Source organism: Haloferax marinum, assembly GCF_009674625.1.
GTDB lineage: Archaea > Halobacteriota > Halobacteria > Halobacteriales > Haloferacaceae > Haloferax > Haloferax marinum.
Window position 1 is genome coordinate 1,843,430 of the sequence record NZ_WKJQ01000001.1, and the last position, 55,848, is coordinate 1,899,277.

Genomic DNA, 55,848 nt, shown 5'->3' on the forward strand with positions numbered 1-55,848 from the left:
CTGACCCATCGTTCCCGCGTCCAGATTCCCGACGACCGAGTGAATTCGCTTCTCGATGGAGACGACCCGAATCTGGTCCAGACGAACCGACGAGTCCTTCTCGAACGGCGAGTCGTCCGCTTCGACCAGTACTTCGAACGGGTAGCCTCGGTACGTGCCCGTCGCGGGTGCGACGATGGTCGTACTCGAATTCGCGTTCCCGACGTCGTTCTGGACGACGACTGCCGGGCGTGTCTTCTTCATTTCGTTGCCTTCGGCGGGGTCCAACCGGACGATGACGACGTCACCGCGTCGAACTTCCGTCTCCTCGCTCATTCATCCAGCCCGTTCCACGCTTCGTCCGACGTGTCGTCCCACGCTTCGGCCAACGATTCCGCACTTTCGGATGCTTCCCGATAGGCGGCGGCGAGTTCGTCTTCGTCGGGCTGGTCGTTTTCGACTTCCACCACGGCGACGGTCACGCGCTTGTTCGCGTACTCCGTCCCGAGGTAAATTCGACCCCGGTCGTCTGTGTCGTTGGTACGCAGGTCTCGGGCGTCCACTTTCATCGTGTTGCCCACTATGACCCACTACTCGATAACTCTTGCCCACTATTGCCCACTGCACGAGGTGAGTGAGACAACTGCCGAAAGAACCGCGTCATCTAAGACGCCAACTCAGCACTTTCTTTTGGCATCTGTTCGGTGAGCGGTAGCACTGCTCCGAACGACAGGATGTCACCGGAAGCCGACAGCGATTTGTCACGCTGAGCGGTTCGTCTTCACGTGCCCCCGTCTCTCGACACCCTCCCCGACGAACTCGACGCCTCCCTCCCACACGAAGCACGCGAACTGGGCCGACTGAGCGTCTTCTTCGTCTGCATAACGCTCACGACCGGTTTCGCGTACTGGCTCAACCTCAGACTCCGCAGTGTTCCGGTCGTCGGCCCGCTCTCGGCATCCGGACTCGCCGGACTCGCCCTTCCAACGCTTGCGTACGCGAAGTACCGCGGCCTCGACCTCTCGCTCTCTCCGCCACGGCCGGCACAGGTTGGCGACGTCGTCGCCGCCGTCCTCACGCCACTGCTCGCCCTTCTCGCGACGAGCGTCGTCACGATGGTGGCGTTCGACACGTCGTTCGCCGCGCTCGTCGGATGGACGTATCACCCGAAGGCACCCTTCGTAGACGTACTCTCGATAGCCGCCAGGTTCTCCATTCTCGGCCGCGGGTGGTACGGTCTCCTCGTCGTGGTGCTCGTTGAACTCCTGCGTCGTCGAGTCGGCGTGCGTTCTACCGGGACCGTCGTGTCCACGGCAGCGGCAGGGATGTTCTTTCACTCGATTCTCAGGGAAACCGGTCTCTCGCTCGTCACCGCCAATGCAGCGTGGCGGTTCTACGCCTTCGCCATCCTCCTCGCGTCCACCATCGCCGGCGGCGTCACACTCGGGTTCGTCTACCGGGGTGCCATCGAGCGCTCACTCCGCGTCGTCTACCGACCGCTCTTCGTTCCGGTGTTCGCACTCGGACTCTTCCTCTTCGCTGCGTTTGCGACCATCTTGGCAGAGGTCCCCGGCGGATTCGAACACGTGCTGTGGGCAGTCGCCTTCGGGTCCGCAGCACTCGGATACGAGCGCACTGATTCAGTGTGGGTACCCCTCGTGGTGATGTTCCTCTTCGACGTCGGGTTTCATCTCGTCTACTTCTTCGAACTCGCCGTCTTCTGACCTTGCGCGACTCGGCCTCAGTTTCAGAATCGATAGCCTATCCCGAACACCTAACTCCCCTGCCCCCAGTCTGCCGGTATGTTCGGTATCGGCACGCTCCCCGACCTCTTGCGACTGGTCGTCGTGCCCGTCCTCGCGTGGACCGCGTGGCGGGACATCCGCACGCGACGCGTCCCCAACGTCGTCTGGTATCCGCTGGCGGCGCTGGGACTCGTCTTGCTCGTGTGGGAGACACTCGGCCACCTCCCGGTAGAGACGGTGTTCGACCGCCTCTACCTCATCCGCGTCGGTGTGAGCGTCTTCTTCGTCGTCCCGCTTTCGTACTTCTTCTGGCGACTCGGTGGCTTTGGAGGTGCCGACGCCAAGGCGCTCATGGTGTTCGCCATCTTGTTGCCGACGTTCCCGAGTTACACCGTCGGCGAACTGGTGTTCCCCCTCGAACGGACTGCCCTCGGCGTCTTCTCGATGACCATCCTGACGAACACCGTCATCATCGGCCTCGCGTATCCTCTGTTGCTCGCCGCCCGCAACCTCGCGGCCGGGGAGTTCGAGTTTCCGCTTTCGTTCGTCGGCCGACGTATCTCTGTCTCGTCGCTTTCGACGACGCACGGCCGCCTCTTCGAGTCACCCGACGGTATCACGCGAAACGGGTTGGACATCGACGCGCTTCGGATGTACCTCCGCTGGCGTGGCAGCTCGCTCGCAGACCTCCGCGAGAACCCCGAGTCGTTCCGTGACCCCGAGAGTATCGGTGAGACGTTCGACCCGACCGATGGCGCGGTCCACCGAGCGGTGAGTACCGACGGCGGCGTCACTGAAGGCGAGAGTACGCCGAGTGAATCGGGCGACGGCGGTTCTGAATTGGACGCCACCGCCACAGACACAGACACCGATTTCGACGACCCGTGGGGTGCCGCCGCGTTTCTCGATTCTATCGAGGGGTCGGCCTACGGCACGACACCCGAGAAACTCCGTGGCGGTCTCGAACTCGTGACGACCCGCGACGCCATCTGGATTTCGCCGGGGATTCCGTTCATCGTCCCGATGTTCGTCGGTCTGGTCGTCGCGTTCGTCTACGGCGATATCCTCTTTGCCGTCCTCGGCGCAGTCGGAATCGCCTGATGGGACGCGTTTGCGACGCACAAGAGATAACCTTCGTCACCTCGTGGCCCGAACTATGACGGTCGATGTCGACTTCGGTGCGGACGGACTCGTCCCCGCCGTGGCGCAGGATGCGGAGTCCGGAGAGGTGCTCATGTTGGCGTACGTCTCGCCGGAGGCCCTCGAACGGACACTCGAGACGGGCCGGGCACACTACTACTCGCGGAGTCGCGACGAACTCTGGGAGAAAGGCGCGTCGAGCGGCCACACACAGGACGTACGCGAGGTTCGCGTCGATTGCGACGCCGACACACTGCTCTACCTCGTCGACCAGAACGTCGGCGCGTGCCACACCGGCCACCGCTCGTGTTTCTACCGAACCATCGAGGGCGAGAACGTCGGTGAGCGCGTCTTCGACCCCGACGCCGTCTACGACGACGAGTAACCGAATGGAAGGTCGATAGGAGCATGGTAAACGCAATCACCGCCGTGGCGGCCATCGTGGGACTCGGGTGTTTCGCACTCGGTGCCCGACTCCTCAAGAGCGCGGCGGCGGCCCGCCGTGTCGCCCGGTCAGACGACCCGGAGTTCGTCCTCGACCCGACGAGAGAGGGCCCGCCGGACGACGCCATAGACGGTGACGGCCTCGAACGCGGATTCATGCTCCTCGTCTTCGGTGCGCTCGCACTGGTTTTCGCGGCGATTAGCTTCTGAGTGGTCTCCTCGCCGCCATCACCCTTCGAGTGAGCGAGCCATGACGACTGCCGGATACGTCTCCTCTCCGACTGCCGTCTCGATTCGTTCGACGACGTCGAATCCTCTCGCCTCGTAGAACTGTCGCGCGACGTCGTTGGCTGCGAACGTCTCCAAGACGAGGCGGTCGTATCGTGAGGGGACTGCAGCAGTCACCTCGTCGAGCAGTGCCGACCCGATTCCCGCTCCCCAGCGAGTGGGGTCGACGTAGATGACCCACAGACCGGCGTCGTCGTCGTCGACGAACGACTTCGTCTCCTCGCCCCACCGTGTCGCGGCGAACCCGACGACACCAGTCTCTTCATCCGGTGTGGATTCGTCCACGGCGACGACGTATCTCCCCGAGTCGGTTTCGTCGAGCAGATTCGCATACTCGAACCGCTGGCGAAGTCCGTCGTCGTCGGGAGCGACGTCTGGGTCCGGGAGGGCGTCGCCAGGGAGGATGTGGTCGTAGGCGTCCACCCAACAGCGAACGTTCACTTGCCAGACGTCTCGCATCTCGGCGAGCGAACACGGCGGCCTGATGTCGATGGAACTGTCCACGTTCGAACTCGAGTCTGCCGAGGCAAAAATGGTTCTCGGGTTACAGGTCGGCTATCGCGGCGCGAAGTGCGTCTTCGGCGTCTTCGGCGAGTTCCGTCGCCCGTGCTTCGTCGCGGCCTTCGGCGTAGATGCGGACTTTGGGTTCCGTCCCCGAGGGACGGACGAGCACCCACGCGTCACCGTAGTCGAGGCGGTAGCCGTCGGTCGTGTTCGGCGTGGCGTCGGCGGCCGCTGCGTACTCGTCGGCGGCGTTCAGCATGGCCGTCAACTCCGCTTCGCTGTCGTACTCGATGTTGATGCGGACGTTGTAGTAGTCTTGATACGGGGCGACGACGTCGCTCGCGGGGCGTTCGGCGACGAGTTCGAGGAACTTCGCCGCGATGTAGGCGCCGTCGCGGACGAGTCGGTAGTTCGGGAAGAAGACGCCGCCGTTACCCTCGCCGGCGACGGGGACGTTCTCGCCCGCCCGCCAGAGTTCGCGGATTCGAGTGATGAGGTTCGTCGCACCGATTGGCGTGAGTTCGAGTTCGGCACCGACGTCGTCACACACGTCTACGAGTCGCTGGGAGACGTTCACCGCAGAGACGGCGAAGTCACCCGGTTCGAGGAACGCAGCGGCGAGAGCCGCCAGTGACGCTTCGCCGGAGATAGTCTCGCCGTGTTCGTCCACGAAGATGGCCCGGTCTGCGTCGCCGTCGTGTGCGATACCGACGTCGGCGTCGGTCGCACGGACGAGTCGTTCGAGGTCACCGAGGTTCTCCGGCACCGGTTCGGATTCACGGCCGGGGAAGTGGCCGTCGGGTTGCGCGTTGACGGTCCGAACCTCACAGCCGAGTTCGCGCAAGAAGTCGGGGGTGACGAGCGACCCGGCGCCGTGGCCGGTGTCGAGCGCGACGGTGAGGTTCGCGGCCGCAATCGCCTCGCGGTCCACGTTCGCGAGCAGTTCTTCGCGGTAGTCGTCGTTCACCGTCTCGACCGGGCGACAGTAACCGACTTCGTCCCACTTGGCCACGTCGAACTCCTCGGTGAGGATGTGGTCTTCGATTCGCTCTAACTCCTCGACAGAGAGTTCGATACCGTCGTCGCCGACGAGTTTGACGCCGTTGAACTCCGGTGGGTTGTGCGAGGCGGTGATGACGACGCCCGGAATCGATTCGCTCTCACAGTACCGGACTGCGGCGGGTGTCGGAACCACGCCGAGGTCGTCTACGTCCACGCCGACGCTCGCGAGCCCGGACGCGGCGGCGTTGACGAACATCTCTCCTGTGGTTCGTGTATCGCGGGCGATGGCGACGCGGTCGGCGGTCCAGACCGTGCCGGCGGCCTTGGCGACGCGGAGGACGAACTCCGGGGTGAGGCTCTCACCAACCACACCGCGCGTCCCGCTGGAACCGAAGAGTTTCATTGACTATGTCTGTATCCCGGCGCGACAAAGCCGTTCCGAACTGTTGCTTCACGATTAACACACTGTTCACTCGCTGGCGTCGCCGCATTCGGTGCGTTTAGGCCCGTCGCTCGCTCACGATGGCGTATGTTCCCGGAGTTCGAAGTCATCCCCGCTGTCGATATGCAAGACGGTGAAGTCGTCCAACTCGTGCAGGGTGAACGCGGTACCGAGAAGACCTACGGCGACCCGGTCGAGGCCGCCCAGCGCTGGGTCGACGCCGGCGCGAAGACGCTTCACCTCGTCGACCTCGACGGCGCGTTCGAAGGCGAGCGAAAGAACGCTCCGGCGGTCGATGCCGTCCTCGACGCTGTCGACGTTCCCGTCCAACTCGGCGGCGGCATCCGCACTGCCGACGGCGCTCGGAGCCTCTTGGACCGCGGACTCGACCGCGTCATCCTCGGGACGGCGGCCGTCGAAAACCCCGACATCGTCTCCGAACTCGCCGAAGACTACCCCGACGGTGTGATGGTCAGTCTCGACGCGAAAGACGGTGAAGTGGTCGTCTCCGGGTGGACCGAAGGAACCGGTCTCGACCCCGCCGAGGCCGCCGCTCGCTACGAGGAACTGGGTGCCGCGGCAATCCTCTTCACCGACGTCGACGTGGAGGGGCAACTCGAAGGCGTCCACCTCGAGACGACGTCTCGCGTCGTCGACGCGGTCGACATCCCGGTCGTCGCCTCGGGCGGTGTCGCCTCACTCGACGACATCACGGCGCTCCGTGACGTCGGTGCGGCCGCCACTGTCGTCGGCACGGCACTCTACGAGGGCCAGTTCACGCTCGAAGAAGCGATGGACGTCTGAGCAGGTTCCGACTGCTGACCCAGGTTTCTTAGAGACGAACGTACCGGCCGACGAGTCCCGCGAGGCTATCGACTGTGCCGTAGACGCCGACGGCAATCAGCAGTATCCCGATGAGCGCCGTCTCTATCCGTGACGTCGCGAGAAACGGCCCGCCGAGTGCGAGCATACTGAGTGTCACGACGTCGCGTTTCGGATTCACTACTCCGCCCTCATGGTCATCTGTCGTTTCGTGTCCCTTCTGCAAGTGCTGTCGCGCTCACCGCCAGTGCGACGAGTGCGAGGCCGAGTGCGACGGCCATCTCTGACTGTGCAGTCAACAGGAGTCCCCCGACGCAGATGGTGTACCCGGCCACCAGCGCTCCCTTACGGTGCATATCTCACAGTATCCGTCGGAAGATATGAAGTTCTCGGCAGACAGACGTCAGACGCGGCCACAACGCTGATATGGGTTTTTAAATTTCGGTGAGGTTGCCAAATAACAGACACCACATCGACCAACTCTGTGAGTGAATCCGGCAGCCACGACTCACTCGACGCTGGCACTGAGTCTACATTCTGCTTGATTGACCGCGTTCGGACCACGTTCGCCAGCACACCGGCGACGAGAATCCCTATATGTACGGCCTTCTTCGAATGCGACATGAGCGACGCCGACCGAACCGCTGCCGTCTCCCGCGAGACCTCCGAGACGACCATCGACGTGACACTCGCCGTCGATGGCGACGGTGACGCTGCCGTCGAGACCGGTATCGGATTCTTCGACCACATGCTGGAGGCTTTCGCCAAACACGGCCTGTTCGACCTGACGGTCCAGTGCGATGGCGACCTGCACATCGACGACCACCACACCGTCGAGGACGTGGCTATCGTCCTCGGTGAGGCGTTCACCGAGGCCCTCGGCGACAAACGCGGTATCGTCCGCTACGCCGACCGAAAGGTCCCACTGGACGAAGCAGTCGCGTCCGTCGTCGTCGACGTCTCCGGTCGTCCCTTCTTCGACTTCTCTGGCGACTTCTCCCAACCGTACGTCGGTGAGTTCACGAGCGTCATGGCCGAACACTTCGCGATGTCGCTGGCGATGAACGCTGGCCTCACCTTACACGCCGGCGTCGAGGGGGAAAACGCACACCACGAGGTCGAAGCGCTGTTCAAGGCGCTCGCACGTGCACTCGACGACGCGACGCGCGTGGACCCACGACGGTCGGACACACCGAGCACGAAAGGCAAACTGTAATCGGTTCTTCGCGGAAACGCACTGAACGTCGTCTTCAGGGCTTTCGGAGCGTCCCGTCGTCGTCGACGAGGATGCCACGTTCGACTGCGTAGTCGAAGATGTCGGCGACCTGCTGGTCGTCTAAGTCGTAGGCGTTCGACGCCAGTGCCTCGACGTCCGCCCGCTCGACCGGGAACTCGCGGTTCTGGAGGATTCGAACGACCTTTCTGAACTGTGGTGGTTCGGACGGGATGTCGACGGCGTCTGCTTCCTCGGGAGTTTCGGCTGGTTCCTCGATACCTTCAGACGCTTCCTCGTCATCTTCAGACGCTTCCTCGACACCTTCGGGCGCGACGCTCTCTCGTGCCGACTCGTCCTCCAGTGGGTCTGCAGGGTCGTCGGCGTCTGGTGAGTCGTGGTCGGCGGGTTCGGGCGGCGTCGGTTCGGCGTCCTCGGCGTCACCATCGACGCGACCGGACTGTGTCTGATGGCCCGACGAGCTCTGTTCGTCGACGCCGAGTCGCGTGAGAAGGGGTGCGATGACGTCGGTTAGCGTCTCTTGGCAGTGGTCACAGAGGACGACTCGCTTCTGGTCGCTTGCCGGCGTGAGTTCCGGTGGCAGTACCTCGAAGACACCGACAGCGTCGGTGCCGCAGAAGTCACACGTGCGAAGTTCGCGCATGCACGACGGGTCTTCCCCACGACGGTTAAACCCTCTTGCCGACCCGAGAACGCAGACGTTCGTCGTGATACTCGCCAGTCGTTCTGCGGCAGTCGTTCTGCGGCGGTTCCGACACACCACTTAATGTGGGTGGCCGCAAATCTGCGAGACGACGAATGTTCGACGAGATTATGGAGAAGTTCGAGGGCAGTCCGAGCCAACAGGCTGTCATTCGACTGCTTTTGGAACGCGGGTTCTCTGTGAACGACCAAGGCCGGGTGGTCTCCGGCGGTATCGAGATTCCGAACACGGGTATCGCACGCGAGGCAGGCGTCGACCGACGCGTCGTCGATTCGACGACCGACGCCATCCTCGCGGACGAAGAACTGCGACGCATCTTCCAGAACATCTCTGCGATTCCGAGTCTGATGGACCTCGCACCCGTTCTCGACTTGTCCGTCCTCACCGTCGAGGTCGCGAACGCCGACGAACCCGGTATCGTCGCCACCGTCACCTCCAAACTCGCCGACGCCGGCATCTCCATCCGGCAGACGATTAGCGAAGACCCCGAGTTCACAGACGACCCGAAACTCTACATCATCACCGACGAGTCCATCCCCGGCGAACTGCTCAACGAACTGTCGAACCTCGCGTTCATCAGACGTATCACGATCGCCTGAACGGCCGGTTTTTGCCTGTTAATTCGTGTAGGATTTTATCAGTGGAGCAATAAGGTTCATATCTCGTTTTGTGCTATTTCGTAGCATGCTTAACACTCGCAGTTGCATGTGCTGTGGTGCGCAGGTCTCACGAACACACAATCTCTGTGGTGTTTGCATCCAAAACGGGTGTACGTCGTACGCAGGGGCCTGTGGACAGTGACCTGACGGGCCAGTCCGCCGAGTCGGTGCGAACCCTTTTGCATACCGCGACGCCAACTCGCAGTCATGACTGACGCCTACCGTACGGTCGCCGACCGGGCCGAAGCGCGATTCGAAGTCCAAGGCTCGGAGTTCATCGGCTACATCTCGCCTGCGGAGACGGTCGAAGCGGCGGAGGCGTTTATCGACGAAATCGAAGCGCGACATCCGGACGCGACACACAACGTTCCGGCGTATCGCGTCCCAGCAGGTGCGGCGTCGTCGTCCGTCCCCGGTGGTGGAAACGTCATGCTCCGGGAGTACCAGAGCGACGACGGCGAACCGACCGGCTCGTCGGGAAAACCTGCCCTCAACGTCCTCGTCCAGCAGGACGTCCGCAACGTCGTCGTCGTCGTGACACGCTACTACGGCGGAACCAACCTCGGCGTCGGTGGTCTCGCGCGGGCCTACTCTCGTGCCGTCAAAGAGGCCCTCGACGCCGCTGGAATCGTCGAGGAGATTCCACACGAACGGTTCACTGCGACGGTCGAATACGACGACTCAGGCGACGTCCGCGGAATCCTCGAATCGACCGGCGTCGAGTTCGACGCCGACTACGACCAGCACGTCTCGTTTTCGGTTCGCGTCCCTATCGACGACGCCGACGGTCTGCGTGACAGACTCCGGAGTGCGACGAGTGGCCGCGTCGAAATAGAATAGAACGGAAGCGACGGGAGTCGCTCGGCCGAAGCCGGAAGCGACGTTAGTCGGTCGGTTCGGGCGACCCTGCGGGGGTCTCGCGTCGGCCCTGTTCTGCTTCACGGCGGTTCTTCAGCGCGAGTGCACCGAAGAGGATGCCACCGGCGGTACGCATCGCGAGGTCGACGGTGACCGTGTTGGGGACGGCCCCGACGAGACCGAGTGCGCCGCCGAGGTCGAATATGGCGTTCAACACCAGTATCGGTGCCATGAGAAGGAACGCGGCGACGACGAACAGACCGCGCTCGACGCGACTCACGCGACTGTAGAAGTAGCCGATGACCGTCGCACCGAGTGCGATGACGCCGACGAAGACACCGAGGACGGGGATGACGACCTCGGGAATGAAAAAGCCGAGGTCGGCGACGTCCGCTCCCGTAACGACTGCTGCTTGCTCACCACGGCCGCGAAGGAGCAGGATGCCCGGCGTGAGCGCGAACGCGAACGGGACGACTGCCTTGTTGAGTGACAGCGAGAACGCCTTGACCCCGGTCTGGAACGGGTCAGACCGGGCGATACCAGACGCGGCATACGCTGCCACCGCCACCGGTGGTGTGATGTCTGCGATCACCCCGAAGTAGAGGATGAACAGGTGTGCCGCCAGAAGCGGGATATCCGACGACTGGGCGATTGCAGGGCCCAAGAGGGAGACGAGGATGATGTACGTCACCGTCGTCGGCATCCCCATTCCGAGGATGATAGAGGCAATCGCGGTAAAGAGCAGGAGCAAGACGATAGACCCACCTGCGACTGCCTTGATGAGTGCCGTCAGGTTCGGTCCGAGACCCGTCGCACTGACGACGCCGGGGATGATACCCGCGGCGGCGACGGCGACGACGACTTCGGTCGACGTGCGCGCACCGGAGTCCATCGACTTCCCGATGAACGTCACGTAGCGGAACGCGTTGATGTCCGACAGCGAGGGTCGCGAGAGCGTAGCGGCGATGTTGGCAGACGCCTCGTCCACTGCCTCGTCGAACTCGAGAATCGGTGATTCGAGCGCCGGGCGAGCGAGCATCACGACGAGACTGACGAAGATGGCGATGATGCCGAGTTCGCCGGCAGCAGCGAGGAGTGCGCCAGTGACGCTGAGCGCCTCACCACTCCCACCCGTGATGGCGTCGATGATGCCGACACCGGTCGCGGCGTAGGCACCGACTTGTGCGACGAAGAGCGCCAGGATACCACCGATGAGCGGGACGCGGGTTCGCTCGTTGTACGCGGCGACCACCGCGAGGAGCGCCATGATGGCGATGAGCGTGAACCACGCCGACCGCGCGACGGTCAGTCGCTCGACGAGCAGGTAGTACAGGAGCAGTGCAATCGGGATGAGGTAGAACCATCCACGACTGAGGTGGTCTCGGAGGTTGACGACCTCAGAGCGGTCGAGTCCACCGATGTTTGCTCGTGTCGCTTCGAGGTGGACCATCACCCAGACGCCGAAGAAGAACACGACGGCAGGAATCGCCGCCGCGATGATGATATCCGAGAACGGCACGCCGATGAACTCTATCATCAGGAAGGCGGCCGCACCCATGACTGGCGGGAGAATCTGCCCACCGGAAGACGCAGACGCCTCGACGGCACCTGCGAACTCAGACCGATAGCCAGACCGCTTCATCAGCGGGATGGTGAACGCACCGGTCGTCACCGTGTTCGCGATGGAGGACCCGGAGATGGTCCCCATGAATCCGGACGCGAGAATCGACGCCTTCGCCGGGCCACCCTTCCGGGTCCCCGTCGCGGCGTACGCGAGGTCGATGAACCACTGACCTGCGCCGGACATCTCCAAGAACGCACCGAAGAGGATGAAGATGTAGATGAACTGCACGGAGACGGTGACCGGAATCCCGAACACACCGTTTTCCGTGTTGTACCAGAGGTTCTGGATGATGTTCGGCCACGTCCCTTCCGGGATGGAGAGGACGCCGATGAGCGGCATCGATGGCGAGATGATGTAGCCGTATCTGGCGTAGACGATGAACGACGCGACGATGAGCGTCAGGTAGAACCCGAGCGACCGGCGCGTCGCTTCGAGCACCAAGAAGACGCCGACGATGCCGAGGAAGAACGGATAGGAGATGTCAGCCAGCGGGATGCCGACTGCGCTGATAGCCTCGGGGAGGAATCCGAGTGGCCCGAGATACTCCGCGACGCTCCGGCCCGCTTCGAGGCCGAAGATACGGAGTTGCTGAATCTCTGCCCACTCCATCACCATGTAGAGAGCCGTCGCAGCGGCTAACACCATGAAGAGGACGTCGAGTGGCGTCACACGCTCGCGTTCGGGGTCGACGGCGAGCCATCGAACGACTCGCCGGACACCGTCTGCGGCACGCGTGACGAGGTGGTCTTCACCCAGACTCGACGCCAGTGACGGAACGACACGGCCGAGACGCGAGGCAACCGCCCCGTGTCCGGTCGTCGCCGGGAAGAGGATGAACGCGAGGATGAGCGCGAAGGCGACGTGAATCGAGTTCACCTGCAGGAGTTGCAGTGACCCGAGCGACACCTCACCGACGAATGGGAACGTCGCGGAGAAGTCGAACCCTCGCGCCGCCAACCACATCTGGAACACCGAGAAGGAGATGGCGATGAAGGAAGTGATGATCGCGGCCCATCCGGTGACGGTCCGCTTTCGGTCGATTCCCTCCAGCATCTCCTGTGCTTCCTCTTCGGAGAGTTTGTCGTCCGTGCTCAGACTGTCGTCTGGAGTCGTCTCTACGTCTGTACTCTCTGCCTCACCGTCGTCTGGGTCCTCGCCACCGTCAGTTCGAATCGGTGGCGAGTCGGGTACTCCCGTGTGGTCGGACCGTGGGGCAACAGTTCGGTCGGTGGGGTCGTCAGTTCGACCCTCGTCGTGTGTTCTGTTCGTCATTGTCAGTGGAGGGCGGCATCGAGGACCGACTGGTTTGTGACGTGTAGGCGAACTGAGCGCGCATCTGAGAGCGCCACGAGGTCGTACGTCTCTTCGCCTACGTGGAGTTTGTGACCGGCAATGTGACCGGGCTTGACGTACACTTCTTCCCAACTTCCCGGTGGGTCGAAGACGTACGAGCCGTTTTCTTTGTGGACGTCGGCGTAGGCTGGGAGACCCCACCCGTAGGACTCGAATTCCATTCTCGTCATCTCGAGTTCACCATCTCGAACCGTGTACTCGTCGAGGACGCGCGTCTTCTCGACGCTATGGTTGTACTCGATGGAGACGGTAGTATCTTCCTGAACTGGAACTGTCAACAGCTGTTCTCCGGTCTCTGCGTCTTCGACGACGAGAACTTGCCCGGCAGGAACAGCGGCACTTCCTCCGACAGCGAGCGCTAACAACGCAACTGCAACGAGGAGACGTGTGCGAGTCGAATCAAGCATCGAAAGGATTGGTTGGGTTGGTATACTGCGAATCTGAGAGTCGAGCAGACCGGTTTAGCCGAAGTAGGCCTGTGCGCCGGGGTGCAGGTCGATGGACATGCCTTCCTGGGCGCTCTCCTTCGAGATGAAGTTCGTCTTGATGGTGAGTTGGTCGACGTTCTCGAAGATAGCCTCGGAGACGGCCTGGACCGTCGCGTCGGGCTGTTCGGCGTTGGTCGCGATCATCGCCTTGACCGAGACGGTCGGGGCAGGGTTCTCGAGACCGTAGGTGCCGGCCGGGACTTCGTCGTTCGCGTAGAACGGCGCTGCGCCCTTGACGGCTTCGCGGGCGTCGCCCTCGATGGGGACGATACGGACGTCTTCCGTCGCGGCGAGTTCCTCGATTGCGCCAACTGGCCACCCACCGACGACGAACGCGGCGTCGATGTCGCCGTTCTTCAGCTGGTCAGACGCCTGCGAGAAGCCAGTGTTCTGCTCGTCGTAGTCGGTGACACCGAGCGCTTCGAGAATCTGGTTCGCGTTGACCTGCGTCCCGGACCCGAGGTCACCGGTGTTGATGGTCTTGCCCGAGAGGTCCGACGGCGTCTCGACGCCCGTGTCAGCGAGCGTGACGATGTGAATCGTCTCGGGGTAGAGCGTCGCGACACCACGGAGGTTCTCGACTGCGTTACCCTGGAACGCTTCGATACCCGACCCGTTCTTTGCGAAGAACGCGACGTCGTTCTGAATCAGTGCGAAGTCGGCGTCGCCGCGGGCGAGGGAACCGACGTTCTCGACGGACGCACCGGTGGACTGAACCTGAACGGTGAGGTCGGTTGCGCCCTCGATGACGGACTTGAACTCGTTCGAGAGCGGGAAGTACGTCCCACCCGTACCGCCAGCGTGCCACGAGATGCGGGTTTCGCCGCCGTTGCCACCGTCTCCGCCTTCGGTGGTCGTCTCTTCTGCCGCCGTGGTCGTCTCTTCGCCACCGTCACCACCGTCGCCACCGTCGCCACCGCCGGTACAACCAGCGAGGCCAGCGAGGCCGACAGCACCTGTCGCAGCGATAAACTGTCTACGGTCAAGCTTTCGCGTCATACAGTACCATTTGTATTAATCAATATATATTCCTGTTCATATCAACCCCCGAAATGTGTATATTTTCACATTATAGACTATAAATTATTATTTATCGTTATGGTTAGGAATACGCTACGTGCCATCATAGTTCAAATGGGACGAAATCACTAGATAACTGTCAACGTATTCGAGTGACGGCGATACTTGTCTCTCTCCTAACTCGATGTCCCGGAGTTCGATGGTGGGCGATGTTCGACCCGAAAGAGGGGGTTCTGCGGCGTATGACGCCTCTCAGTCGTGCGGTGTGACACGCAATAGCACAGTACTCGGTAGAGGTAGGGTTCGCGAGGTTCGAGTCGAATTAGATTCGACTCCAGTCTAGCGCTTTTCGACCCGAAGTGATGGGGTTGGGACAGCACAGCGACTCACGAACAGAGACGCCCTCAGTCGACGATGATTTCCGAGTCAGTAGAACCGGAGTCTGCCGCCTTCGGCGACATCTCTTCTTTGTATCGCGTTATCCAGTCTGCGAAACAGGTCGGACAGAGTCGCTGGTTGTCGACCGTCGAGCGGTCGACCTGTAGGCGGACGTCCCGCGCCAGCGCGTCTTCGACCGATTGTGAACAGCTATCGCACGGGTCGCTCATTCTCGACTCCCTCCAAACGTCCGAGTGTCGTCCATGGTTCGGTGGTGCGCGGGTGGTGACTTAGTCGTTACCCGCGGTCTGACCGAACCTCGTCGATTTCGAACCGGGGGCGTGAGAGAACCCGTACTTAGACCAGTTCGAATCTAGGTGGTTCGAAACGCGCGGTCACCGGCGTCACCGAGGCCGGGGACGATGTAGCCGTCGTCGTCGAGGTAGTCGTCGATCGCGACCGTCAGCAGGTCGACTTGGGGGAACTCGTCGCCGACGCGGAGGAGTCCGTCGGGTGCCGAGACGGCCGAGAGGACGAACAGTTTCTCGGGGTCGACGTCTGCGTTTTCGAGGACGTGGTCGAGGACCTTACACATCGTCGACCCAGTGGCGAGCATCGGGTCGGCCACGATGACGGTGTCCTTTTCGGTGATTTCGGGGAGTTTCACGTAGTCGATGGTGATGGGGAAGCCACCGTCGTCGTCCATGCCTGCTTCTTCGTCACGACCGGCAGAGATGACGCCCTGCTTCGCACGCGGGAACGCCTTGAGGAGTCCTTCGACGAACGGCGTCGCGGCGCGCAGTACGTTGATGATGACCACGTTGTCGAGGCCTTTCACGCGCTCGCCAGTCGTCTCTTGCAGCGGCGTCTGGATGGTGACGTACTCCGTCTCCATCGCACCGTCGATAATCTCGTAGCCACAGATACGGCCGAGTTTGACGAGGCCTTTCCGGAAGGCGACCTGCGTCGTCTGGACGTCTCGGAGGCGTGAGAGCGTGTCCTTCGCCAGCGCGTGTGTGATGAGGTACGCGTCGTCTCGGTCTTCGATGGGCATCTTACCGAATAAGCGGATTCCCGAAGGACATAAATGCGGCTATCGGCCGCCAGCGGCCCCCTGCGGGTAGTTCACCAATGGGATGCGAAACTATCTCACTGCGACGAGAGTGGGGGCGTTATGTACTCGCTACGTCGACCGACCACGCCCACTTACCGACAGCGAGGAGGACGGTGCCCCCCACGGGTGGGTGGGCTGTGTATATCTATGTCATAGTGTCACGTATAGTAGGTATGCATCTGCGGAATCGACACGGAAAGATCGTCGATGGCGTTCCATTCTACGTCGTTGCCTCACTGGCGTTCATGTTCGTCATCTCGCTTGGTCCGTTCTACGGCTCGTTGTTCGGCCTCTCGATCGAAGCGGGAGTCGTCGCCTCGCTCGTCGTCTCCTTCGTCTGCGGGTGTTTGGCGTTCTATCGGTTCGTGTGGACTGTCGACCCCGAGTTCCGCGGCGAGATTCCGGTCGACGTTCGCTTCAGGAACCTCGGATACGCAGCAATCACGTTCTTCTTGCTCCTCGTGTTGCTGTTGATTCCGGTCATCCCCATCGTCACCGCCGCCCCCTGACGGTCACCACTGCGACGCTCTGACGGTCGTCACCGCCGTCCCTTGACGGTCACCACTGCGACACTCAGACGGCGTTCTCAGTGTAGTGTGCGCTCGTGCAGTTCTCGTGGCCAACCGGGAGGGGGTTTATGACGTGCCACCGTGAGCGCGAAAACATGGGGTTCGTTAGCACACTCAAAGCGGCGTTCAAAGCCTCGACCCAGTCTCCGGACCGGTCCGGGTCGGGCCAGACGTCGAAAGGCGGGTACTGGTGTCACGACTGCTCGGAGCGCATCCTCGACTTGGACGTGGACGGAGAGGGACCGCCATCTTGCCCGTCTTGTGGCGAGGAGATGGAGTTCGAGCGCTCGCCTGGAACGACCGGGTGCGCCTGTTAGGTCGGCGTCGAGAGCCCGACTCGGTCGGTCGTCCTCACTTCGTCACGAGGTACGTAACCGCGATGAGTAACAACGCCATCGTCGCGACGTTGACGAACGTGAACGCCATGAGTTCGAGGTACGAGAGTCCGTAGACAACGACAGTGGCGAAGATAGACGAGAGGATGACGTTCATCACGAAGACGACGCGCGGGTCGCCTTCTCCCCACTCTATCTGCCCGGTGTCTTCTTCACTCATCGGTCTCCCTCCGGTTCAGCGAGAGCGAACTCTTCGCCGGCGTCGACCGGATATCGTTGGTCTACCACAGTCGCTCCAGGCTCCAGCAGGTGCTCGTCCAACGCCTCGACGAGTGCTGCTTCGTCGATTTCCCGACCGATGAAGACGAGTTCGGTCCGTTTGTCCCCGTACTCGTCGTGCCAGTCGATTTCGGGATGGTTGCGACGATACGTGTCCTGTTCGAACTCCGGCAGCGACGCAATCCACGGACCGCTCGCCGTGACGTACGCCGACGGGCCGGCCTGACTGTAGGTGTAGCGGACGTCTTCTGCACCGGCAATCCACAGCGACCCCTTGGAACGGACGACCGATTCCGGGAGGTCGCCGAGAACCGCTTCTGCGCCGTCTGGGTCGAGCGGTGCCCGCCGACGGTAGACGAACGAGGTGATGCCGTAGGTCTCCTCCGCGTGCGAGACGACGCTGTGGTCGTGGTCGTGGCCGTGCTCGTTGCCATGTCCGTGACTGTCGTCGTGGTCGTGGTCGTCGTGGTCGTCTCCATGGCCGTCGTGTTCGCCTTCCTCGGCTTCCGCTTCGAGAACGGCCCGCCACCCGACGGGTGCGTCGGGGTCGTGGAGGTCCGAGAGGAGGTGGTCGACGTCTACGGTTCCGTGGGTCGTCTCGACCACGTCGATGCTGGGCCGGAGAGCGGTGATGACATCGCGGACCTCTGCAATCTCGTCGTCGGTGACGAGGTCGCGTTTGTTGAGGACGACGAGGTCCGCGCTCTCGACCTGTTCGACGAGGAGGTCTGACAGTGGCTGGATCGTCCCGTCGCTGTCTTCCGCGACGGTTCGCTCGGGATTCCCGCCGACGAACGTATCCGCGAACAGTCGTGCGTCGACGACGGTCACGAGACCAGCCACGTCGTATCTCGCTGCCGCACGCGAGGTGACGAATAGCCGGGCGACTGGTCCGGGTCTCGAGACACCCGACGCTTCGACGACGAGGTGGTCGAACGACCGTTCTCGTGCGAGTCGGACGACGGCCGTCTCGAGGTCGTCCTGTAGTTCACAGCAGATACACCCGTTCGACAACTCCGTGACGCCGCCACCGACGGTGAGTTCTGACTCATCTGCGACCAACTCGGCGTCGACGTTCACAGAGCCCATGTCGTTGACGAGGACGGCGATATCGTGGTCACCGGCGTTCGTCAGCAGGTGGTTGAGAAGCGTCGTCTTGCCCGCCCCGAGGCTTCCACCGAGTACGGTCACCGGAATCGCCTCTCGGGAATTCATGGGCGGCGTTTCCTCGTCCTCGTATATGAACCCGTGGGTCCTGTGGTGGGGAACCGAGTGACACAGTTCGGGGACCGTCGCCGCCGAAATGCTCCTGGTCGTTCGTGAGCGATACCCTTTTGTCTCGGCATCGGTTTGTATGCAAACTGATGACGCTTGCCGCGCGCATCGAGTCTTTTCGTTCTCTCGTAGAGGAGTGGCTTCGCGGCCTCTACCACGGAATGATAACTCACCCCGCCTACGAGAAGATCGAGAAACAGGCCGAAGACGACGAAGACGCGTTCATGCTCGCGTGCTTCCCCGACGCGTTCGGAATTCCGTCCCCAGTGTCGTACTACACTGCCGAACTCCTCCCGTACCTCGAAGACGAGTTCGAGGCGTGGGAGCGGCGGATGTGGGACCGTGGGTCGCTTCTCGAACGAAAAGGACACCAGTACCACTTCTAACATGCGCAAGTTCGTATTCTTCGGCGGGAAAGGCGGCGTCGGAAAGACCACCATGTCGAGCGCCTACGCGGTCAAGTGCGCTCGTGCAGGGGTCAAGACGCTGCTCGTCTCGACAGACCCGGCGCACAGTACCCGTGACGTGTTCGACCAGGAGTTTACCGACACCCCAGCACCCGTCGAGGGCGAACCCAACCTCGACGCGATGGAGATAGACCCCGAGACGGAAGTCCGCGAACATCTCATGGAGACGAAGCGAGCGATGAGCGACCAGGTGAGCCCAGCGATGGTCAACGAAATCGACCGGCAGATAGAGATGGCTCACCAGACGCCCGGTGCGCACGAATCGGCACTCTTCGACCGCTTCATCGACGTGATGCGCGACTCCGACGAGTACGACCGGGTCGTCTTCGACACCTCGCCGACCGGCGGAACACTCCGTCTCCTCTCACTCCCGGAGTATCTCGATGGCTGGATTCAGCGACTCCTCCACAAACGAAAGCAGTCGGTCAAACTGTTCGAACGCGCGGCTATCGGCAACAACGAACCCCGACGGATGATGGAGGGCGACCCGATTATCGCCCGTCTCGAAAAACGTCGTGACGACTTCAAATTCGCAAAAGAGACGCTTCAGGACGACGCTGCGTTCTTCCTCGTCGTCAACCCAGACGAACTCTCGATTCGAGAGACGAAACGGGCAGTCGATAAACTCGAAGAGTACGGCCTCGACGTTCGCGGACTGGCGGTCAACCGCCTGACACCCGAACCAGACCCAGACGAGGAGGGCCGTGGGGCGACGTTCTTGCGCGACCGGGTCAAGACAGAGCAGGAACGACTCCGTGAACTTCGTGAGGACCTGTCCCCGCCGTTGGTGGCAGCAATCGAAACACGAGTCGCCGAAGTCAAGGGCGATTTCCTCGGCGAAGTCGCAGACGAGATAGAAGTCGACGTCGAACTCACACCCGAAAAAGTGTAAACCGAATTACAACAACATTCTCCTTTTCGAACCCGTCGCCTTCCTTACCTGTATCTCGAAAACAATACATTCCCAACTATCGTTAACGTTAAGGTAACCTTTTTCGTGTCTATGGCTGGGGCAGAGTACCATGGTACAAGTTATTTGGCTGGTTGTCACCGTACTCGCGTTGTTCACCGTCGGGTATTTCGGATACTCACGGTACCTCGCGCAGTTCGTCGAACTCGACGATAGTCGTGATACACCGGCACACAAATACGAAGACGGTCAAGAGTATGTACCGGCAAAGAAGCCGGTCTTATTGGGGCATCACTATTCAAGTATTGCAGGCGGCGCACCAATCGTCGGCCCGATTACGGCGGGTGTGGTGTGGGGGTGGCTCCCTGCACTCGCGTGGATCGCTATTGGAAACCCACTCCTCGGTAGTGTCCACGACTTCGTTTCCCTGTCGAGCAGTCTCCGACACGACGGGAAATCTATCGGGTACATCATCGGCGAGTACGTGGGCGAACGCGGCAAGAACATGCTGCTGTGGTTCGCGTTCCTCACCATCATCCTCGTCGTCGCGGTGTTCGCCCTCGTGGTGGCAATCGTGTTCAACGCCTACCCAGAGGCGGCGACGGCAAGTCTGGTGTACATCGCCCTCGCAGTGCTGTTCGGGATGTATCTCTACCAGCTGAACCTGCCGTTCATTCCGGGAACGGTCGGGTTCGTCGCTGCGATGTTCATCGGCGTCTACTTCGGCATCCAGTTCCCGATTGCGCTGTTCGAACCCGCAGCTCGTGCACCGGCAGAGACACTCGTCCTCTTCGGTAGCGGCGGTTCGTGGCTCCCTGCGGCGGGTGCCTTCGGCGCCAACGCCGCAGCGTGGATTCCGATAATCCTCGTCTACGGTGCACTCGCGAGCGCCCTTCCGGTCTGGGTGCTCTTGCAACCGCGTGACTACCTCTCGTCGTTCCTGCTCTACGCAGGTGTCGGCGGAGCACTCCTCGCAATCATCGTCGGCACGGTCGCCGGCACCTCGTCGCAACCGCTCGTGACGAACCTCGAACCGTTCTACGGATTCATGGGGCGGACTGGAACACCGTTGTTCCCGCTCCTGTTCATCACCATCGCGTGTGGGACCATCAGCGGGTTCCACTCGCTCGTCTCTTCGGGGACGACCTCGAAGCAACTGAACAAGGAATCCGACGCTCGAGTGATTGGCTACGGCGGCATGCTCGGTGAGGGTCTCCTCGCCACTGTCGCTCTCGCAACGGTCGCTATCATCGGCCCCGAAGTGGGTGGCGGTATCGGTCTCGCGCTCCCGACGTTCGCGGCGGGTGGCGGTATCATCCTCACGAGCTTCGGTATCCCGACGTCCTTCGGTGGTCCGTTCATGGCTCTCGTCCTCGTGAGCTTCCTGCTCACGTCGACTGACACGGCCGTGCGCCTCGGTCGCTACATGATGGAAGAGATCATCGGCACGCCCGAGTCGCAGGCCCAAGAACTCGCGACCAACCGCTGGGGCAACGCTGCGGTGCAGGCAGTTCCGGCGTACGTGCTCATCACGAGTGGGTCGTGGCTCACGCTCTGGCAGCTCTTCGGCGGTGCCAACCAGCTTCTCGCTGCGCTGGCGCTCCTGACTGCCACCGTGTGGCTGGCCAACTGGGACGACTCGAAACAGCTCATCAGCACCGGTGGTCCGATGGTCCTCATGGTCTCCATCACGACGCTCGGTCTGCTGTGGCTCGCAATCCACGACAACATCTACGCGAAGTTCCTCAACTCCGAGTGGATGGCGTCCGCCGAACCGTTCGCCATGGTCTCGGCAGTCGTCCAAGTCATCCTCGCGTTCACGCTCATCTACTTGGCGCTCTCGCTCGCCAAGATGGGGTACGAGAACATCCAGGATGTGCGGGGGTCGAGTGTGAGCAGCACCGCTCCCAGCGACGACTAACGACTAAAAACCAACCGCAATCTTTTATCGACGCAATCGGTCGACGAGCCGCTGCACGATTCCTCTCGAACTCGTCGGAGAGACGTCCGTCCAGAGGGTGAACGCTTCGACAGAGTCTGCGTTTCGACTCGCGATGGCCGTCTCGTCGTCGGGGGCGACGACGGCGACGTTCATCTCGAAGTGTCCGTGGTAGCCGAACTTGATGAGTTTCCGGTCCGAAAAGTCGGCGACGAAGTCGTACACGTCGTCGGGGATGTCGGGGGCGACGAGGACGAACGTGAAGTCCGTCCCGAAGTGTTCTGGACTCGGTGCGACCCACTCGTCTGCGAGTTCGTGGCCCAACTCGACGAGTCGTTGGAGTTCTGCGACCGTCGCCGTCTCGACGCGCCGGGCGAACAGATACTCCTTCGCGTGGTGGTTCGCGTAGTTGATGGAGGGATGCATGAACTGCTTGCGCGTCTCCATCCGCATCGACCCGTAGAGGTCGAACCGTTCACCGTGGACCGCGTAGTCCTTCTCGAGGTCGTAGTTGAACATGAGGCGGTCGCTCACCCGGTCGAGGTAGGTATCGTCCCACTCGGGTGCGTCGATGGCCGCCTCACCAGCGTTCGAATCGTCACCGGCACCGGACCGTTCCACGTCGCTCATCTCTCGTCGGGGTCGTACGCCTCGGCGTCACCGGAGACGGCGGGTGCGCCGATAGCGAGGATGTCCACCGCTTCGCTCGCGTCGTCTGGGTTGTGTGCGCGATGCGGGCTTTCGGGGTCGGCCACGAAGAGGTCGCCGGCCGAAACTTCGAACGTCTCGTCGGGCGTCTCGACGAACAGCGTGCCCGAGAGAACGTAGAACGCCTCCTGCTGTTCGGTGTGGTAGTGGTACTTCAGCGGCACTTGCTCGCCAGGTTCTGCCCGGAACTGGTTGAGCGCGAAGTTCTCTAAGCCACCTTCGACGCCGATGCGTCGGAGTTCGCACGGTCGGTCTGGAACTGGTTCAACCTCGTCCGTATCCACGACGTGATATCCCATGAGACGGAGCAACACGTTCGTCCCTATAAGCCCGTCGCGACCACTGGGAAACCAAGGTTTATTCGTGATGATTACTAACAAGGGGCGTATGGCAGGCCAGAAACGCGAGGCGTGTGGTCGGTGTTCGATGACGACCGTCGTCGACGCGACCACGACTGGCGACCGCGACCCGCTCGGGGACGAGAAGATAGAACTCGACGAATCAGAACTCCGGACGGTCTCGCCCGGTGCATGGTTCGAAGGTATCTCGACGCGCCTCGACAACTTCGCTGAGCGCGTCATCTACGGTAATCGCTGAGCATTTCGCGACGGCACTCACCGAGTTCTACAGGAATCTCTGAATTTCGTGCCCGTGAGAGTAGCTGACGGAGTATTTTTATCCCTTGGCACGTAGTCCAGACAACGACATGGAAGAGAGTATCTCCGGGTTCAAACGCCGGGGCTCTTGGGGCGAGGTCGTCGAACACGGGGAGCGAATCACCCGTGCGCTCCGCGAGGCCGACGTCGAAGGTCGGCCCTTCGACGACTGGAACGAGTGGCGACCGAAGTCGCACGAGCGTCTTGGTGAGGACGTAAACCAAAAGACTGCCAAGCAGGCAAGCGTCGGCGAGGGTGAAGGTGAGAAGAAAGGGAAGGCGCCGAACGAGGACCTCAAGACGGCTGGGAAGAAACTGTCGCGCTCCTACGAGAAGGTAGAAGAGGGCGACGACGAGGGGGCCGTCGAGTCGTGGCAAGACTCGATAAACTACGTCGCCCGTGCTGCGGACTCCGCCGGACGGAAGGCGCTTCGAAAGGTCGAGGACACGGTGTACCGAAAGGTGATGACGCAACTCGCACCGTACTACTTCGACAACGAACTCATCAGCGCCAACATCCAGCAGGTCGGCCGCGGGTCGGGTGACGAACAGTTCGTCTTCGAGGTGAACGTCAACGACGACGACCTGAAGGCACAGGTGTCCGAGACGCTCCGAAACTTCGAAGACGAGGTCGACCGCTGGCACATCGACACGGAAAAACAAACCGAGGTCGCGGAAGCGGTCGAAGGCGTCGAAGTGCCAGTGACAGACCAAGAAAAGCGGTCCAAATCCACGACGAACTGAGTGCGGTGGTGTACGCGGTAGACTCGTCGTGGATTTGGGGGTGAACGACGAACTGAGTGCGGTGGTGTACGCGGTAGACTCGTCGTGGATTTGGGGGTGAACGACGAACTGAGTGCGGTGGTGTACGCGGTAGACTCGTCGTGGATTTGGGGGTGAACGACGAACTGAGTGCACGCCGTCGACTCTGCCGTTCTCCCGATTCTGTCGTCACCACACGGTCTGCTGTTCGACGCGCACACGTGTCTCATTTCGATAATACTGATACCCCTCGCCCGACATGTGATGGTATGGCCGAACCACTCCGCATCGAGTCCGGAGAACTGACTGTAGACGAGATTCTCGACGCGCTCCGCGAGGGGCGGCGTATCGTCGTCCGTGCAGAGATGCTCGGCGGAACTCACGAAGTGACACTCCGGCACGATGGGTCGATATTCTACTGTGACACGCCGACGACGCTCCACAAACACGAAGACGAAGACGGGATGCGGAACTGCGTGGTGAAGATGGGATACGCGAGAGACGAGTAAGCGTCCCAGCCGAATTTCTCGAATGCGGGGATACACCGGCGAAACGTGTCGTCTGCGGCGACGAAACCGTCGTCTCCGGTGGTCAGGGGTTCTCTGTGCGCGACAGTCTGTTCTCCGGTAGGTGAGGGTTTAATCCGACGCACAGCGAACAGATGTGCATGGCTGATGCACCGGATATGGAAGATTTGATGGAGACCGACGACCCGAACTTCGGGCACGTTCTCGCGTGTGTCTTCGGAATCCAGAGCCACGAGAGTCGGACGTATCTCGCACTTCTCGACAACCCAGGAAGCACCGTCGCGGAACTGGCGGAGGTCCTCGAACGTGACCGGAGTAACGTCAACCGGTCGCTGACGACGCTCCTCGACAAAGGACTCGCCGAGCGAAAGCGCCGACTGCTGGACCCCGGCGGGTACGTCTATCAGTACACTGCGACGCCGCTTCCAGACGCCAAGGAGATGATGCACGCCGCGCTGGACGAGTGGGCCGACGACGTCCACGCTCGAATCGACGCCTTCGGGGAGTCGTAGACCAGCACGCGGTTCTTTCTGACTCGATTTCGACGCGTCTCGACCGGCAGGTGCCGCCCAAACCCACCTGCTTTTGTCCCTCTGGTACCACCGCCCGAGCAATGAGTCTCGAACTTACGGCACCCGCCCCCGAAGAGCCGGCCGTCGCGGACGACGGCGTGTGGCTCGACTGTATCGAGTGCGGCGAACAGTTCGCACCGTTCGACGACGTACGCTACACGTGCGACCACTGTGACGGACTGCTCGAAGTCCGCTATTCGTCCCCGGCGACGTGGGACGACTTCGAGGGCCGCGGCGTCTGGCGTTACAACGCCGCCCTCCCGTTCGAAGAAGGCGTCTCGCTCCCCGAGGGTGCGACCCCGCTGCACGAAGTCCCGCGCCTCGAATCCGACATCGGCGTCGAGACGCTCCGTATCAAACACGAGGGGATGAACCCCACCGGGTCGTTCAAAGACCGCGGCATGACCGTCGGCGTCCGCGTCGCGAAGGAACTCGGTGTCGGTCGTCTGGCCTGCGCTTCGACCGGAAACACCTCGGCGGCGCTCGCGGCCTACGGCGCTCGCGGCGGGATGGAGACGCTCGTGCTCTTGCCCGCCGGCAAAGTCGCCGCCGGGAAGATTGCACAGGCAGCACTCCACGACGCACGCATCCTCGAAGTCGACGGAAACTTCGACTCCTGTCTCGACATCGTCCAAGACCTCGCCGCCCGCGGTGAGGTGTACCTCCTCAACTCGCTGAACCCCTTCCGCCTCGAAGGCCAGAAGACCATCGGCCTCGAGATTCTCGAAGAGTTCCACGAGGACTACGGCACCTACCCGGACCGCATCGTCCTCCCCGTCGGCAACGCGGGCAACACCTCGGCGCTCTACAAAGCGTTCCGTGAACTCGTCCAGTCGGGCGCACTCGACCCCGAAGACGTGCCGAAACTGACGGGCGTACAGGCCGAGGGTGCGGCACCGATGGTCGAAGCCATCGAGAACGACTGGGACGAGACGCGCCGCTGGGACGAGGTCGAAACCATCGCCACCGCCATCCGCATCGGCAACCCGGTCAACGCGCCGAAGGCACTCCCCGGCATCCGTGAGACGGGTGGAACCGCCGTTGCCGTCTCGGACGACGAAATCACCGCGGCACAGCGTGACCTCGCCGGCGAAGGCGTCGGCGTCGAACCCGCTTCGGCCGCCTCGGTCGCTGGCCTCCGCAAACTCCGTGAAGACGGCACTATCGACGAAGACGAACAGGTCGTCTGTCTCACGACGGGCCACCTGCTGAAAGACCCCGACGCGGCGTTCGCCGCCGGCAACGAACCCGAACCCGTGCCGAACGACACCGACGCAGTACTCGAACACCTCGCAGAGTAAGCGGAGCGGCGGAGCGTTCGACCGGCCGAATCGTTCGGCCATCTCCCCGGTTTGCGGCCGCTGACGAGCGTCAGTTGTTCGTCTGACACATCCTTTTGATACTGTGGTACTACATACCACACGATGTCGTTCAGCAGTCTGCCGACCGGGACCATCAGCACGGATGGGGCCGGGTCGCGAACACACCCTCCAAACAGAACCACCACTGGCCGAACTCCGCAGCAGAGTACCTCGTCACGTCGGGATACAGTGGACGCTCCCGTACGAGACGTGTCGTCGCTTCGGCGCGAGAACGAGGCGCTTCGGCGCGCGAACGCTCACCTCAAGGACCGCCTCGACTCGTTGAACGAGAATCAACAGGATATCATCGACCACTACGAACGACTGTTGGCAGAAATCACTCGACAGGACGCTGTCGGAACGACACCTCGTGGACGTACCACTCGGCCACGAAACTCACAGAGTCGGTCGATGCGAAGAAGAAAACTGGCCGCGGTTCGGTCGGCAGTCCGCACTGTTGCGACGCGAGTGGTGCGGACGGTCAGACGTGCGTAAGGAACTGCTTCGGTCGCCGTCGGCCCTGCTTAGAGGGTGATGGCGGCGACGTCGATGATACGGTCGTCTCCGAGGAGTTTTTCGCGGACCTCCTCTGTAACCTCGTCGTCGAGGTTGTAGACGGTGAGTGCCTCGCCACCGGCCTTGGCGCGGCGGGCGTTGAACATCCCTGCGATGTTGACGTCGTTCTCACCGAGAACGGTGCCGATGAAGCCGATGACGCCTGGTTTGTCGTAGTTGCGTGCGACGAGCATCTGGCCGTGTGGGATGGCGTCGAGACGGTAGCCGTTGATGCGGACGATGCGTGGGTCGTCACCGGCGAAGAGCGTCCCGGAGATGGTCATCTCTTCGTCGCCGTTGCGGACGGTGACCGTCACGAGACTCTGGAAGTCCTCGGACTGTCGGGACTTCGACTCGGTGACCTCGATGCCGCGTTCTTTCGCAATCTGCGGGGCGTTGACGGCGTTGACCTGCCATTCGAGCGGCGTGAAGACGCCTTTCAGCGCGGAGGCCGTGACGAGTTCGAGGTCTTCGGCGGCGATGTCACCGTGATAGCTGACTTCGACTTCGCCGAGGCGACCTTCGAGAAGTTGCGCGGCAATCTTGCCGGCGGTCTCCGCGAGTTCGATGTAGGGTCGGATACGCGGGAAGGCGCTCTCGTCGACCGAGGGCGCGTTCAGCGCGTTCATCACGGGTTCTTCGCGGAGTGCGGCGACGACCTGGTCGGCCGTCGAGACGGCGACGTTCTCCTGTGCGGCCGAGGTAGACGCCCCGAGGTGGGGCGTGACGACGACGTCGTCGACGGAGAGGAGTGGGTTGTCCGGCGAGACGGGTTCGTCGGCGAACACGTCGACAGCGGCGCCGTCGAGGACACCTGCGTCGACTGCCTCTGCGAGGGCCGCCTCGTCGACGACGCCACCGCGAGCGCAGTTGATGAGGTAGCCGCTGCCCATCGTCTCGAGTTCGTCGGTGGAGATGAGTCCTTCCGTCTCGGGGGTCAGCGGCGTGTGGACCGTCAGGAAGTCCGCACGAGAGAGACACTCGTCGAACTTCACGAGTTCGGCACCGAGCTGTTCGGCGCGTTCCTCACCGATGTACGGGTCGTACGCGACGATGTCCATCCCGAGCGCGTGGAACTTCTTTGCGACCTCTTGGCCGACGCGACCGAGGCCGACGACGCCGAGGGTCTTGCCGTTGACCTCGTTGCCGAGGTAGTCAGACTTGGCCCACTCGCCGTTCTTGAGGCGAGCGTGTGCCTGCGGAATCGAGCGCGCGGCGGCGAAGCCCATCGCGACCGTGTGCTCGGCGGCGGCGCGGACGTTCCCTTCGGGTGCGTTGGCGACGATGACTCCGTGTTCGGTCGCGGCGTCGATGTCGATGTTGTCGACACCGATACCGGCACGGCCGACGATGACGAGGTCGGGTGCCGCATCGAACACTTCGGCGGTGACCTCTGTTCCAGAGCGGACGATGAGTCCGTTCGCGTCGGAGATGGCTTCGAGCAGCGCGTCACCTTCGACGTCGTACGCGGTCTCTACTTCGTACCCAGCCTCACGAAGTCTGTCCAGACCCGCATCGGCGATTGGGTCCGTGACGAGTACCTTCATGCGGGTAGGGACAAACTCACGGGGGTTAAGAGTTGCCACAACGGCCGATATCGTGACAATGAGAGTGTCTCACACGATTCTCCACGTCTCGATTCGTCGTCACGACGTGGGTGATTCTGCCGACGCGGAAGCTTTGAAACCCCACGGGAACGACGGGCACGTATGCGAATCATCGCCTTCGACTTCGACGGCACGCTCTCGGACTCGGAGATGACCGTCCTCCTCGGTAAGCGAAACGGCACCGCAGACGAGATGGCAGACATCACCGAACGCGCAATGAACGACGAGATTAGCTACGCGGAGAGTCTGCGCTCGCGCGCCCGCCTCCTCGAAGGACTCGAAGAGGAACTCGCCGAGGAAGCCTACGGCGAAGTCGAACTCCGCCCCGGTGCGGCCGACCTCATCCAGCGACTCCGCGACTACGGCCACCACGTCGCCATCTTCACCGGCGGGTTCAAACGCGGCGTCGAGCGTGCACTGGAAAAAGAGGGCGTCGAAGTCGACGACATCGTCTCGAACCACCTGCCCGTGAAGGGTGGCCGACTCACTGGCGACGTCGAAGGGTCGCTCATCGAGGGCACGAAAGACACGGCGTTAGAGAACTACGCCGCCGAACACGACGTCGCGATGGACCGAACGGTCGCCGTCGGTGACGGTGCGAACGACCTGCCGATGCTCGAAGTCGCCGGCCTCTCGGTTGGATTCGTCCCCAAAGACGCAGTTCGCCCCGCCTGCGACGTCGTCGTCGCCTCCATGGACCGTCTCGGAAACGTGTTCGAGGGGTACGACATCCTCGACGCAGACGACGAGTAGCGTCTCCGGCTCCCGCTGGCGCGCGCTCTTTCTGAGCCGTCACGCTCCGGACGCCGGCGACCATTGGGTGCTGCTAACGTTTATCACGATTCCCGTCGTATCAGTATTCATGTCAATCAGTGACGTCAACACACCCGAGCTGTGGGTGGCGGGGTTCGTCTTCGTAGCCCTCGCCCTCGCCGCCCAGTTCGAGGGTGTGGTCCTCTTCGACTTCCGCACACTCGGCATCGACAAATCGCTCCCTGCTGCCGTGGCAGTGGTGGGGACGATACTTGCGCTGTGGTGGTTGGATAGCGAATAACGAGTGGAGAACTAGTTCTGCGTGTGGTGCGGCGGCTATTCCGTGGAGTCCGCTGTCTCACAGACGCGGGCGTTCGTCGTTTTCCAGATAGACACGTCGCTGGCGGCGGTCTGGTCGACGTGCCCGATTTTGATTTGAATACCGAGACAGTCGACTCCGTACTCACCGAAGTCGAACTGTTCCCACTCGGACGTTGGCTGGTCGTCGGCGCGGACGTGGAGGACGTACGCACCGGGTTCAGTCGGGAAGTCGACGAATTCGGCACCGCCGAGTTCGCCGTTCTTGGCCGGGGGGACGTCCTCTGAAGCCCAGTACACTGGCTCAGAATCGTCCAGCAGGACGACGTGTACCGTGTGAGGAGTCGGGTCGTAGTTGAGCACGTCGAGTTCGCCGAGTCGCGGCACCTGCGACGACTCCTTCGAATCGGCGGTACACCCAGCGAGTCCACCAGTGAGCGCGACACCGCCGAGTCGGAGGGCCTCCCGACGTGTCAACGAGACCATCTAGTAGGAACTCGTAGAATTCTGCCAAATACTCTCTGGTGTGACCGGCGTTCACAGCGAGCGACTCTGCAGAAAAAACCGAATTGAGTGTCGGTAACTGGGTTACCGATTCAGCGTGTGAATCGCCTCACCCAGTGCGTTCTCTGCGGCCTCCATGACCGCTTCGGCGAGCGTCGGGTGCGTGTGGATGGTCGACGCGACGTCTTCGAGCGTCGCGCCCATCTCGATTGCGAGGGCGACTTCGGCGACTAACTCGGAGGCTTCTGGGCCGACGATTTGCGCGCCGAGTACGAATCCAGAGTCTTCGTCGGCGACGATGCGGACGAAGCCATCGGCGTGACCCGTGGTGAGGGCACGACCGGAGGCGCGGAAGGGCATCTGACCGACGGCGGGCGTGAAGCCCGCTTCTTCGGCCTCGTCTTCGGTCATGCCGACCGTTCCGATTTCGGGGTCGGTGAAGACGGCCGCCGGGACGGCCTGATTGTCGAAGGCGACGGGTTCGCCGGCGATGTGCTCGGCGGCGACGATGCCCTCTTTCGAGGCGGCGTGCGCCAGCATCGGCGAGGAGGCGACGACGTCACCCACTGCGTAGATGTGTTCGACGTCGGTTCGCATGAACTCGTCCACACCGAGGAAGCCTCGGTCGTCGGCTTCGAGACCGGCGTTTTCGAGTTCCATCGTGTCGGTGACGGGCGAGCGTCCGACCGCAACCAAGACCTTGTCGGCGCGGTACTCGTTTTCTTCGCCGTCTTCGGTCTCGGTGGTCACCATGATGCCGTCGTCTTCTTCGCGCCATCCGCTCGCACCTTCGCCGAAGTTGAGGTCGATACCGAGTTCCTCGGCACGCTTGCGGACGACGCGGGCGACGTCAGATTCGTAGCCAGGGAGGATGTCGTCGAGCATCTCGACGACGGTCACGTCGGCACCGAGTTTGGCGAACGTCGTCGAGAGCTCCATACCGATGTACCCGCCGCCGACCACGACGAGGCGGTCCGGGACGGTGTCCGTGGCGAGGGCGTCGCGAGACGACCACACGTGTTCGTCTTCGAAGTCGAACCCCGGAATCTGGATGACGCGCGACCCGGTGGCGATGATACAGTGTTCGAACTCGATGGTCTCCGAACCTTGGCCTTCGCCGCCGTGGGCGATTCGCACGGCGTTTTCGTCTTTGAATCGGGCGGTTCCCTCGACGAGGTTGACGCCGTTTGCTTTACACAACTTCTCGACGCCGCCGGTCAGTTGGTCGACGACACCGTCTTTCCAGTCGCGCAGTTGCGACATGTCCACGACGGGGTCTGCGTGGATACCCATCTCCTCGGCGTTGCCCGCCTCGTGGGCGAGGTTCGAACTCGTGATGAGCGCCTTCGACGGGATACACCCGTAGTTCAGACAGGTGCCACCGTAGGCGTCTTTTTCGACGAGCGTCGTGTCGAGACCTTTCTGTGCAGCACGGATTGCAGCGACGTACCCACCCGGTCCAGCACCGATGACGAGGACGTCAGTTCCTGTTGCGATATCTCCAACAACCATTACTCTAGCACTAGCAGTTTGGGGTCTTCAAGTAGTTCCTTGAGGCGATTAGTGAACCGAGCTCCCTGTGCGCCATCGACGATACGGTGGTCGAACGACAGCGAGAGGGTGAGTACCTTCCGCGGCACGATTTCACCGTCGACCACGCGTGGTTTGTCCTTTATCGCACCGAGAGCGAGAATCGCCACCTCGGGATAGTTGATGATGGGGGTGGCGTACTCACCGCCGATGCCGCCGATGTTGGTGATGGTGAAGGTACCACCGCGCATCTCGCCGGGCGAAATCTTGCGGGTGCGAGCCTTCTCCACGAGTTCGTTCATCTCGTCGGCAATCTGGAGCATGCCCTTGCGGTCGGCGTCGTGGATGACCGGAACCATGAGGCCGGCGTCCGTCGCGGTTGCGACACCGATGTTGTAGTCTTCGCGGAGGACGATCTCCTCGTTCTCCTCGTCGAGTTGCGAGTTGATGTACGGGAAGTCCTTCAGCGCCGCGATGACCGCCTTCATCACGAACGGCATGTAGGTGAGTTTCGTGTCACGCTCTTCGGCGACTGGCTTGAGTTGCGAGCGCAGTTCGACGAGTTCCGTCACGTCGACTTCGTCGTGGTGAGTGACGTGCGGTGCGGTGTACTTCGAGCGCTGCATCTGGTCTGCGATGGCCTTGCGGACGCCTTTGAACGGGACGCGTTCGCCGGCGACGGGACCCGCTTCGGCGGCAGACGTCGCGGTGCCCGCTTCGGGTTCGGCGGAGACTGCTTCGGCGTCTGCGACCTGCGCTTCGCGCTGGGCCTCGGCGTACTCGGCGACGGCCTCGGGCGAGACGAACGCTTCGCCGTCGCGCGTCTCCGTCGCAGGGACGGCGTCGATATCGACGCCTTTCTCCTTGGCCAGTGCCCGAGTCGCGGGCGCGGCTAGCGTCTTGTCTCGGTCGGCACTCTCGGCCGACACGGCAGTTCCCGAGTCGGACGTCGTCGTCGCGGACTGACCGTTGATTTCGACGCTTCGTGGGCCTTCGTCTGCTTCCTCTCCGTCTTCTTCGCTCTCGGCGGCCGCACGAACGTCGCCTTCGGTCACGCGCCCACTCGGGCCGCTTCCGTCGATAGCCGAGAGTTCGACGCCGAGTTCACGGGAGAGACGTCGGACGCTCGGCGAAGCGAACACGCGTCCGCCGGTGTCGACTGTCTCTTCTGCTTCTGTGGCTTCTTCGGGTTCTGCTTCGACCGCCGCCGCTGCGTCAGTCGATTCGGCTTCTTCGGCCTCGTCGCCACCGACCTGGATGGTGATGATGACGTTGCCGACGGGGACCATCTCGCCTTCGTCGGCGAGGAGTTCGCTCACCGTCCCGTTGAACGGCGAGGGGACGTCGACGAGCGCTTTGTCGGTCTCGACTTCTGCGAGTACCTGGTCTTCGGTCACTTCGTCGCCCGGTGCGACGTGCCACGTTACGAGTTCGCCTTCCGCGACGCCTTCTCCGACGTCGGGCAGTTTGAATTCCTTGAGTGCCATTGTTCAGAAGCTCACCGTCTCTCGAACGCCGTCTTCGATGCGGGCGACCGACGGGAGGTAGTAGTCTTCCAGTGCGTACAGGGGGTACGGAACGTCGTACCCTGCGACGCGCTTTACGGGCGCTTCCTGGTAGAGGAGCGCTTCTTCTTGGACGATAGCCGTGATTTCGCCGCCGAGGCCACCGGTCTTGGGGGCCTCGTGGACGACGACCGCACGACCGGTCTTCTTGAACGACTCGACGACTGCCTCGCGGTCGAGCGGCGAGATGGTTCGCAGGTCGATGACCTCGGCGTCGATACCCTCTTCTGCGAGGTTCTCGGCCGCTTCGAGCGTCGGGCGCGTCATCGCGCCGTAGGTGAACACCGACACGTCCGACCCTTCGCGGCGGACGGCCGCCTCACCGAGCGGAACCGTGTAGTCCTCTTCGGGAACGTCTCCGCGGAACGCGCGGTAGATGAGTTTGGGTTCGAGGAAGATGACCGGGTCAGGGTCGCGAATCGCGGAGATGAGCAGTCCCTTCGTGTCGTACGGCGTCGAGGGGATGACGACCTTCAGGCCCGCCTCGTGCGCGTAGAACATCTCTTTGGACTCGGAGTGCGATTCGGGTGCGCGAATGCCGCCGCCGTAGGGTGCGCGCAGGACCATCGGGAGCGTGTACCGCCCGCGAGTGCGGGTGCGGAACCGCGCCATGTGGCTGACGATTTGGTCGAATCCGGGGTACATGAACCCGGAGAACTGAATCTCTGGAATCGGTTTGAGACCCATCGCGGCCATCCCGACGGCCGTGCCGATGATGCCGGACTCTGCGAGGGGCGTGTCGATGACTCGGTCGTCACCGAACTCGTTCCAGAGGCCTTCGGTCGCGCGGAAGACACCGCCGTTCTTCCCGACGTCTTCGCCCATCACCAACACCTCGTCGTCGAGGTTCATTTCGGTGTAGAGACCGTCCCGTACCGCTTGTACGATAGTTAGATTTTGTGAACTCATTCTCTGAGGAATCCCTCGTCGCCAACCTTCTCACGGAGTGCTTCGAACTCCTCGTACTGTGCTTGAATCTCCGGCGTCCGCTCCTCGTAGGTGTAGTCGAACATGTCGCTCGGCTCCGGCCGTGGGTCGGACTCGGCGGCGTCGATGGCGTCTGCAACCTGCTGTTTGATCTCTGCCTCGATGGCCTCTATCTTCTCGTCGTCGAGTCGGCCTGTCTTTCGGAGGAACTTCTCCAGTCGCGGAATCGGGTCTTTCGCCTTCCACTTCTCGACTTCCTCGTCGTCGCGGTAGACGGTCGGGTCGTCGGCGGTGGTGTGTGCGCCGAAGCGGTACTGAACTGCCTCGATGAGTGTGGGCCGTCCCTCGCCTTCGGCGGGGTTCTTGGCCTTCTCCAGTGCTGCTTTCGTGACTGCGTAGACGGCCAGCGGGTCCATGCCATCGACCTGGACGCCGTCGATGCCGTACGCCGTCGCCTTCTGTGCGATGGTCTCCGAACGCGTCTGCCGTTCGCGTGGGACGGAAATCGCCCACTGGTTGTTGTTACAGAAGAACACGTTCGGGGTGTCGAAGACGCCAGCGAAGTTCAGTCCGACGTGGAAGTCGCCTTCGGAGGTCGCCCCATCGCCGAAGTAGACCATGACCGCTCTGTCCGCCTTCTCCTGAAGTTTGAGCGCCCACGCGGCACCCGTCGCGTGCGGAATCTGCGACGCGATGGGGACTGCGGGCGGGAGGATGTTCGCATCTTCGGGCATCTGGTTCCCCTTCTCGTGGCCCATCCAGTACAGAAGCGTCTGTTTGAGCGGAAGGCCCCGAAGCAACGCCGCACCGTGTTCGCGGTAACTCGGGACCATCCAGTCGGCTTCGGCCAGCGCGATCGCGCTGGCAATCTGCGCACCTTCCTGTCCCGACAGTGGCGGATACGTTCCCATCCGCCCCTGCCGCTGGAGGCTCACTGCCCTGGTGTCGAAGTGTCGGGCGAGGCGCATGTAGCGGTACATATCGACGAGTGTTTCGTCATCGATGTCGGGGACCTCACCGACGACGTCCCCGTTCTCATCGAGCACTCGTACCTGGTCCTGTGGGTCACGCTGAAGCACGCTCACGGGAGAACCCTCCTGTTCATGGAAAAATCGACTCCCGCTGGCGTTATATTGTTTTCGTATATAATTTACTTTGGTTCGGAATATTGCGGAGTTGACTGTGCTATGTAAACTCACGCTGGCCAAAATTGGACATTTTGGCTTCTAAACGATTCTTCCTGATGTTCATTAGTGAGAACCTACCTTTGACCGAGAAATAATCGGAAATATCGACAGCGTTTCAGGATGATGCCGGAAGAAACTCGCCCGAAATCTGACATCGGTGTCACACCTCGCCGTGATTCTGGACACTATCTGGCATGTTCTGTCTCTGTCGGAGTGCCGCGACAGAGTTCGACTGGGACACCGTGGGGCGCGGCCGGTGACTAGCGTCGGTGTTCGTGTTACTGTCCGGCGGCGGCACGGGCGGCCTGTCTGGCCTCTTCGACACTCGACCCGTCGCGGAGGAGGGCGTCGACGAACAGTTCGCCCGCCTTGTACGACGACCGGACCATCGGCCCGGACGCACAGTAGAGGAAGTCGAGTTCGTCTTCGGCGACCCGTCGCCACGTCTCGAACACGTCGGGATGGACGTACTCGAACACGTCGAGGTGGGTCCGAGAGGGTTGGAGATACTGACCGAACGTCACGATGTCCACGTCGGCCTCGCGGAGGTCTGAAAGCGTCTGATAGACCTCGTGGGCGTGTTCACCGAGGCCGAGCATGATGGACGTCTTGGTGTGGATATCCGAGTTGTCGGTGACGTACTGGAGCACCGACAGCGACTGTTCGTAGCCCGCGCGGCGGTCACGAATCGGCCACTGGAGACGTTCGACCGTCTCGATGTTGTGGGCGATGACGTCGGGGCCGGCGTCGACTATCTTCTGGACGAGTTCGGGTTCGCCCTGGAAGTCGGGAATCAACACTTCGACGAGGACGCCGGGGTCGCGGCGTTTTATCTCTCGAATCGTCTGTGCGAAGTGGCCGGCGCCTTGGTCGGGCAGGTCGTCGCGGTCGACGGAGGTCAAGACGACGTAGTCGAGGCCGATTTCCGCGACTGCGTCTGCGACGTTTCTCGGTTCGTCGGGGTCGAGTGGTTCCATTCCGCCCGTCTGGACGTCACAGAAGTTGCAACCGCGCGAACACCGGTCGCCCATGAGCATGAACGTCGCCGTTCCGGGGCCGTCGCGGCCACTCCAACACTCGCCCATGTTCGGGCAGTTTGCCTCCTCACAGACCGTGTTGAGGTTTCTATCCCGAAGTGAGGCTTTGATGTCGGTGAAGCGCCGGCCCGATGGCGGTCGCATCTTCAACCAATCTGGCTTCCGCCGCGTGCGCATGCCCAATTCTTACGAGGCGACAGGCAAAAACGTGAGCATTACCCACGCAGTCGGTCGAATCGTTGACAGATTCTCCGTCTTCTGCGTCCCACAGCGACTGCTGACGGCCGACCGTCTCGTGCTAGCAGGTGTTGTCCAAAAACGGCCAAACGACCACTACTTTCACGAAAAACAAAACGTCTGGTTCGTATTCATCACGACTTTCCATCAATGTGGATGTAAAACCGTGTTAGATGTATCAGGAAACTGAAAAACTTATATTCGAGTAAAGATTTAGAAGAGATATGAACTGGAAACACCGCCGCAACCAGACGAAGGCCGAATCGAAGAAGCAAGAGGCCACCGCGGGTACGGAGTGGTCGTTCATCGCCGCCCTCGCCATCGCCGCGTAAGCGCCGAATCGACCACGACAACCCCCTGAACGGTCCCGAAATCGTCTTTTTGGAGAACTCGGTCGCCGAGCGCCGCCGCCGGATGGAGAAACGCCTTTGCCTCCGGACGACTCGGCTACCTGTATGACCTTCGTCTTCGTCTCGCTTCCGGCCTCTGTCTCGACACGGAGGTGCGCCCTGTGAAAGTCGCCGAGGCGGTTCCCGAATTCGCCGAGGCGTTCGGGTTCGAGGAGTTCAACCGCATGCAACGCGAGGCCCTCCCCGGCATCCTCGACACCGACCACAACGTGGTCGCGTCGGCACCCACTGCCAGTGGGAAGACGGCACTCGCGGAACTCGCCATCTGCAAGACGCTCCGTGACGGCGGGACGGCGCTGTTCATCGCCCCGCTTCGCGCACTGACCACCGAAAAGGAAACCGAGTGGGAGCGGTTCGAGAACCTCGGCTACTCCGTCTACGTCGTCACCGGCGAGCGCGACTTGAACCCGCGCCGCGCCGCACGCGCGGACATCCTCGTGATGACGCCGGAGAAGACCGACTCGGCCACGCGCAAACACGACTCGGCGCGGTATTCGTTCATCGAGAACGTCGACTGCGTCGTCATCGACGAAGTTCATCTGCTCGACTCCGAGACCCGCGGTGGCGTCCTCGAAGTCACCGTCTCGCGGATGCGACGTCTGTGCGACCCACGAATCGTCGCGCTGTCTGCGACGATGCCGAACATCGACGACGTCGCGGCGTGGCTGGACGCGCCGCGGGAGACCACCTACGAGTTCGGTGACGACTACCGGCCCGTCGACCTCCACGCGGGCGTCAAGACGTACACACACGGAGACAACTCCTTCGCGGACAAGTATCGTCGACTCTACCGAGCGTTCGACCTCGCCGAACCACACATCCGCGACGGCGGACAGTCACTCGTCTTCGTCTCGTCCCGACAGGACGCGGTTCGCGCCGCCGCGAAGGCACGCGACGAACTCGCCAAGCGAGACGTTCCAATCGGGTCCCGTGGTGACTACGACTTCCACAACGAGGCGAAAGAACTCAGCAACGACTCGCTCCGAAAAGGCGTCTTGGACGGCGTCGGATTCCACCACGCTGGCCTCGCCCGCGACGACCGCGAGGCGGTCGAAGAGTGGTTCAAAGAGGGGAAGATTCAACTCTTGTTCTCCACCTCGACGCTGGCGTGGGGTGTGAACCTCCCCGCGCGGTGTGTCGTCATCCGCGACACGAAATATCACGACCCGCTCGAAGGCGAAGTGGACATCTCGCCGCTGGACATCCTCCAGATGCTGGGCCGCGCCGGTCGCCCTGGGTACGACGACGTCGGCTACGGGTGGGTCGTCTGCGACCACGCAGACCAGAACAAGTACCGTCGACTGCTCCGCGATGGCAAAGAGATAGAGTCGCGTCTGGCCGAGGACCTCGATTCCCATCTCAACGCCGAAATCGCGATGGGAACGATTCGTGACTTAGACGACGTGATGTCGTGGTTGGAGACGACGTTCTACTACCGTCGCGCACAGTCGGACCCGTCCGCGTACGACTTCGAGGACCTTCGGTCTCGCGTCCGCGACGTGCTGGACCGCCTCGTCACCCGTGGGTTCGTCGAGATGGACGACGACCTCTCTATCGACGCGACGCCGCTGGGCCGACTCACCTCGAAGTACTACCTGCGTCTCGGAACTGCAACCCGATTCTCCACGCTCGCGAACAGCGAGCGAATCTCGGCCGACGACATCCTCGAGACGGTCGCCGGCGCGGCCGACTTCCGACAGGTCTCGGCCCGGCAGTCGGAAGTCGACGCCGTGAACTCGGTGCTGACGGGTGTCTCGACCGAACTCGAAGACGGTCCACGAAAGGTGCTGGCGATTCTCCACGCGAGTATGGCGAACTCGACGCCGAGCGAACTCCGGAGCGACGCGTGGGTCATCCGCCAGAACGCGCTTCGACTGCTCTCGGCACTCCGTGAGTTCCTCGACACCTTCGCGGACGCCCGCGCGGCCAACCTCGCCCGCCGTGTCGAAGCACGCGTCGAAAACGGTGTCAGCAGCGACGCCGCGGCGCTCACGGCAGTCGATGGTATCGGTCCTGGCCGCGCTCGCACGCTCGCAACGGGTGGACTCTCCTCGCCCGCCGAGGTGGTCGACGCTGGCGTGAAAGAACTCACGCGCGCAGGACTCTCGCAGGGCGTTGCCGAACGCGTCGTCGAGAGCGCAAAGAACCTCCCTGCACCCGAACTCGACTGGGGTGCGTTCCCCGAGACGGTCGCTCGCGGTGAGAGCAACATGCACGATATTCGCGTGACCAACCCCACTGGCGGCGGGTCGGTCGGCATTCGCGTCACCGTCAACGGCGTCGAGATGTCGCAAAAAGAGTGCTATCTCGCAGACGAAGTGGTCGTCCCCGTCGGTGTCTTCGGCGCGACGGACGACGAACTCGATTTTACTGTCGAGGTGACGTTCCCCGACCTTCCACTCTTACCGATTCGGGAGACGAAGACGGTTCACGTCGAGTAGTCGCGCTCCGATTTTACGCGCTCAGTTCTCGCCGAGCAACGCGGCCCGGAGTTCTTCGGGCCCGTCTACGATTTGGTCGGCCTGCGAGAGGTCTAACTCCCTGTTGTGGTCCACGCGATACGCGATGGTGTGCGCACCCGACCGGGCGGCGGATTCGATACCGTTGACCGAATCTTCGACCACGACACAGTCTTCGGGCGCGACGCCGAGCTGTTCGGCCGCCGTTTCGTAGATGTGCGGTTCGGGTTTGCCGGGGTCGTCGATGTCGTCCGCAGAGAGGACGAGGTCGAGTGGGTCGAGACTGAATCGCTCGCGGACGACCGAAATCCACCCTTGCGGGGCCGACGAGACGATGGCGACCTTCTTCCCCGCCGCCCGGAGGTCAGAAAAGAGTTCTTCTGCGCCGTCCATCAGGACGACGTTCTCGCCGTAGACGTCCTTGCTGTTTTCTTCGTACGCGGCGACGAACTCCTCCTTCGTGACGGTGGTTCCGTACGCCTCGTCGAGATAGTGGTATATCTCGCGGAAGTTCATCCCCGTAATCTCTTCGTGGGCGGGGTCGCCAGACTCGATGGCCTCTGCGAAGACCCAGTCGTCTTCGAAAGCGTGCCAGTACTGTTCGGAGTCGACGAGCACTCCGTCCATGTCGAACAACACGACGTTTGCGTCCATGGTTCGACCTGTGCCGCGGCAGACAAATGCCTTCGTGCCGCGGCAGTGGACTTTGTCGCCTGCGCCTTCCGAGAAAAACCTTCGCGCGAAGGTTCAAGTCGGAATCCGGGACCACGCCCGCCCATGGAATCTATCCGCGTCTTCGCCGGCGACTGCACCGTCCGATTCGAAGGCTCACGCGACCGCGTCCAGCGTGGACGTGTCGTCGTCGTCGCCAAACCAGACCGCACCGTCCTCGTCCACGACATCTCCGGCTACCAACCCGTCGCGTGGTTGACTCGCGCCGACTCGCTCACCGTCGAATCAGGACCGAACTCGTTCGGCCTCGTCGCCCGTGCCGGCGACCAACTGCTCACCGTCGAATCACACGACTCCGCTCGTCGCTCCGAGTATCCCGCGAGCGAAGCGGGTGTCCCGGTCGGAAGCCATCCCGACACCGGCGAACCGCTCGTTCGAACCGGCGGGTCGGTCGTCGGCCTCGACTCGGGCGTCGAATTCTCGCTTCCCACCGGTGCGACCGTTCTCGACTCGACGTGTGCCGACTGTGGCCTCCCGACGATGCGAGTCGAACGCGGGGCCGCCTTCGAGGTGTGTGTGGACTGGAAGTGCGACCCGCTGGACGACCACGTGAAAGACCGATTCGACGGCGAGTGGGACTGTCCCGACTGCGGGTCACCGCTTCGAATCATCCGCCGCGGTGGGCGCTTGCTCGCCGGATGCGACTCGTACCCGGCGTGTGAGACGGCGTTTTCGCTCCCGGCAGGTGTCGTCGTGGACGACTGCGACTGCGGACTCCCGATATTCGAAACGGGCCGCGGCCAGCGATGTCTCGACTCGACGTGTGAGTTCGCATGAGTCGTCGCTACAGGGAGTGCCACTGGTCTCGGCGATGGCGCTTACCGAGCGTTCGGTCCGCCCGCATCGCAGACCCTTTGTCGTCGCCCGCCCCCGATTCGGGTATGCAAGGACGCCTCGAAGACGGTGTCGTCCACCTCCCAGGCGACGCCCGACAGCGGTTTCACGATTCGCGTGGCTACGGGAGGCCAACCGGCGGAAACGACCTCGAGGTCGCACCCGTCGAGGCCGCACACCTGCTCTCGCGCGGCGATATCGACGGCGTAGACGGGATGGGACTGCGCGAACTGCTCGCGCGAACTGGCACCACACTCGACTTCGTCGTCTACAAAGACCTGCGTGACCGGGGATTCTATCTCTCGCCCGCACGCGAGGGATGGCCCGGCGTCGACGACCCCGAAGGGTCTGATTTTCTCGTCTACCCGCGCGGCAAAGGACCGTGGGATGGGGTGGTCGAATACCGGATGCGCGTCGTCGGCGAGCGTGAGTCGATTCCGGTCTCGTCGCTCGGAGAGATCGTCGAGCAAAGCTCGGCGGGCCGCCGGACTTCGTCCGGCGAAGTCGTCCTCGCCATCGTGGACGAAGACGGCGATTTGACCTACTTCGACACCGAGGGCTACGAACCCGAAGGGTCGGCCGTCGAGGACCTCCCGTCCGGTCTCGACGCCGAACTCCTCTCGGACCGCGCGCTCCTGTGGGACGGCGTCGACCACCTCTACCAACAGGGATTCTACGGCCAGCGACTCTACGGCCGCAACGCCGACAGCGGCCCGCTCCAACTGTCGCTCTTAGAAGCGGCGTATCTCGCCCGGCGCGACGCACTCGACATCGCCGAGTCGGACGTCGTCGCCCGCGGACGCGACGTCGAAGGCGACCGATTCGACCGCCGACTCGCGGTCTACACCGAACTTCGAGAGACGAAGACGGTCCCCAAGAGCGGGTTCAAGTTCGGGTCTGACTTCCGGGTGTACACCGACTTCGAGACGGTGTCGGACCTCTCGCACTCCGAGTTCCTCGTGCGCGTGGTCACGCCCGACCACACGTTCGTCCCGCGTGACCTCTCTCTGGACGTGCGTCTCGCCGGCGGTGTCCGCAAGCGAATGGTTTTTGCGCTGACCGACGCCAAAGGAGAGATAGACTGGCTTTCGGTCAGTCGGCTTACGCCATGAGAGACGACGAACCCGCGGAGCGAATCCGCACCGATGGAGGCACAGCAGAGGGAGCAGATGAAGTCGCCCTCGACCCGTGGGGCTCGTCGACCATCGCCGACTACCGAAAACTGTTCGAGGAGTTCGGCATCGAAGAGTTCGACGAGATTCTCGACGAAGTGCCGAACCCGCACTACCTGATGCGCCGTGGCGTCATCTTCGGCCACCGCGACTACCGCCCGGTGCTCGAAGCGATGCGCGACGGCGACGACTTCGCCGTGCTCTCGGGGTTCATGCCGACGGGCGACCCCCACATCGGCCACAAACTCGTCTTCGACGAGATCATCTGGCATCAACAGCAGGGTGGCGACGCCTACGGCCTCATCGCCGACATGGAGGCACACTCTGCTCGCGGCATCCCGTGGGACGAAATCAACGAGCACAGTCGCGACTACCTGCTGTCGCTCATCGCACTCGGGTTCGACACCGAGGAGGGCGAACTCTACCGACAGTCGGACAACGACCGACTCCAGCGACTCGCGTTCGAACTCGGTGGGAAGGCCAACTACTCGGAGTTCGAGGGTATCTACGGGTTCGACGGCGAGACCAACATCTCGCACATGCAGTCGGTCGTCACGCAGATGGCCGACATCCTCTACCCGCAGTTGGACGACCCGCAACCGACGGTCATCCCGGTCGGCCCCGACCAGGACCCACACGTCCGCTTCGCCCGTGACCTCGCGACCCGAATGCGCTTCTTCAAAGTGACAGAAGCGTTCGCGTCGTTCGAACTCAGAGATGACGAACGGCCGGTCGTCGCCGCCGCCTACGACGCCCGCGAGGAGTACGCCGAGGACGCCGACGTGCCGCGCTGTGGTGAGGCCGCCGAGTGGTTGGCCGACGCCAATCTCGACGCCGCCGGCCTGCTCGTCGGCGACTCCGTCCGTGACTCGGCGGTCGAGAAACTCGAAAACGCCGGGATGGAACCCCTCCGCCCACGGATTCGGTTCTTCGCGCGGCAGGCGACCGACGAGGCGTTCGAGGCGCTCATCGAGGAGATAGACGGCGAGAAACGGCGCTACGACCAGCACATCGACGCCTTCGATATCGACGTCGCGGAAGCGGAGGACCTCGCCCGCGACGTCGAGGCCCACCACGGTGGCTACGGGTTCATCCCACCGTCCTCGATTTACCATCGCTTCATGACCGGCCTCACGGGCGGCAAGATGTCGTCGTCCATCCCCGCGAGTCACATCTCGTTGCTCGACGACCCAGAAGACGGCTACGACAAGGTCAAATCCGCCACGACCGGCGGCCGCGACACGGCCGAAGAACAACGCGAACTCGGTGGCGAGGCCGACAAATGTCCCGTCTACGAACTCTACGCCTACCTCTTGACCGGCGACGACGACGAACTCGCCAAAGAGGTGTACGACGAGTGTGTCGGTGGCGAGCGTCTCTGCGGTGGGTGCAAAGAGCAGGCCGCGACGATGATGCGGGAGTTCCTCGAAGACCACCAGGAGAAGCGCGAAGAAGCCGAAGAGATTCTCGACTCGCTCGATATCGACTTAGAGACCGAGCGACGAGGGATCGCCGCGGAGCACTAGCGAGGCGGCGGCTCGTGAGGCGCGAAGCGTCTCACGGTGTTTTGTCGAGCGTGAGCGAGACAAAGTAGCCGCGGAGCACTAGCGACGCGGCAGCTCGTGACGTCTGAAAGACGACGCGGCAGTAGCAACTGAGCACTGCCGACCTGCTAGAACCCGACGTCTTCGCCGACACCTCGTTCTTTGGCTTTCACGTAGAAGTACTCGGCCGCCGCCGCGTCGAGAACTGCAGAGCCGACGCTCTCGACGACCAGAATCTCGTCGGGTGATTCGCGTCCTTCCACGCCCTCGAACACCTCGGAGAGGGGAATCAACGCCGACGCCGAGAGACCTGCCCCGCGTACGTCACCGATGGCCGCGACTTCCTCGGGGATGTCGGCGAAGACGCGTGCGGCCCGGTCGAACGTCGTCGCGTCGAGTTCGCGCATCGATTCGGTGTAGGAACCGACGGCGACGACGAGCGTTCCCGGTTCCAACCACGCGCCGTCGAAGACGGGAGTCGTGCTGGTCGTCGCGGTGACGACGACAGTCGCGTCTTCGACCGCCGCTTCGGGCGAATCGACTGCTTCAGCGGGGATTCCGGCGTCCCGGAGGTCGGCCGCGCAAGCGTCTCGAGAGTCACTCGGTGCGTAGATTCGGACTGATTCCACCTCGGACCCGGTTGCGATGGCGCGAGTCTGCCAGCGTGCCTGTGTCCCTGCGCCCAGGACGCCGAGTCGAACCGGGTCAGACGCGAGATACTCTGCGGCTAACCCGCCGATGCACCCGGTGCGAGCGCTCGTGATGCTCGTCCCGTCGAGAAAGGCGAGTGGGAGGCCGGTCGTCGCGTCGGTCAAGACGACCTGTGCGTTCACCGTCGGAAGGCCGTGTTCGACGTTGTGTTCGTGGACGGCGGCGAGTTTCGTCGCGTACACCTCGCGCCCGTGGATGTACGCCGGCATCGTCAGCGCGGTTCCGAGGGGTGAGTGGCCGCTGGCGTGGTCACCGTGTTCGAGTGTGCCGACTTCGTTTCGCCCGTCGTCGACGTCGATGCCGACGGGAAAGTGTGGTCTGGGGGGGCGCTCGACTTCGCCACGTCCCTGCTTGACGAACGCTTCTTCGACGACTGGGAAGAGTTCTGCAAGAGAGAGAAGTTCGTTGATAACGTGCGCAGAAAGAATCCGAACCATACACGTTAGTACTCGCGTTAGTGAAATGAACTTATTGGAATTTGGTAGTATGTCACAGTCACACTCATATGACTGGACAAATCAGAGACGACAATGCACGTCCTCATCGTCGGCGGTGGTGTGGTCGGACTCGCCTGTGCGCACGCACTCGTCGAACGCGGTGCTGACGTCACTGTCTGCGAGGCAGGGGCGCTCGGCGGTGGAAGCACCGGTCGCGCGGCCGGCGGTATCCGAACACAGTTTTCGACTCGCGTGAACGTCGACCTCTCGCTTTCGAGTATCCCCGTCTGGGAGTCGTTCGCCGACGAATTCGGTGTCGATATCGACTACCGGCGACCGGGCTATCTCTTCCTCGCGCGGACTGCGGAGACGGCCGCAGCGTTCGAATCGAACGTCGCGATGCAGAACGACGCCGGTGCACCGAGTCGCCTCCTCGACCCAGCGGAGGCTCGTGAGTTCGTCCCTGAACTCCGTGCCGAGGAGTTCGTCGCGGCCACCTACTCGCCCGCCGATGGCATTGCCGACCCTCACTCTGCCGTACAGGGGTTCGCCGCGGCGGTTCGCGACGCCGGAGGCGACGTTCGAGCCAACACCCCTGTCGCCGGCCTCGAACGCGACGGCGACGGGTGGACCGTCGAGACGCCCGACGAGACCATCGAGGCGGACGCAGTCGTCTGTGCGGCGGGTGCGTGGTCGAGACACGTCGCCGCTCTCGCCGACATCGACTTGCCAATCGCCCCTCGTCGCCGGCAGATTGCGGTGGTCGACCCAGACGGTGACCTCCCCGATGACGCGCCGTTGACCATCGACCTCGACACGGGGTCGTACTTCCGGCCAGAGCGAGAGGGGACCGCAATCGTCGGCGGCCACTTCGACGAGTCGGACCCCGACGTCGACCCCGACCGGTTCGACGAGTCGATGGATATCGAGTGGGCAGTCGAAGCGACCGAACGCGCCGACGCCTGTGCGTCGTACTTCGGCCCCGAGACGAAGATTCGCAACGGCTGGGCTGGGTTGTACGCCGTGACGCCCGACCACCACGCAATTCTGGACGAGGTGGAACCAGGATTCGTCGTCGCCGCGGGCTTTTCCGGCCACGGATTCCAGCACGCACCGGCGACGGGAGAGGCAGTGGCAGACTTGTGTCTTGGCGAGGACGCCTGCGAGGTGGACATCTCACCGCTGTCGCTCGAGCGGTTCGAGTCGGGTGAGACGCTCACAGAGCAAAACGTCGCGTAAGGAGGTGGATACGTCGCGTCGTCTCGTTAGGCGCTCATGTTCACGACCGCCCGCAGTTCGCCGAGCGTCCGAGACGAACCGGTCTCGTCGTTCGAGGCGAGTACTTCGTACCGGTCGTCGTCTTCGACGATCTGGTAGACGAGTTCGCCGTCGTCGAACAGGTAGGGTGGGGTGGCCTGGATGAGCGTGGCGTCGACGTCGTCTCTGTCGTCTGGCCGGTTCGGTGGTTTGACGATGAGCGACGTCTCTTCACCGAGTCGAATCTCCGAGAGTATCGCGATCAAGTCGCGCATTCGTCTTCGTCGCCCCTGCGTCGCCCGACGATATGAAAGTATCTTTGCTCCGACGCGACGCGCAATATTTTTACTCGCCTCACACATTCGGTCGCATATGGCATCCGAACCCGACCGCGGACCGCGCGTGAGCGAACCGACTACCTTCGGGTTCGGCTTTTTCTTCTGACCGCCTGCGGTCGGCGGACTCTGCCCCGGCGTGACCACGCCAGGCGGACGAAACCGACCCGCTCGGTCAGACTCGCCCCACGGCGAGGCTTCGAAACTGCTAACCAACTCCCAGACGGCTAACGCCACAACGAATCAGATGCGACTTCCGGAATCACAGGTCGCGGTGTTGAACGCCGCGAGCGCTACAGACGAACGAACGATAGCACAGTTGGCGGAGGCGACGGACCTGAAACCAGAGACGGTGACGGGTGCCGCCTTCGACCTGCGCGACGAAGGCCTCGTTTCGGTCACAGAGACCGTCGAGGAAGACGTCGAACTAACCGACGAAGGTGTCGAATACGCCGACGACGGCCTCCCAGAGCTTCGACTCTACCGCGCCGCGATGGACGTCGGCGACGGTGACGCGGTCCCGATGGGACAGGTCATCGGCGCGTCCGCACTCGGCGGCCCACAGGTCGATATCGCGCTGTCGAACTTCGCGCGAAAAGGCTACGGCCACATCGACTCGGGCGAACTCGTTCCCGACTCCGATGTCGACGCGGACGCCGACGACGAAGCCGCGGCACTCGCAGCACTCGCCGCGGGCGACCACGTCGACGCGGACGTCCTCGACCAACTCGAATCCCGTAACCTCGTGGTTCGCCGCGAGCGAACCATCCGCGCGGTCACCCTCACCGACGAGGGTGTCACGGCCCTGATGGAGGGTGTCGAGGCGGCCGAGACTGTGGACCGACTCACCCCCGAGATGCTCACGTCCGGTGAGTGGGAAGACGTCGAGTTCACCGAGTACAACGTCGAAGCCGACGCCCCCGAAGTTCGCGGCGGCAAGAAACACATCCTCCGACAGACCGCAGACCGTGTGAAAGACGTGCTCGTCGGCATGGGCTTCGCCGAGATGGAAGGCCCCCACGCCGACGCGGACTTCTGGATAAACGACTGCCTGTTCATGCCGCAGGACCATCCGGCACGGACCCACTGGGACCGTTTCGCCCTCGACGTGCCGCCGATGGAGGACATCCCCGAGGACCTCATCGACCGAGTTCGTGACGCCCACCTCAACGGTGTCGGCGACGACGGCGACGGCTACCACTCGCCGTGGAGCGAAGACTTCGCTCGTGCAATCGCCCTCCGTGGACACACCACCTCGCTGTCGATGCGCTACCTCTCCGGTCACGAGGTTGGGGAGTTAGAGCCACCGCAGCGGTACTTCTCCGTCGAGAAGGTCTACCGCAACGACACGCTGGACCCGACCCATCTGCTGGAGTTCTACCAAATCGAGGGCTGGGTGATGGCCGAAGACCTCTCGGTGCGCGACCTGATGGGCACCTTCGAGGAGTTCTACTCGCACTTCGGCATCACGGACATCCAGTTCAAACCGCACTACAACCCCTACACCGAACCGTCGTTCGAACTGTTCGGTCGACACCCCGAGACGGGCGAACTGATAGAGATAGGGAACTCCGGAATGTTCCGCGAGGAAGTCCTCCGGCCACTCGGCGTCGAGTGCGACGTGATGGCGTGGGGCCTCGCCTTGGAGCGTCTGTTGATGCTCATGTACGGTTTCGACGACATCCGCGACGTTCACGGAACGATGTGTGACCTCGACCTGCTCCGCGAGACGGAGGTGCTCAAGTAATGCCCGTAGTCGACGTTCAACCAGACGAACTGCGCCGCCTGACCGGCCACGAAGAGAAGTCCGACGAGGAGTTCAAAGACGACCTGTTCGCACTCGGCCTCGAGTTCGAGGGCGTCACCGACGACGGGGCGTTCCAACTGGAGTTCGGCCCGGACCGACTGGACCGCCTCTCGGTGGAGGGTGTCGCTCGCTCGCTTCGCTACCAGTACGGTGACGCACGCGGCGTCTCCGTCCCGAAGACGAACGACCCCGACTGGACCATCGTCGTCGACGAGTCCGTCCCGGACGAGCGCCCGTACGTCACGGGTGCAGTCATTCGCGGCGTGGACTTAGACGACGCCGCACTGGACTCGCTCATCCAGTTGCAAGAAAAGCTCCACGCGACGATGGGTCGCAAGCGCGCCAAAGGAGCCATCGGCATCCACGACCTGACGATGCTGAAAGGCGACGTGCTCTCGGAGCAATCGACGGGCAACTCCATCACGTACAAGGGAATCGAACCGGACGGCGACACCTTCGTCGCCCTCGACTCCAACGAGGAACTCACCCCCGGCGAGGTGCTCGAACAGCACGCGACCGGTCGAAAGTACGCCGACCTCGTCTCCGAGTACGACCGCTACCCGGCCATCTACGACGAAATCGGACTGTTCTCGTTCCCGCCGGTCATCAACGGCCAACGGACCGAAGTCTCGACCGAGTCGCGCGACCTGTTCGTCGAACTCACCGGCACCGACCAGTGGACTATCGACCGGATGTGCAACATCATCTGCTACGCGCTGGCCGCCCGCGGGGCGACCATCGAGCAGGTCGAAGTCCAGTACGACGAGGGAACGGTCGTCAAACCCGACTTCGACGTCGAGACGAAACACGTCAGCCACGACCGAATCGAGTCGATTCTCGGCATCGAGTTGGAGATGGACGAGGTCATCAACCTCTTCGAGCGCTCCGGACTCGGTGTCGAAGCGGAACTCGGCGAAGAGACGGTCTACGAAGTCTCCATTCCGCCGTACCGCGTTGACGTGCTCCACCCACTCGACCTGGTGGACGACGTCGGCCGCGCCTACGGGTTCAACGAACTCGAACCGCGCTACCCCGACGTCGGAACGGTCGGCCAGCGTCACGAGCGCTCTCGACTCGAAGACGCCGCCCGCACCTCGCTCGTCGGCCTCGGGTTCGAGGATATGCTCAACTTCCACATGATTTCGGAAGAAGAGAACTACGAGCGCATGGGTATCGAACCCGGCGCTGACTACCTCGGCGGCGGCGAACCCGCCTCCATCACCGAACCGTACAGCGAGGATTACACCATGCTTCGGACGTGGGTGCTGCCGTCGCTTTCGATGGTGCTGGAGAACAACACCCACCGCGCGTACCCACAGGACCTCGCGGAAATCGGCCACGTCGCACACGAGGACGACAGCGAGAACACCCGTGTCGCCGAAGCACGCCACGTCGCCGCCGTCGTCGCGCGCCACGACGCGACCTACGAGGACGCGAAAGCCCGGCTCGCGACGCTCTGCCGCGACTTCGACGTGGAACTGGAGACGCCCGCAACCGAGCATCCGTCGTTCATCCCCGGCCGAACCGCCGCGGTCGTCATCGACGGCGAAGACGTCGGTATCGTCGGCGAAATCCACCCGAAGGTCCTCGTCGAACACGACCTCGAACTGCCGGTCGCGGCGTTCGAATTCGACCTGTCGGCGCTGCAGTAAGTAGCCCCACATCGACTTTTCAACCCAGATTTTCACCTGGCGAGCAGGGGCGAGTCACCGAGACCGACACGTGACGCCCCGAACTGGTCTCGCTGAGATTACCTTGGGTAATTTCAGAATCCTCGTCATTCCTTTTGTGCATTTACTGTGAGAACGATAGAAACCTTTAGGCTGTGACTCTGCGCCGGTTCTTGTATGAACGATTATGAACTAATGCGCGAGACGTTGGCAGTCACTCACGGTGAACACGGGCAAGCACCCGCACCCGGTGTCGAAGACGTCGTCGTTCCCCTCCACCTGTCGTCGACGTACTCGATTCCGGACGTGGACCCCGACGCGGACCTCGAACTCCTCGACCCGGACGCGGGTGAGTATCTCTACTCGCGGTTGTCGAACCCGACGCGGAACGCGCTCGAACATCGGTTGGCGGCGCTCGAAGGAGCCGAACACGCACTCGCGTTCGTCTCCGGGACGGCGGCTATCGCGGCGACGATGACGGCGACGGTCCGCCCCGGCGACCACATCGTCGCGTTCGAAGACCTCTACGGCGGGACGAAGACGATGCTCAATCGCCTGTTCGCCGACCGACTTGACGTCGACGTGACGTTCGTCGACGCGACGGACGCAGCGAACGTCGAAGCCGCGATGCGCGAGGAGACGACCCTCGTCTGGATGGAGACGCCGACGAACCCGCTGATGCACCTCTGTGACATCGAGGCTATCGCGGCCATCGCGGACGAGTGGGGCGCGCTCTTCGGCGTGGACAACACGTTCCTCAGTCCGTACTTCCAGAATCCGCTGTCGCTCGGTGCCGACGTCGTCGTCCACAGCACCACGAAGTATCTCAACGGCCACTCTGATTCGATTGGGGGTGCCGTCGTCACCAACCGCGACGACGTGATGGACGAACTCGCCTTCCTCCAGCGCGTCGGGATGGGGTCGATGCTCTCGCCGTTCGACTCCTACCTGACGCTTCGCGGCATCAAGACGCTCCCGCTCCGGATGCGCCAACACGAGGAGAACGCGATGGAGATTGCGCGCTTCCTCGAATCTCACGAGGCAGTGACGCGCGTGCTCTACCCCGGCCTCGACTCACACCCACAACACGAACTCGCTGTCCGCCAGCAGTCCGGATTCGGTGGTGTGCTCTCGTTCGAACTCGATACGGACCTCGATGGAACGGCCGAGTTCCTTGGGCGACTTCGTGAGTTCCCCCTCGCAGTCAGTCTCGGCGGTGTCGAGAGTCTCATCGAACACCCGGCGACGATGACGCACTCTCCGCTGGCACAGACCGAACGCGACGCGCTCGGCATCTCTGATTCCTTGCTTCGGATGTCCGTGGGCGTCGAACACGTCGACGACCTGCTCGCGGACCTCGACGCAGCGCTGGCGTCAGTCTGAAGTCGCGTCGGCGGTCTCTCCGCCGGTCACGACCCGCCCTCTGGGCCGCTAACCGAGTTGTTTAACAGTCTACCCAGTGGTAGATACGCCAACGCAATGCCGAGCGGAGAATACGACCCGGAAACCGTCGAGGCGAACTGGCAAGAGAGGTGGGTCGACGAAGACCTGTATGCGTACCCTGAGGGTGCGGTAGACCCAGACACCGTCTTCTCCATCGACTCGCCGCCGCCGACGGTGTCCGGGAGTCTCCACTGGGGCCACGTCTACGGCTTCACCCTCCAGGACTTCGTCGCCCGGTTCAACCGGATGCGCGGCGAGGACGTCTACTTCCCGTTCGGATACGACGACAACGGAATCGCGTCCGAACTGCTGACTGAAGAAGAACTCGGAATCAAGCACCAGGACTACGAGCGACGCGAGTTCCAGAAACTCTGCCGCGAGGTCACCTCGAAGTACGAAGCGGAGTTCACCGAGAAGATGCAGAATCTCGGCATCTCCATCGACTGGGACCAGACGTACCAGACCATCTCGCCCGAGGTCCAGCGTATCTCGCAACTCTCGTTCATCGACCTCTACGAGAAAGACCGGCAGTACCGTCAGCGCGCACCTGCCATCTGGTGTCCCGAGTGTGAGACGGCTATCTCGCAAGTCGAGACGGAAGACGACGAACAGGGGTCGCACTTCCACGACATCGAGTTCGGTGTCGCCGACTCCGAGGACTCCTTTGTCATCTCGACGACGCGTCCCGAACTTCTGCCCGCGTGTGTCGCCGTCTTCGTCCACCCCGACGACGACGACAATCAGCACCTCGTCGGACAGGAGGCCGAGATTCCGCTCTTTGGACAGACGGTTCCCATCCTCGAAGACGAGCGCGTCGACCTAGAGACGGGAACGGGTCTCGTCATGTGCTGTACCTTCGGTGACCAGACCGACATCGAGTGGTATCAGGCACACGACCTGCCGCTTCGTGTCGCTATCGACGAGTCCGGCACGATGACCGAGGTTGCAGACGACTACGCCGGACTCTCCTCCGACGAGGCACGCGAGGCAATCGTCTCCGACCTCGACGACGTCGGTGCGCTCCTCGACAAACGCGCCATCACTCACACGGTCAACGTCCACGAACGCTGTGGCACGAGCGTCGAGTTCCTCGTCAAAGACCAGTGGTACATCAAACTGCTCGACAAGCGCGAGGAGTACCTCGAAGCGGGCGAGCAGATGGAGTGGTTCCCAGACAAGATGTTCACGCGGTACAAAAACTGGATCGAGGGCCTCCAGTGGGACTGGGCCATCTCCCGGCAGCGCTCGTCGGGAATTCCGTTCCCGGTCTGGTACTGCGAGGACTGCGAACACGTCGTCGTCGCCGAGCGCGAGGACCTGCCGGTCGACCCGCTTTCGGACGACCCACCGGTCGACACCTGTCCCGAGTGTGGCCACGACGAGTTCGTCGCCGAAGACGACGTCTTCGACACGTGGGCAACCTCGTCGCTGACGCCCCTCATCAACGCTGGGTGGGACTGGAACCCAGAGAGTGAGACGTTCGAGATGGACAAGCCCGAACTCTACCCGTTCGACATGCGCCCACAGGGCCACGACATCATCTCGTTTTGGCTGTTCCACACGGTCGTCAAGTGCTACGAGCACACGGGCGAGGTTCCGTTCGACAGCGTCATGATAAACGGGATGGTCCTCGACAAGAACCGCGAGAAGATGTCGAAGTCCGTCGGTAACGTCGTCTCACCCGACGAGGTTCTCGAGAAGTTCCCGGTCGACGCGGCACGCTACTGGGCCGCCGGAAGCGCCGTCGGCGACGACCTGCCGTACCAGGAGAAGGGCCTCGTCGCGGGCGAGAAGTTGATGCGCAAACTCTGGAACGCGTCGAAACTCGTCGATTCGCTCACCGAAGACGCACCGGAGGAGTTCGACCACGACGACCTGAAGACGCTCGACCGCTGGCTCTTGGCCTCGCTGGACCGCGAAATCGAGTACGCGACGGAGAAACTCGAGAACCGCGAGTTCTCGAAGGCTCGCGATAGCCTGCGGAGTTTCTTCTGGCACACGTTCTGTGACGACTACCTCGAAATCGCAAAACAGCGCCTCCGTGAGGGCGACGACCCGTCGGCGGCCTACACGTTGCAGACTGCTCACCAGCGCTTCCTCGTCCTCTTCGCGCCCATCCTCGCACACGTCACCGAGGAACTCTGGCGCGAGATGTACTCCGAAGAGAGCGTCCACGAACAGTCGTGGCCCGACCCGCTCGGACTCGACGCCGACTTCGAGGCGGGCGAGACTGCCATGGCCGTCGTCGGTGCGCTTCGGAAGTACAAGAGCGACGCCCAACTGTCGATGAACGCCGGCATCGACGACGTGGAAGTGTACGGCGACATCCACGGGTTCGAAGACGACATCAGCGGCGTCATGCACGTCGATTCGCTCACCTCGACCGACGAGGAACCGCCTATCGAGTCGGTCATCTCGGGTATCGACCTCGACTACTCCATCGTCGGCCCCGAGTTCGGAAGCAAGGTTCCGGACATCGAAGCGGCGCTCGCACAGGACGACTACGAACTCGTCGGTGACGAACTCCACGTCGCGGGCGTCGAACTCGGCCCCGACGCGTTCGAGGTCAACGAAGAGCGTACCTACTCTGGCGACGGCGAATTCGTCGAGACCGAGGGCGCGCTCATCATCGTCAAGAACTGAGCGGAAAACGGCGGCCGCAGAAAACTCGCTTTTTTATCGGTCCACACCGACCGCGTCTTCTATCGAGTCGAAGCCGTCGCGTTCGAGCAGTTCGAGGAGGCCACGGTTGATGTCACGTGCGATGGACGGGCCTTCGTATATCATGCCCGTGTAGAGTTGGACCATCGACGCGCCCGCGCGAATCTTCTGATAGGCACCTTCGGCGTCGGAGACACCGCCGACGCCGACGATGGGAACGTCGGTTCGGTCGGCGAGGAACCGAATCATCTCGGTGGCCGCGCCTTCGATGGGCTTGCCGGAGAGACCGCCGCGTTCGGCCTGATTCGGGTTCTGGAGGGAGTCGGGCCGAGAGGTGGTCGTGTTGCTCGCGATGATACCGTCGAGTGAGAGGTCGTCGACGACTTCGAGTGCGTCTTCGACGGCGGGGTCCGGAAGGTCGGGGGAGAGTTTTACGAGGAGTGGGTCCGCGCCCGCGTCCACGAGGGTGCCGAGAATCGCTTCGAGGGAGTCGCGGTTCTGTAGGTCGCGGAAGCCCTCGCTGTTGGGACACGAGACGTTGACGACGAAGTAGTCCGCACCATCGGCGACGCGTTCGTAGGTGTACAGGTAGTCTTCGGGGGCGTCCTCGGTGGCCGTCTCCTCGGAGAGTGCGAGGTTGACGCCGACCGGGACGTCCGGGCGTGGCCCTGCAGACAGACGCGCACCGACCGCGTCCGCGCCCTCGTTGTTGAGGCCCATCCGGTTGATGAGCGCCTCGTCTTCGGGGAGGCGGAACATGCGCGGGCGAGGGTTCCCCGGTTGTGGCTTGGCGGTGACGCCACCGACTTCGACGTGGCCGAATCCGAGTGCTGCGAGAACAGTCGGTATCTCGGCGTTCTTGTCGAATCCGGCGGCGACGCCGACCGGATTGGGGAAGTCGAGGCCGAACGCTGACGTCGCGAGTCGTGGGTCAGAGACGCGGTAGCGGCGTTCGAGGAGCGATTCGACGGGCGTGTCACGGACCGACCGGAGTAGTCCGTGAACCGTCCCGTGGGCGGTCTCTGGTGGGAGCGAAAACAGGAGCGGTTTAGCGAGTTGGTAGACGTTCATCTCGGGATTACGTGCGGTTCGCTGGAGGAGGGTAGTGGTGAGACGGTACGGCACACCCGTTAGAAGTCGTGTTCGACTTGGTCTGGGTCTGCTTTCTGGATGATGATCTTGCCGTCTCGAACCCGAACGAACACCTCGTCGCCGATTTCCATCCCGGCGACTGCGAGTTCGTCTTCGTGGAGGTTGACGTGGACGTTGTGATACTCGCCATTCTCGTCTTTGGCGCCACTCGGACTGAGCTTCTTTTTCCGGACCATCTGGGGGTCTATCCGTTGGTTCGCTGCAGTGGATACATAAGTGTTGTCTCCGTCATTCCTCGCCAAGGGGGGTTTGGGCCAATTACGGGCGTCTTTTTGCCAAAAATATCTCCTGTTTGATAGCTACTCGAGAGGGCGAACCCCGTGGAGTATATAAGTATGTGCCCGTCGTCGGTCGAAAATCGGCGATATATTTATGATGTGCCATGTGGTTCAATGGCATAGAGGTGGAAAATCATGGTACGCGAGGACGGTAAACGGAATTTCGTGCTCCGAGAGGAGGACGGTACAGAGACGAGTGTGTTCTCCGGGAGCATGCCACGACAGGCTGCACTCAAAGCAGCCCGACGGCTCGACCCTGCAGACTCCGAAGAGGAAGCACAATCAAGCGCAGTCGAGATTCGACTCCGTGAGAAGGGGACCGACAAGGTTCACATCTTCGACGCTTGGGCCTGGGAGAGCAGTGCTCCCGAGGACAAGCCGGGCTGGATGGAAGGCAGCATCACCAAGGGGAACGTCTCCAAGAAGGGGATCGAGCACCTCGAAGAATAAGTCGGCAGAGCTCACTTTCTTATTGCGCGCGACTGCGCACGCACGTGTAACATCAGATTGGGAGACGAATCCCTCACCACCAGCCGGCACGCGTGCCCACGAGTCGATACCCCTTTGACG

59 protein-coding genes (1 of these 59 running past the window's edge) are annotated in these 55,848 nt (G+C 62.5%); 30 read left to right on the forward strand and 29 right to left on the reverse strand.

The window, feature by feature from the left end:
- Positions 1-315: the 5' portion of a type II toxin-antitoxin system PemK/MazF family toxin gene (locus tag GJR99_RS09455; RefSeq protein ID WP_151111522.1), read on the reverse strand. The gene continues 39 nt to the left of window position 1, outside the view; only the first 315 of its 354 coding nucleotides appear in the window; its start codon is at positions 313-315; the stop codon falls past the left edge of the window.
- The gene (locus GJR99_RS09460) at positions 312-548 is read right to left on the reverse strand and encodes a hypothetical protein (protein ID WP_007543922.1); all 237 of its coding nucleotides are present in this window, start codon (positions 546-548) and stop codon (positions 312-314) included. Before GJR99_RS09460 ends, GJR99_RS09455 begins: the two co-directional genes overlap by 4 nt.
- Before the next feature lie 216 nt (positions 549-764).
- On the opposite strand from GJR99_RS09460, the gene GJR99_RS09465 reads away from it, so the two are divergent.
- From GJR99_RS09465 to GJR99_RS09480, 4 genes are all read left to right on the forward strand, one after another.
- On the forward strand, positions 765-1,703 hold the full coding sequence (locus GJR99_RS09465) for a hypothetical protein (RefSeq protein ID WP_151111523.1): 939 nt from the start codon (positions 765-767) through the stop codon (positions 1,701-1,703).
- 78 nt (positions 1,704-1,781) lie between these two features.
- Entirely contained in the window at positions 1,782-2,825 is a 1,044-nt protein-coding gene (locus GJR99_RS09470; RefSeq protein WP_151111528.1) for an A24 family peptidase, read from the forward strand.
- Positions 2,826-2,880: 55 nt separating this feature from the next.
- Positions 2,881-3,249: a phosphoribosyl-AMP cyclohydrolase gene (hisI, locus tag GJR99_RS09475; protein ID WP_151111530.1), complete on the forward strand. Its 369-nt coding sequence runs from the start codon at positions 2,881-2,883 to the stop codon at positions 3,247-3,249.
- A 23-nt stretch (positions 3,250-3,272) separates the two neighbouring features.
- Positions 3,273-3,518: a hypothetical protein gene (locus tag GJR99_RS09480; RefSeq protein WP_151111531.1), complete on the forward strand. Its 246-nt coding sequence runs from the start codon at positions 3,273-3,275 to the stop codon at positions 3,516-3,518.
- Positions 3,519-3,536: 18 nt separating this feature from the next.
- Here GJR99_RS09480 and GJR99_RS09485 read toward each other — a convergent pair whose 3' ends face one another.
- Positions 3,537-4,100: a GNAT family N-acetyltransferase gene (locus tag GJR99_RS09485; RefSeq protein WP_225317608.1), complete on the reverse strand. Its 564-nt coding sequence runs from the start codon at positions 4,098-4,100 to the stop codon at positions 3,537-3,539.
- A 40-nt stretch (positions 4,101-4,140) separates the two neighbouring features.
- Entirely contained in the window at positions 4,141-5,505 is a 1,365-nt protein-coding gene (glmM, locus tag GJR99_RS09490) for a phosphoglucosamine mutase (protein WP_151111532.1), read from the reverse strand.
- Positions 5,506-5,631: 126 nt separating this feature from the next.
- On the opposite strand from glmM, the gene hisA reads away from it, so the two are divergent.
- Positions 5,632-6,348: a 1-(5-phosphoribosyl)-5-[(5-phosphoribosylamino)methylideneamino]imidazole-4-carboxamide isomerase gene (hisA, locus tag GJR99_RS09495; RefSeq protein ID WP_151111534.1), complete on the forward strand. Its 717-nt coding sequence runs from the start codon at positions 5,632-5,634 to the stop codon at positions 6,346-6,348.
- Positions 6,349-6,376: 28 nt separating this feature from the next.
- Here the strand turns inward: hisA and GJR99_RS09500 are convergent, their stop codons facing one another.
- Together GJR99_RS09500 and GJR99_RS17450 are read right to left on the reverse strand one after the other, a co-directional pair.
- Positions 6,377-6,547, reverse strand: coding sequence for a hypothetical protein (locus GJR99_RS09500; protein WP_154325970.1), 171 nt, complete (start codon positions 6,545-6,547; stop codon positions 6,377-6,379).
- Between the two features lie 16 nt (positions 6,548-6,563).
- Positions 6,564-6,722 (reverse strand): hypothetical protein, encoded by a 159-nt coding sequence (locus tag GJR99_RS17450; protein WP_225317609.1) that lies wholly within the window; start codon positions 6,720-6,722, stop codon positions 6,564-6,566.
- 266 nt (positions 6,723-6,988) lie between these two features.
- Between GJR99_RS17450 and hisB the strand changes: the two genes are divergently transcribed.
- On the forward strand, positions 6,989-7,582 hold the full coding sequence (gene hisB, locus GJR99_RS09505) for an imidazoleglycerol-phosphate dehydratase HisB (RefSeq protein WP_151111540.1): 594 nt from the start codon (positions 6,989-6,991) through the stop codon (positions 7,580-7,582).
- A 34-nt stretch (positions 7,583-7,616) separates the two neighbouring features.
- Here the strand turns inward: hisB and GJR99_RS09510 are convergent, their stop codons facing one another.
- Positions 7,617-8,243, reverse strand: coding sequence for a hypothetical protein (locus GJR99_RS09510; RefSeq protein WP_151111542.1), 627 nt, complete (start codon positions 8,241-8,243; stop codon positions 7,617-7,619).
- Between the two features lie 155 nt (positions 8,244-8,398).
- Between GJR99_RS09510 and GJR99_RS09515 the strand changes: the two genes are divergently transcribed.
- A complete protein-coding gene (locus tag GJR99_RS09515; protein WP_151111543.1) occupies positions 8,399-8,902 on the forward strand; it encodes an ACT domain-containing protein in 504 nt (167 codons plus the stop codon).
- Positions 8,903-9,169: 267 nt separating this feature from the next.
- The gene (locus GJR99_RS09520) at positions 9,170-9,802 is read left to right on the forward strand and encodes an IMPACT family protein (RefSeq protein WP_151111545.1); all 633 of its coding nucleotides are present in this window, start codon (positions 9,170-9,172) and stop codon (positions 9,800-9,802) included.
- A 43-nt stretch (positions 9,803-9,845) separates the two neighbouring features.
- Here the strand turns inward: GJR99_RS09520 and GJR99_RS09525 are convergent, their stop codons facing one another.
- The 5 genes from GJR99_RS09525 to upp form a co-directional block, all read right to left on the reverse strand.
- A complete protein-coding gene (locus GJR99_RS09525; RefSeq protein WP_151111547.1) occupies positions 9,846-12,716 on the reverse strand; it encodes a TRAP transporter permease in 2,871 nt (956 codons plus the stop codon).
- 2 nt (positions 12,717-12,718) lie between these two features.
- A complete protein-coding gene (locus tag GJR99_RS09530) occupies positions 12,719-13,204 on the reverse strand; it encodes a DUF1850 domain-containing protein (RefSeq protein ID WP_151111549.1) in 486 nt (161 codons plus the stop codon).
- Positions 13,205-13,258: 54 nt separating this feature from the next.
- Positions 13,259-14,284 (reverse strand): TAXI family TRAP transporter solute-binding subunit, encoded by a 1,026-nt coding sequence (locus tag GJR99_RS09535; protein ID WP_151111551.1) that lies wholly within the window; start codon positions 14,282-14,284, stop codon positions 13,259-13,261.
- A 425-nt stretch (positions 14,285-14,709) separates the two neighbouring features.
- Positions 14,710-14,913 carry a DUF7569 family protein gene (locus tag GJR99_RS09540; protein WP_151111553.1) on the reverse strand — a complete coding sequence of 68 codons (204 nt, stop codon included), beginning with the start codon at positions 14,911-14,913 and terminating at the stop codon, positions 14,710-14,712.
- Positions 14,914-15,056: 143 nt separating this feature from the next.
- The gene (gene upp / locus GJR99_RS09545; RefSeq protein WP_151111555.1) at positions 15,057-15,737 is read right to left on the reverse strand and encodes a uracil phosphoribosyltransferase; all 681 of its coding nucleotides are present in this window, start codon (positions 15,735-15,737) and stop codon (positions 15,057-15,059) included.
- Positions 15,738-15,970: 233 nt separating this feature from the next.
- Between upp and GJR99_RS09550 the strand changes: the two genes are divergently transcribed.
- Entirely contained in the window at positions 15,971-16,306 is a 336-nt protein-coding gene (locus GJR99_RS09550; RefSeq protein WP_151111556.1) for a hypothetical protein, read from the forward strand.
- A 155-nt stretch (positions 16,307-16,461) separates the two neighbouring features.
- A complete protein-coding gene (locus GJR99_RS09555) occupies positions 16,462-16,683 on the forward strand; it encodes a hypothetical protein (protein WP_151111558.1) in 222 nt (73 codons plus the stop codon).
- A gap of 34 nt (positions 16,684-16,717) precedes the next feature.
- On the opposite strand, the gene GJR99_RS09560 is transcribed toward GJR99_RS09555, so the two are convergent.
- Both GJR99_RS09560 and GJR99_RS09565 read right to left on the reverse strand, forming a co-directional pair.
- Positions 16,718-16,921 (reverse strand): hypothetical protein, encoded by a 204-nt coding sequence (locus GJR99_RS09560; RefSeq protein WP_151111561.1) that lies wholly within the window; start codon positions 16,919-16,921, stop codon positions 16,718-16,720.
- Positions 16,918-18,195 carry a CobW family GTP-binding protein gene (locus tag GJR99_RS09565; protein WP_151111563.1) on the reverse strand — a complete coding sequence of 426 codons (1,278 nt, stop codon included), beginning with the start codon at positions 18,193-18,195 and terminating at the stop codon, positions 16,918-16,920. The genes GJR99_RS09560 and GJR99_RS09565 overlap by 4 nt, the downstream gene beginning before the upstream one ends.
- A gap of 149 nt (positions 18,196-18,344) precedes the next feature.
- Here GJR99_RS09565 and GJR99_RS09570 point away from each other — a divergent pair, with 149 nt between their 5' ends.
- From GJR99_RS09570 to GJR99_RS09580, 3 genes are all read left to right on the forward strand, one after another.
- The gene (locus GJR99_RS09570) at positions 18,345-18,641 is read left to right on the forward strand and encodes a hypothetical protein (RefSeq protein WP_151111565.1); all 297 of its coding nucleotides are present in this window, start codon (positions 18,345-18,347) and stop codon (positions 18,639-18,641) included.
- 1 nt (position 18,642) lies between these two features.
- Entirely contained in the window at positions 18,643-19,614 is a 972-nt protein-coding gene (locus tag GJR99_RS09575) for an ArsA family ATPase (RefSeq protein WP_151111567.1), read from the forward strand.
- A gap of 130 nt (positions 19,615-19,744) precedes the next feature.
- Positions 19,745-21,553 carry a carbon starvation CstA family protein gene (locus tag GJR99_RS09580; RefSeq protein WP_151111569.1) on the forward strand — a complete coding sequence of 603 codons (1,809 nt, stop codon included), beginning with the start codon at positions 19,745-19,747 and terminating at the stop codon, positions 21,551-21,553.
- Between the two features lie 24 nt (positions 21,554-21,577).
- Here the strand turns inward: GJR99_RS09580 and GJR99_RS09585 are convergent, their stop codons facing one another.
- On the reverse strand, positions 21,578-22,201 hold the full coding sequence (locus GJR99_RS09585) for a hypothetical protein (protein ID WP_151111571.1): 624 nt from the start codon (positions 22,199-22,201) through the stop codon (positions 21,578-21,580).
- Positions 22,198-22,578, reverse strand: a complete 381-nt coding sequence (locus tag GJR99_RS09590; protein WP_151111583.1) for a cupin domain-containing protein — start codon at positions 22,576-22,578, stop codon at positions 22,198-22,200. The genes GJR99_RS09585 and GJR99_RS09590 overlap by 4 nt, the downstream gene beginning before the upstream one ends.
- A gap of 88 nt (positions 22,579-22,666) precedes the next feature.
- Between GJR99_RS09590 and GJR99_RS09595 the strand changes: the two genes are divergently transcribed.
- The 5 genes from GJR99_RS09595 to thrC all read left to right on the forward strand — a co-directional run bounded on the left by GJR99_RS09595 (position 22,667) and on the right by thrC (position 26,096).
- Positions 22,667-22,876 (forward strand): hypothetical protein, encoded by a 210-nt coding sequence (locus GJR99_RS09595; RefSeq protein ID WP_151111585.1) that lies wholly within the window; start codon positions 22,667-22,669, stop codon positions 22,874-22,876.
- 109 nt (positions 22,877-22,985) lie between these two features.
- Positions 22,986-23,678 carry a DUF5828 family protein gene (locus GJR99_RS09600; protein ID WP_151111587.1) on the forward strand — a complete coding sequence of 231 codons (693 nt, stop codon included), beginning with the start codon at positions 22,986-22,988 and terminating at the stop codon, positions 23,676-23,678.
- Between the two features lie 287 nt (positions 23,679-23,965).
- Positions 23,966-24,205 carry a hypothetical protein gene (locus tag GJR99_RS09605; RefSeq protein ID WP_151111589.1) on the forward strand — a complete coding sequence of 80 codons (240 nt, stop codon included), beginning with the start codon at positions 23,966-23,968 and terminating at the stop codon, positions 24,203-24,205.
- 158 nt (positions 24,206-24,363) lie between these two features.
- A complete protein-coding gene (locus GJR99_RS09610; RefSeq protein WP_151111591.1) occupies positions 24,364-24,735 on the forward strand; it encodes a helix-turn-helix domain-containing protein in 372 nt (123 codons plus the stop codon).
- 101 nt (positions 24,736-24,836) lie between these two features.
- Positions 24,837-26,096: a threonine synthase gene (gene thrC / locus GJR99_RS09615; RefSeq protein WP_151111593.1), complete on the forward strand. Its 1,260-nt coding sequence runs from the start codon at positions 24,837-24,839 to the stop codon at positions 26,094-26,096.
- A 234-nt stretch (positions 26,097-26,330) separates the two neighbouring features.
- On the opposite strand, the gene GJR99_RS09620 is transcribed toward thrC, so the two are convergent.
- Both GJR99_RS09620 and serA read right to left on the reverse strand, forming a co-directional pair.
- On the reverse strand, positions 26,331-26,471 hold the full coding sequence (locus tag GJR99_RS09620; protein ID WP_154325971.1) for a hypothetical protein: 141 nt from the start codon (positions 26,469-26,471) through the stop codon (positions 26,331-26,333).
- A gap of 209 nt (positions 26,472-26,680) precedes the next feature.
- On the reverse strand, positions 26,681-28,258 hold the full coding sequence (gene serA, locus GJR99_RS09625; RefSeq protein WP_151111595.1) for a phosphoglycerate dehydrogenase: 1,578 nt from the start codon (positions 28,256-28,258) through the stop codon (positions 26,681-26,683).
- A gap of 162 nt (positions 28,259-28,420) precedes the next feature.
- Between serA and serB the strand changes: the two genes are divergently transcribed.
- Complete coding sequence (gene serB / locus GJR99_RS09630) at positions 28,421-29,071, forward strand: phosphoserine phosphatase SerB (RefSeq protein WP_151111597.1); 651 nt, start codon at positions 28,421-28,423, stop codon at positions 29,069-29,071.
- 109 nt (positions 29,072-29,180) lie between these two features.
- Positions 29,181-29,372, forward strand: coding sequence for a hypothetical protein (locus GJR99_RS09635; RefSeq protein ID WP_151111599.1), 192 nt, complete (start codon positions 29,181-29,183; stop codon positions 29,370-29,372).
- Positions 29,373-29,407: 35 nt separating this feature from the next.
- Here GJR99_RS09635 and GJR99_RS09640 read toward each other — a convergent pair whose 3' ends face one another.
- The 6 genes from GJR99_RS09640 to lipA form a co-directional block, all read right to left on the reverse strand.
- Positions 29,408-29,875 (reverse strand): hypothetical protein, encoded by a 468-nt coding sequence (locus GJR99_RS09640; RefSeq protein ID WP_151111601.1) that lies wholly within the window; start codon positions 29,873-29,875, stop codon positions 29,408-29,410.
- Between the two features lie 102 nt (positions 29,876-29,977).
- Entirely contained in the window at positions 29,978-31,405 is a 1,428-nt protein-coding gene (gene lpdA, locus GJR99_RS09645) for a dihydrolipoyl dehydrogenase (protein WP_151111603.1), read from the reverse strand.
- Positions 31,405-32,910: a dihydrolipoamide acetyltransferase family protein gene (locus GJR99_RS09650; protein WP_151111605.1), complete on the reverse strand. Its 1,506-nt coding sequence runs from the start codon at positions 32,908-32,910 to the stop codon at positions 31,405-31,407. Before GJR99_RS09650 ends, lpdA begins: the two co-directional genes overlap by 1 nt.
- A gap of 3 nt (positions 32,911-32,913) precedes the next feature.
- Positions 32,914-33,897 carry an alpha-ketoacid dehydrogenase subunit beta gene (locus GJR99_RS09655; RefSeq protein WP_151111607.1) on the reverse strand — a complete coding sequence of 328 codons (984 nt, stop codon included), beginning with the start codon at positions 33,895-33,897 and terminating at the stop codon, positions 32,914-32,916.
- Entirely contained in the window at positions 33,894-35,000 is a 1,107-nt protein-coding gene (gene pdhA / locus GJR99_RS09660) for a pyruvate dehydrogenase (acetyl-transferring) E1 component subunit alpha (RefSeq protein WP_151111609.1), read from the reverse strand. Before pdhA ends, GJR99_RS09655 begins: the two co-directional genes overlap by 4 nt.
- A gap of 380 nt (positions 35,001-35,380) precedes the next feature.
- Positions 35,381-36,316, reverse strand: a complete 936-nt coding sequence (lipA, locus tag GJR99_RS09665) for a lipoyl synthase (RefSeq protein ID WP_151111611.1) — start codon at positions 36,314-36,316, stop codon at positions 35,381-35,383.
- Positions 36,317-36,887: 571 nt separating this feature from the next.
- Here lipA and GJR99_RS09670 point away from each other — a divergent pair.
- Positions 36,888-39,227 (forward strand): DEAD/DEAH box helicase, encoded by a 2,340-nt coding sequence (locus GJR99_RS09670; RefSeq protein WP_151111613.1) that lies wholly within the window; start codon positions 36,888-36,890, stop codon positions 39,225-39,227.
- A gap of 21 nt (positions 39,228-39,248) precedes the next feature.
- On the opposite strand, the gene GJR99_RS09675 is transcribed toward GJR99_RS09670, so the two are convergent.
- Positions 39,249-39,899 (reverse strand): HAD family hydrolase, encoded by a 651-nt coding sequence (locus GJR99_RS09675; RefSeq protein ID WP_151111616.1) that lies wholly within the window; start codon positions 39,897-39,899, stop codon positions 39,249-39,251.
- Between the two features lie 123 nt (positions 39,900-40,022).
- Between GJR99_RS09675 and GJR99_RS09680 the strand changes: the two genes are divergently transcribed.
- The 3 genes from GJR99_RS09680 to GJR99_RS09690 all read left to right on the forward strand — a co-directional run bounded on the left by GJR99_RS09680 (position 40,023) and on the right by GJR99_RS09690 (position 43,509).
- Positions 40,023-40,754, forward strand: a complete 732-nt coding sequence (locus GJR99_RS09680) for an endonuclease NucS domain-containing protein (protein WP_151111618.1) — start codon at positions 40,023-40,025, stop codon at positions 40,752-40,754.
- A 104-nt stretch (positions 40,755-40,858) separates the two neighbouring features.
- Positions 40,859-41,923 (forward strand): tRNA-intron lyase, encoded by a 1,065-nt coding sequence (gene endA / locus GJR99_RS09685; protein ID WP_151111620.1) that lies wholly within the window; start codon positions 40,859-40,861, stop codon positions 41,921-41,923.
- Positions 41,920-43,509 carry a tryptophan--tRNA ligase gene (locus GJR99_RS09690; protein ID WP_151111622.1) on the forward strand — a complete coding sequence of 530 codons (1,590 nt, stop codon included), beginning with the start codon at positions 41,920-41,922 and terminating at the stop codon, positions 43,507-43,509. Before endA ends, GJR99_RS09690 begins: the two co-directional genes overlap by 4 nt.
- A 146-nt stretch (positions 43,510-43,655) precedes the next feature.
- Here GJR99_RS09690 and GJR99_RS09695 read toward each other — a convergent pair whose 3' ends face one another.
- Complete coding sequence (locus tag GJR99_RS09695; protein ID WP_151111624.1) at positions 43,656-44,675, reverse strand: ornithine cyclodeaminase family protein; 1,020 nt, start codon at positions 44,673-44,675, stop codon at positions 43,656-43,658.
- Between the two features lie 93 nt (positions 44,676-44,768).
- On the opposite strand from GJR99_RS09695, the gene GJR99_RS09700 reads away from it, so the two are divergent.
- Positions 44,769-45,914, forward strand: coding sequence for an NAD(P)/FAD-dependent oxidoreductase (locus tag GJR99_RS09700; RefSeq protein ID WP_151111626.1), 1,146 nt, complete (start codon positions 44,769-44,771; stop codon positions 45,912-45,914).
- Positions 45,915-45,940: 26 nt separating this feature from the next.
- Here GJR99_RS09700 and GJR99_RS09705 read toward each other — a convergent pair whose 3' ends face one another.
- Entirely contained in the window at positions 45,941-46,207 is a 267-nt protein-coding gene (locus GJR99_RS09705; RefSeq protein WP_151111628.1) for a hypothetical protein, read from the reverse strand.
- Between the two features lie 307 nt (positions 46,208-46,514).
- On the opposite strand from GJR99_RS09705, the gene pheS reads away from it, so the two are divergent.
- From pheS to GJR99_RS09725, 4 genes are all read left to right on the forward strand, one after another.
- Positions 46,515-48,014: a phenylalanine--tRNA ligase subunit alpha gene (pheS, locus tag GJR99_RS09710; RefSeq protein WP_151111630.1), complete on the forward strand. Its 1,500-nt coding sequence runs from the start codon at positions 46,515-46,517 to the stop codon at positions 48,012-48,014.
- Positions 48,014-49,726 carry a phenylalanine--tRNA ligase subunit beta gene (gene pheT, locus GJR99_RS09715; RefSeq protein ID WP_151111632.1) on the forward strand — a complete coding sequence of 571 codons (1,713 nt, stop codon included), beginning with the start codon at positions 48,014-48,016 and terminating at the stop codon, positions 49,724-49,726. Before pheS ends, pheT begins: the two co-directional genes overlap by 1 nt.
- Before the next feature lie 195 nt (positions 49,727-49,921).
- Entirely contained in the window at positions 49,922-51,127 is a 1,206-nt protein-coding gene (locus tag GJR99_RS09720; RefSeq protein WP_151111634.1) for a trans-sulfuration enzyme family protein, read from the forward strand.
- A gap of 96 nt (positions 51,128-51,223) precedes the next feature.
- Entirely contained in the window at positions 51,224-53,830 is a 2,607-nt protein-coding gene (locus GJR99_RS09725; protein WP_151111636.1) for a valine--tRNA ligase, read from the forward strand.
- Between the two features lie 33 nt (positions 53,831-53,863).
- Here GJR99_RS09725 and GJR99_RS09730 read toward each other — a convergent pair whose 3' ends face one another.
- Positions 53,864-54,919 carry a quinone-dependent dihydroorotate dehydrogenase gene (locus tag GJR99_RS09730; RefSeq protein WP_151113924.1) on the reverse strand — a complete coding sequence of 352 codons (1,056 nt, stop codon included), beginning with the start codon at positions 54,917-54,919 and terminating at the stop codon, positions 53,864-53,866.
- Between the two features lie 59 nt (positions 54,920-54,978).
- Positions 54,979-55,176 (reverse strand): hypothetical protein, encoded by a 198-nt coding sequence (locus GJR99_RS09735; RefSeq protein ID WP_004044784.1) that lies wholly within the window; start codon positions 55,174-55,176, stop codon positions 54,979-54,981.
- Between the two features lie 237 nt (positions 55,177-55,413).
- On the opposite strand from GJR99_RS09735, the gene GJR99_RS09740 reads away from it, so the two are divergent.
- Positions 55,414-55,728, forward strand: coding sequence for a non-histone chromosomal MC1 family protein (locus GJR99_RS09740; protein ID WP_151111638.1), 315 nt, complete (start codon positions 55,414-55,416; stop codon positions 55,726-55,728).
- Positions 55,729-55,848: the final 120 nt, after the last annotated feature.

Coding starts and splice junctions, on each gene's coding strand:
- GJR99_RS09460 (WP_007543922.1), bottom strand. CDS start 548: ATGAAAGTGGACGCCCGAGACCTGCGTACCAACGACACAGACGACCGG.
- GJR99_RS09470 (WP_151111528.1), top strand. CDS start 1,782: ATGTTCGGTATCGGCACGCTCCCCGACCTCTTGCGACTGGTCGTCGTG.
- hisI (WP_151111530.1), top strand. CDS start 2,881: ATGACGGTCGATGTCGACTTCGGTGCGGACGGACTCGTCCCCGCCGTG.
- GJR99_RS09480 (WP_151111531.1), top strand. CDS start 3,273: ATGGTAAACGCAATCACCGCCGTGGCGGCCATCGTGGGACTCGGGTGT.
- glmM (WP_151111532.1), bottom strand. CDS start 5,505: ATGAAACTCTTCGGTTCCAGCGGGACGCGCGGTGTGGTTGGTGAGAGC.
- hisA (WP_151111534.1), top strand. CDS start 5,632: ATGTTCCCGGAGTTCGAAGTCATCCCCGCTGTCGATATGCAAGACGGT.
- GJR99_RS17450 (WP_225317609.1), bottom strand. CDS start 6,722: ATGCACCGTAAGGGAGCGCTGGTGGCCGGGTACACCATCTGCGTCGGG.
- hisB (WP_151111540.1), top strand. CDS start 6,989: ATGAGCGACGCCGACCGAACCGCTGCCGTCTCCCGCGAGACCTCCGAG.
- GJR99_RS09510 (WP_151111542.1), bottom strand. CDS start 8,243: ATGCGCGAACTTCGCACGTGTGACTTCTGCGGCACCGACGCTGTCGGT.
- GJR99_RS09515 (WP_151111543.1), top strand. CDS start 8,399: ATGTTCGACGAGATTATGGAGAAGTTCGAGGGCAGTCCGAGCCAACAG.
- GJR99_RS09520 (WP_151111545.1), top strand. CDS start 9,170: ATGACTGACGCCTACCGTACGGTCGCCGACCGGGCCGAAGCGCGATTC.
- GJR99_RS09525 (WP_151111547.1), bottom strand. CDS start 12,716: ATGACGAACAGAACACACGACGAGGGTCGAACTGACGACCCCACCGAC.
- GJR99_RS09530 (WP_151111549.1), bottom strand. CDS start 13,204: ATGCTTGATTCGACTCGCACACGTCTCCTCGTTGCAGTTGCGTTGTTA.
- GJR99_RS09535 (WP_151111551.1), bottom strand. CDS start 14,284: ATGACGCGAAAGCTTGACCGTAGACAGTTTATCGCTGCGACAGGTGCT.
- GJR99_RS09540 (WP_151111553.1), bottom strand. CDS start 14,913: ATGAGCGACCCGTGCGATAGCTGTTCACAATCGGTCGAAGACGCGCTG.
- upp (WP_151111555.1), bottom strand. CDS start 15,737: ATGCCCATCGAAGACCGAGACGACGCGTACCTCATCACACACGCGCTG.
- GJR99_RS09550 (WP_151111556.1), top strand. CDS start 15,971: ATGCATCTGCGGAATCGACACGGAAAGATCGTCGATGGCGTTCCATTC.
- GJR99_RS09555 (WP_151111558.1), top strand. CDS start 16,462: ATGGGGTTCGTTAGCACACTCAAAGCGGCGTTCAAAGCCTCGACCCAG.
- GJR99_RS09560 (WP_151111561.1), bottom strand. CDS start 16,921: ATGAGTGAAGAAGACACCGGGCAGATAGAGTGGGGAGAAGGCGACCCG.
- GJR99_RS09565 (WP_151111563.1), bottom strand. CDS start 18,195: ATGAATTCCCGAGAGGCGATTCCGGTGACCGTACTCGGTGGAAGCCTC.
- GJR99_RS09570 (WP_151111565.1), top strand. CDS start 18,345: ATGACGCTTGCCGCGCGCATCGAGTCTTTTCGTTCTCTCGTAGAGGAG.
- GJR99_RS09575 (WP_151111567.1), top strand. CDS start 18,643: ATGCGCAAGTTCGTATTCTTCGGCGGGAAAGGCGGCGTCGGAAAGACC.
- GJR99_RS09580 (WP_151111569.1), top strand. CDS start 19,745: ATGGTACAAGTTATTTGGCTGGTTGTCACCGTACTCGCGTTGTTCACC.
- GJR99_RS09585 (WP_151111571.1), bottom strand. CDS start 22,201: ATGAGCGACGTGGAACGGTCCGGTGCCGGTGACGATTCGAACGCTGGT.
- GJR99_RS09590 (WP_151111583.1), bottom strand. CDS start 22,578: ATGGGATATCACGTCGTGGATACGGACGAGGTTGAACCAGTTCCAGAC.
- GJR99_RS09595 (WP_151111585.1), top strand. CDS start 22,667: ATGGCAGGCCAGAAACGCGAGGCGTGTGGTCGGTGTTCGATGACGACC.
- GJR99_RS09600 (WP_151111587.1), top strand. CDS start 22,986: ATGGAAGAGAGTATCTCCGGGTTCAAACGCCGGGGCTCTTGGGGCGAG.
- GJR99_RS09605 (WP_151111589.1), top strand. CDS start 23,966: ATGGCCGAACCACTCCGCATCGAGTCCGGAGAACTGACTGTAGACGAG.
- GJR99_RS09610 (WP_151111591.1), top strand. CDS start 24,364: ATGGCTGATGCACCGGATATGGAAGATTTGATGGAGACCGACGACCCG.
- thrC (WP_151111593.1), top strand. CDS start 24,837: ATGAGTCTCGAACTTACGGCACCCGCCCCCGAAGAGCCGGCCGTCGCG.
- serA (WP_151111595.1), bottom strand. CDS start 28,258: ATGAAGGTACTCGTCACGGACCCAATCGCCGATGCGGGTCTGGACAGA.
- serB (WP_151111597.1), top strand. CDS start 28,421: ATGCGAATCATCGCCTTCGACTTCGACGGCACGCTCTCGGACTCGGAG.
- GJR99_RS09635 (WP_151111599.1), top strand. CDS start 29,181: ATGTCAATCAGTGACGTCAACACACCCGAGCTGTGGGTGGCGGGGTTC.
- GJR99_RS09640 (WP_151111601.1), bottom strand. CDS start 29,875: ATGGTCTCGTTGACACGTCGGGAGGCCCTCCGACTCGGCGGTGTCGCG.
- lpdA (WP_151111603.1), bottom strand. CDS start 31,405: ATGGTTGTTGGAGATATCGCAACAGGAACTGACGTCCTCGTCATCGGT.
- GJR99_RS09650 (WP_151111605.1), bottom strand. CDS start 32,910: ATGGCACTCAAGGAATTCAAACTGCCCGACGTCGGAGAAGGCGTCGCG.
- GJR99_RS09655 (WP_151111607.1), bottom strand. CDS start 33,897: ATGAGTTCACAAAATCTAACTATCGTACAAGCGGTACGGGACGGTCTC.
- lipA (WP_151111611.1), bottom strand. CDS start 36,316: ATGCGCACGCGGCGGAAGCCAGATTGGTTGAAGATGCGACCGCCATCG.
- GJR99_RS09675 (WP_151111616.1), bottom strand. CDS start 39,899: ATGGACGCAAACGTCGTGTTGTTCGACATGGACGGAGTGCTCGTCGAC.
- GJR99_RS09680 (WP_151111618.1), top strand. CDS start 40,023: ATGGAATCTATCCGCGTCTTCGCCGGCGACTGCACCGTCCGATTCGAA.
- endA (WP_151111620.1), top strand. CDS start 40,859: ATGCAAGGACGCCTCGAAGACGGTGTCGTCCACCTCCCAGGCGACGCC.
- GJR99_RS09690 (WP_151111622.1), top strand. CDS start 41,920: ATGAGAGACGACGAACCCGCGGAGCGAATCCGCACCGATGGAGGCACA.
- GJR99_RS09695 (WP_151111624.1), bottom strand. CDS start 44,675: ATGGTTCGGATTCTTTCTGCGCACGTTATCAACGAACTTCTCTCTCTT.
- GJR99_RS09700 (WP_151111626.1), top strand. CDS start 44,769: ATGCACGTCCTCATCGTCGGCGGTGGTGTGGTCGGACTCGCCTGTGCG.
- GJR99_RS09705 (WP_151111628.1), bottom strand. CDS start 46,207: ATGCGCGACTTGATCGCGATACTCTCGGAGATTCGACTCGGTGAAGAG.
- pheS (WP_151111630.1), top strand. CDS start 46,515: ATGCGACTTCCGGAATCACAGGTCGCGGTGTTGAACGCCGCGAGCGCT.
- pheT (WP_151111632.1), top strand. CDS start 48,014: ATGCCCGTAGTCGACGTTCAACCAGACGAACTGCGCCGCCTGACCGGC.
- GJR99_RS09720 (WP_151111634.1), top strand. CDS start 49,922: ATGAACGATTATGAACTAATGCGCGAGACGTTGGCAGTCACTCACGGT.
- GJR99_RS09725 (WP_151111636.1), top strand. CDS start 51,224: ATGCCGAGCGGAGAATACGACCCGGAAACCGTCGAGGCGAACTGGCAA.
- GJR99_RS09730 (WP_151113924.1), bottom strand. CDS start 54,919: ATGAACGTCTACCAACTCGCTAAACCGCTCCTGTTTTCGCTCCCACCA.
- GJR99_RS09735 (WP_004044784.1), bottom strand. CDS start 55,176: ATGGTCCGGAAAAAGAAGCTCAGTCCGAGTGGCGCCAAAGACGAGAAT.
- GJR99_RS09740 (WP_151111638.1), top strand. CDS start 55,414: ATGGTACGCGAGGACGGTAAACGGAATTTCGTGCTCCGAGAGGAGGAC.